The 48,759-nt window shown below is 73.0% G+C and carries 47 protein-coding genes (1 of these 47 cut by a window edge); 26 read left to right on the top strand and 21 right to left on the bottom strand.

Annotated features, from left to right (window positions below):
* Positions 1 to 51, bottom strand: the start of a protein-coding gene (locus tag ABT041_RS03985; protein WP_351178518.1) for a PaaI family thioesterase. Its footprint begins 372 nt before the window's first position; 51 of the gene's 423 nt are visible here — the first part of the coding sequence; the start codon lies at positions 49 to 51; its stop codon lies beyond the left edge, outside the window.
* A 4-nt stretch (positions 52 to 55) separates the two neighbouring features.
* Positions 56 to 622: a sigma-70 family RNA polymerase sigma factor gene (locus ABT041_RS03990; RefSeq protein ID WP_351178521.1), complete on the bottom strand. Its 567-nt coding sequence runs from the start codon at positions 620 to 622 to the stop codon at positions 56 to 58.
* A 260-nt stretch (positions 623 to 882) separates the two neighbouring features.
* Between ABT041_RS03990 and ABT041_RS03995 the strand changes: the two genes are divergently transcribed.
* Positions 883 to 2,109, top strand: a complete 1,227-nt coding sequence (locus ABT041_RS03995) for a CapA family protein (RefSeq protein ID WP_351178524.1) — start codon at positions 883 to 885, stop codon at positions 2,107 to 2,109.
* 108 nt (positions 2,110 to 2,217) lie between these two features.
* On the opposite strand, the gene ABT041_RS04000 is transcribed toward ABT041_RS03995, so the two are convergent.
* On the bottom strand, positions 2,218 to 2,679 hold the full coding sequence (locus tag ABT041_RS04000) for a universal stress protein (RefSeq protein ID WP_351178527.1): 462 nt from the start codon (positions 2,677 to 2,679) through the stop codon (positions 2,218 to 2,220).
* 105 nt (positions 2,680 to 2,784) lie between these two features.
* Between ABT041_RS04000 and ABT041_RS04005 the strand changes: the two genes are divergently transcribed.
* Positions 2,785 to 3,654, top strand: coding sequence for a polysaccharide deacetylase family protein (locus ABT041_RS04005; protein ID WP_351178530.1), 870 nt, complete (start codon positions 2,785 to 2,787; stop codon positions 3,652 to 3,654).
* Between the two features lie 62 nt (positions 3,655 to 3,716).
* On the opposite strand, the gene ABT041_RS04010 is transcribed toward ABT041_RS04005, so the two are convergent.
* Positions 3,717 to 4,376, bottom strand: coding sequence for a class F sortase (locus tag ABT041_RS04010; RefSeq protein ID WP_351178533.1), 660 nt, complete (start codon positions 4,374 to 4,376; stop codon positions 3,717 to 3,719).
* A 393-nt stretch (positions 4,377 to 4,769) separates the two neighbouring features.
* On the opposite strand from ABT041_RS04010, the gene ABT041_RS04015 reads away from it, so the two are divergent.
* On the top strand, positions 4,770 to 5,297 hold the full coding sequence (locus ABT041_RS04015; protein ID WP_351178536.1) for a hypothetical protein: 528 nt from the start codon (positions 4,770 to 4,772) through the stop codon (positions 5,295 to 5,297).
* A 114-nt stretch (positions 5,298 to 5,411) separates the two neighbouring features.
* Here ABT041_RS04015 and ABT041_RS04020 read toward each other — a convergent pair whose 3' ends face one another.
* The 3 genes from ABT041_RS04020 to ABT041_RS04030 form a co-directional block, all read right to left on the bottom strand.
* Positions 5,412 to 5,969 carry a hypothetical protein gene (locus ABT041_RS04020; RefSeq protein WP_351178539.1) on the bottom strand — a complete coding sequence of 186 codons (558 nt, stop codon included), beginning with the start codon at positions 5,967 to 5,969 and terminating at the stop codon, positions 5,412 to 5,414.
* A 163-nt stretch (positions 5,970 to 6,132) separates the two neighbouring features.
* Positions 6,133 to 6,897: a bestrophin-like domain gene (locus ABT041_RS04025; protein ID WP_351178542.1), complete on the bottom strand. Its 765-nt coding sequence runs from the start codon at positions 6,895 to 6,897 to the stop codon at positions 6,133 to 6,135.
* Positions 6,898 to 6,947: 50 nt separating this feature from the next.
* Positions 6,948 to 7,685, bottom strand: coding sequence for a hypothetical protein (locus ABT041_RS04030; RefSeq protein ID WP_351178545.1), 738 nt, complete (start codon positions 7,683 to 7,685; stop codon positions 6,948 to 6,950).
* A 543-nt stretch (positions 7,686 to 8,228) separates the two neighbouring features.
* Here ABT041_RS04030 and ABT041_RS04035 point away from each other — a divergent pair.
* Both ABT041_RS04035 and ABT041_RS04040 read left to right on the top strand, forming a co-directional pair.
* Complete coding sequence (locus ABT041_RS04035; protein ID WP_351178548.1) at positions 8,229 to 9,041, top strand: SAM-dependent methyltransferase; 813 nt, start codon at positions 8,229 to 8,231, stop codon at positions 9,039 to 9,041.
* The gene (locus ABT041_RS04040) at positions 9,038 to 11,203 is read left to right on the top strand and encodes a putative bifunctional diguanylate cyclase/phosphodiesterase (protein WP_351178551.1); all 2,166 of its coding nucleotides are present in this window, start codon (positions 9,038 to 9,040) and stop codon (positions 11,201 to 11,203) included. The genes ABT041_RS04035 and ABT041_RS04040 overlap by 4 nt, the downstream gene beginning before the upstream one ends.
* Positions 11,204 to 11,339: 136 nt before the next feature.
* Here ABT041_RS04040 and ABT041_RS04045 read toward each other — a convergent pair whose 3' ends face one another.
* Positions 11,340 to 11,786 carry a hypothetical protein gene (locus ABT041_RS04045; protein ID WP_351178554.1) on the bottom strand — a complete coding sequence of 149 codons (447 nt, stop codon included), beginning with the start codon at positions 11,784 to 11,786 and terminating at the stop codon, positions 11,340 to 11,342.
* 109 nt (positions 11,787 to 11,895) lie between these two features.
* Here ABT041_RS04045 and ABT041_RS04050 point away from each other — a divergent pair, with 109 nt between their 5' ends.
* Positions 11,896 to 12,456, top strand: a complete 561-nt coding sequence (locus ABT041_RS04050) for a helix-turn-helix transcriptional regulator (RefSeq protein ID WP_351178557.1) — start codon at positions 11,896 to 11,898, stop codon at positions 12,454 to 12,456.
* Positions 12,457 to 12,494: 38 nt separating this feature from the next.
* On the opposite strand, the gene ABT041_RS04055 is transcribed toward ABT041_RS04050, so the two are convergent.
* The gene (locus tag ABT041_RS04055) at positions 12,495 to 13,382 is read right to left on the bottom strand and encodes a LysR family transcriptional regulator (protein ID WP_351178560.1); all 888 of its coding nucleotides are present in this window, start codon (positions 13,380 to 13,382) and stop codon (positions 12,495 to 12,497) included.
* Positions 13,383 to 13,478: 96 nt separating this feature from the next.
* Between ABT041_RS04055 and ABT041_RS04060 the strand changes: the two genes are divergently transcribed.
* The 5 genes from ABT041_RS04060 (at position 13,479) to melC2 (ending at position 18,423) form a co-directional block, all read left to right on the top strand.
* The gene (locus tag ABT041_RS04060) at positions 13,479 to 14,204 is read left to right on the top strand and encodes a succinate dehydrogenase (protein WP_502976357.1); all 726 of its coding nucleotides are present in this window, start codon (positions 13,479 to 13,481) and stop codon (positions 14,202 to 14,204) included.
* 1 nt (position 14,205) lies between these two features.
* On the top strand, positions 14,206 to 16,146 hold the full coding sequence (locus ABT041_RS04065) for a fumarate reductase/succinate dehydrogenase flavoprotein subunit (protein WP_351178563.1): 1,941 nt from the start codon (positions 14,206 to 14,208) through the stop codon (positions 16,144 to 16,146).
* Entirely contained in the window at positions 16,143 to 16,892 is a 750-nt protein-coding gene (locus ABT041_RS04070; RefSeq protein ID WP_351178565.1) for a succinate dehydrogenase/fumarate reductase iron-sulfur subunit, read from the top strand. The genes ABT041_RS04065 and ABT041_RS04070 overlap by 4 nt, the downstream gene beginning before the upstream one ends.
* Before the next feature lie 293 nt (positions 16,893 to 17,185).
* Complete coding sequence (gene melC1, locus ABT041_RS04075) at positions 17,186 to 17,572, top strand: apotyrosinase chaperone MelC1 (protein ID WP_351178568.1); 387 nt, start codon at positions 17,186 to 17,188, stop codon at positions 17,570 to 17,572.
* A 23-nt stretch (positions 17,573 to 17,595) separates the two neighbouring features.
* Positions 17,596 to 18,423 carry a tyrosinase MelC2 gene (melC2, locus tag ABT041_RS04080; RefSeq protein WP_351178571.1) on the top strand — a complete coding sequence of 276 codons (828 nt, stop codon included), beginning with the start codon at positions 17,596 to 17,598 and terminating at the stop codon, positions 18,421 to 18,423.
* 118 nt (positions 18,424 to 18,541) lie between these two features.
* Here melC2 and ABT041_RS04085 read toward each other — a convergent pair whose 3' ends face one another.
* Entirely contained in the window at positions 18,542 to 20,911 is a 2,370-nt protein-coding gene (locus tag ABT041_RS04085) for an ATP-binding cassette domain-containing protein (RefSeq protein ID WP_351178574.1), read from the bottom strand.
* A 96-nt stretch (positions 20,912 to 21,007) separates the two neighbouring features.
* A complete protein-coding gene (locus ABT041_RS04090; protein WP_351178577.1) occupies positions 21,008 to 22,030 on the bottom strand; it encodes an MsnO8 family LLM class oxidoreductase in 1,023 nt (340 codons plus the stop codon).
* A gap of 110 nt (positions 22,031 to 22,140) precedes the next feature.
* On the opposite strand from ABT041_RS04090, the gene ABT041_RS04095 reads away from it, so the two are divergent.
* The 7 genes from ABT041_RS04095 to ABT041_RS04125 all read left to right on the top strand — a co-directional run bounded on the left by ABT041_RS04095 (position 22,141) and on the right by ABT041_RS04125 (position 31,229).
* A complete protein-coding gene (locus ABT041_RS04095) occupies positions 22,141 to 22,812 on the top strand; it encodes a class I SAM-dependent methyltransferase (RefSeq protein ID WP_351178580.1) in 672 nt (223 codons plus the stop codon).
* Between the two features lie 85 nt (positions 22,813 to 22,897).
* Complete coding sequence (locus tag ABT041_RS04100; protein ID WP_351178583.1) at positions 22,898 to 24,145, top strand: ABC transporter substrate-binding protein; 1,248 nt, start codon at positions 22,898 to 22,900, stop codon at positions 24,143 to 24,145.
* Positions 24,146 to 24,157: 12 nt separating this feature from the next.
* A complete protein-coding gene (locus ABT041_RS04105; protein ID WP_351178586.1) occupies positions 24,158 to 27,040 on the top strand; it encodes an ABC transporter permease subunit in 2,883 nt (960 codons plus the stop codon).
* A complete protein-coding gene (locus ABT041_RS04110; protein ID WP_351178589.1) occupies positions 27,037 to 27,804 on the top strand; it encodes an ABC transporter ATP-binding protein in 768 nt (255 codons plus the stop codon). Before ABT041_RS04105 ends, ABT041_RS04110 begins: the two co-directional genes overlap by 4 nt.
* Before the next feature lie 31 nt (positions 27,805 to 27,835).
* Complete coding sequence (locus ABT041_RS04115) at positions 27,836 to 28,258, top strand: secondary thiamine-phosphate synthase enzyme YjbQ (RefSeq protein ID WP_351178592.1); 423 nt, start codon at positions 27,836 to 27,838, stop codon at positions 28,256 to 28,258.
* Between the two features lie 233 nt (positions 28,259 to 28,491).
* Complete coding sequence (locus tag ABT041_RS04120) at positions 28,492 to 29,070, top strand: hypothetical protein (protein ID WP_351178595.1); 579 nt, start codon at positions 28,492 to 28,494, stop codon at positions 29,068 to 29,070.
* Complete coding sequence (locus ABT041_RS04125; RefSeq protein WP_351178598.1) at positions 29,067 to 31,229, top strand: M48 family metalloprotease; 2,163 nt, start codon at positions 29,067 to 29,069, stop codon at positions 31,227 to 31,229. The genes ABT041_RS04120 and ABT041_RS04125 overlap by 4 nt, the downstream gene beginning before the upstream one ends.
* Before the next feature lie 112 nt (positions 31,230 to 31,341).
* Here ABT041_RS04125 and ABT041_RS04130 read toward each other — a convergent pair whose 3' ends face one another.
* Positions 31,342 to 32,004 (bottom strand): deoxynucleoside kinase, encoded by a 663-nt coding sequence (locus tag ABT041_RS04130; RefSeq protein ID WP_351178601.1) that lies wholly within the window; start codon positions 32,002 to 32,004, stop codon positions 31,342 to 31,344.
* Between the two features lie 511 nt (positions 32,005 to 32,515).
* Here ABT041_RS04130 and ABT041_RS04135 point away from each other — a divergent pair.
* Positions 32,516 to 33,004: a phosphatase domain-containing protein gene (locus tag ABT041_RS04135; protein WP_351178604.1), complete on the top strand. Its 489-nt coding sequence runs from the start codon at positions 32,516 to 32,518 to the stop codon at positions 33,002 to 33,004.
* Between the two features lie 63 nt (positions 33,005 to 33,067).
* Here the strand turns inward: ABT041_RS04135 and ABT041_RS04140 are convergent, their stop codons facing one another.
* Complete coding sequence (locus ABT041_RS04140; protein WP_030219873.1) at positions 33,068 to 33,283, bottom strand: dodecin; 216 nt, start codon at positions 33,281 to 33,283, stop codon at positions 33,068 to 33,070.
* 280 nt (positions 33,284 to 33,563) lie between these two features.
* On the opposite strand from ABT041_RS04140, the gene ABT041_RS04145 reads away from it, so the two are divergent.
* From ABT041_RS04145 to ABT041_RS04155, 3 genes are all read left to right on the top strand, one after another.
* Positions 33,564 to 34,814: an extracellular solute-binding protein gene (locus ABT041_RS04145; RefSeq protein WP_351178607.1), complete on the top strand. Its 1,251-nt coding sequence runs from the start codon at positions 33,564 to 33,566 to the stop codon at positions 34,812 to 34,814.
* A gap of 138 nt (positions 34,815 to 34,952) precedes the next feature.
* A complete protein-coding gene (locus ABT041_RS04150) occupies positions 34,953 to 35,909 on the top strand; it encodes a GNAT family N-acetyltransferase (protein ID WP_351178610.1) in 957 nt (318 codons plus the stop codon).
* Positions 35,906 to 36,805, top strand: a complete 900-nt coding sequence (locus ABT041_RS04155) for a lysophospholipid acyltransferase family protein (protein WP_351178613.1) — start codon at positions 35,906 to 35,908, stop codon at positions 36,803 to 36,805. Before ABT041_RS04150 ends, ABT041_RS04155 begins: the two co-directional genes overlap by 4 nt.
* On the opposite strand, the gene egtD is transcribed toward ABT041_RS04155, so the two are convergent.
* From egtD to egtA, 4 genes are read right to left on the bottom strand one after another with little or no spacing between them, the layout of a single operon-like run.
* Positions 36,700 to 37,665, bottom strand: coding sequence for an L-histidine N(alpha)-methyltransferase (gene egtD, locus ABT041_RS04160; protein WP_351178616.1), 966 nt, complete (start codon positions 37,663 to 37,665; stop codon positions 36,700 to 36,702). The genes ABT041_RS04155 and egtD overlap by 106 nt on opposite strands.
* Positions 37,662 to 38,414, bottom strand: a complete 753-nt coding sequence (gene egtC, locus ABT041_RS04165; RefSeq protein ID WP_351178619.1) for an ergothioneine biosynthesis protein EgtC — start codon at positions 38,412 to 38,414, stop codon at positions 37,662 to 37,664. Before egtC ends, egtD begins: the two co-directional genes overlap by 4 nt.
* A complete protein-coding gene (gene egtB / locus ABT041_RS04170; RefSeq protein ID WP_351178622.1) occupies positions 38,414 to 39,739 on the bottom strand; it encodes an ergothioneine biosynthesis protein EgtB in 1,326 nt (441 codons plus the stop codon). The genes egtC and egtB overlap by 1 nt, the downstream gene beginning before the upstream one ends.
* Positions 39,736 to 40,995 (bottom strand): ergothioneine biosynthesis glutamate--cysteine ligase EgtA, encoded by a 1,260-nt coding sequence (egtA, locus tag ABT041_RS04175; protein ID WP_351178625.1) that lies wholly within the window; start codon positions 40,993 to 40,995, stop codon positions 39,736 to 39,738. Before egtA ends, egtB begins: the two co-directional genes overlap by 4 nt.
* A gap of 180 nt (positions 40,996 to 41,175) precedes the next feature.
* Here egtA and ABT041_RS04180 point away from each other — a divergent pair, with 180 nt between their 5' ends.
* The 3 genes from ABT041_RS04180 to ABT041_RS04190 all read left to right on the top strand — a co-directional run bounded on the left by ABT041_RS04180 (position 41,176) and on the right by ABT041_RS04190 (position 43,268).
* The gene (locus tag ABT041_RS04180; protein WP_351178628.1) at positions 41,176 to 42,006 is read left to right on the top strand and encodes a TIGR02452 family protein; all 831 of its coding nucleotides are present in this window, start codon (positions 41,176 to 41,178) and stop codon (positions 42,004 to 42,006) included.
* Positions 42,007 to 42,185: 179 nt separating this feature from the next.
* Positions 42,186 to 42,359: a hypothetical protein gene (locus ABT041_RS04185; RefSeq protein ID WP_167352222.1), complete on the top strand. Its 174-nt coding sequence runs from the start codon at positions 42,186 to 42,188 to the stop codon at positions 42,357 to 42,359.
* Positions 42,360 to 42,734: 375 nt separating this feature from the next.
* Entirely contained in the window at positions 42,735 to 43,268 is a 534-nt protein-coding gene (locus ABT041_RS04190; RefSeq protein WP_351178631.1) for an RICIN domain-containing protein, read from the top strand.
* 361 nt (positions 43,269 to 43,629) lie between these two features.
* On the opposite strand, the gene ABT041_RS04195 is transcribed toward ABT041_RS04190, so the two are convergent.
* The 4 genes from ABT041_RS04195 to ABT041_RS04210 form a co-directional block, all read right to left on the bottom strand.
* Positions 43,630 to 45,042 carry a flotillin family protein gene (locus ABT041_RS04195; protein WP_351178634.1) on the bottom strand — a complete coding sequence of 471 codons (1,413 nt, stop codon included), beginning with the start codon at positions 45,040 to 45,042 and terminating at the stop codon, positions 43,630 to 43,632.
* A gap of 83 nt (positions 45,043 to 45,125) precedes the next feature.
* Entirely contained in the window at positions 45,126 to 45,356 is a 231-nt protein-coding gene (locus ABT041_RS04200; RefSeq protein ID WP_351178637.1) for an NfeD C-terminal domain-containing protein, read from the bottom strand.
* A 14-nt stretch (positions 45,357 to 45,370) separates the two neighbouring features.
* Positions 45,371 to 46,078 (bottom strand): alpha/beta fold hydrolase, encoded by a 708-nt coding sequence (locus ABT041_RS04205; protein ID WP_351178640.1) that lies wholly within the window; start codon positions 46,076 to 46,078, stop codon positions 45,371 to 45,373.
* Positions 46,079 to 46,198: 120 nt separating this feature from the next.
* Positions 46,199 to 47,440 carry an MFS transporter gene (locus ABT041_RS04210; RefSeq protein WP_351178643.1) on the bottom strand — a complete coding sequence of 414 codons (1,242 nt, stop codon included), beginning with the start codon at positions 47,438 to 47,440 and terminating at the stop codon, positions 46,199 to 46,201.
* Positions 47,441 to 47,595: 155 nt separating this feature from the next.
* Between ABT041_RS04210 and ABT041_RS04215 the strand changes: the two genes are divergently transcribed.
* Entirely contained in the window at positions 47,596 to 48,630 is a 1,035-nt protein-coding gene (locus tag ABT041_RS04215) for a LacI family DNA-binding transcriptional regulator (RefSeq protein WP_351178646.1), read from the top strand.
* Positions 48,631 to 48,759: the final 129 nt, after the last annotated feature.

The following is a 48,759-nucleotide window of genomic DNA, read 5'->3' on the forward strand; positions in this document are numbered from 1 at the left end:
GGCGAAGTTGTCGGCGAGGACCTGTTCGGCGGCGGTGAGTGTCAGCGTCACGGCGTCATTGTGGGGCCCCGGCGCGGACCCGGGCAACGGTCCCGCGGCGCGGCCGGTAGCCGGGCAGGGAGCGGCCCAGCTGCCGCAGCGCGTAGTGCGAGCGGGACTTGACGGTCCCGGCGGGGATCCCGAGCTCGACGGCGGCCTCGTTGACGGTGAGGCCGTGGAAGTAGAGCCGGACGAGCACCGCGCGGTGCTCGGGGCTCAGCTCCCGCACGGCCGCCCGTACGTCGAGCGCGGCCTCGGCCGAGGCGGTGGCGTCGGCGGGGTCGGGCGTCACCGCGAGGACGCCGTCGCCGATCTCGGCGGGCCGGGCGAGGCGTGAGCGGCGGGCGTCGATCGCGAGGCGGCGGGCCACGGTGAAGAGCCAGGGGCGCATCGAGGTGTAGGGGCCGTCGAAGGCCTCGGGGTGGAGCCAGGCCCTTACCAGGGTCTCCTGGGCGAGGTCCTCGGCCCGCTGCCGGTCCCCGTGGGTCAGGGAGAGCAGGAAGGAGAGGAGCGCGGGGCCGTGGTCCCGCTGCAGTTCCTCCAGGGTCCGCTCGTCGGTCGTCGCCTTCGTCGCCGTCGTCATGCTGCCCGCCTCTCCCGCGGCTCGTCGTCCGGGGCGTATACGAGCGCATCCGGACGGCGGGGGACAGGGAACGGACAACGGTCTGCGACGAACGGTCGCACCGAGCGGCGAATGGCACGCCGAACGGTCGGACGGAGCCGGTGCGTCCGTTTCAGCGCGGTTCGTCGGCTCATGCGGCCTTGACCCTTGACTGCGGCTTTCTCAGGAGCTCAATTCGTCAGAACAGATGTTCATCACATGAATCGGGCGGAGTGCCGTACATGACCTCACGCACCAGACCCGCGGGGGCGGCCGCGCTCGCCGCGCTCGTGCTCGCGGCGGCGACCGGCTGTGCCGGCGGGACCGGCCCGTCCGGAGGCGCCCCCACCCCGGGGGCCACGACCGGTGCCGGGGCCGCGAGCGGGGCGGCTCGCACCGCCGCACCGTCCGCCGCAGCCGGCGGAGCCTCCGCGGCCGCCGGCTTCACCCTCGTCGCCTCCGGAGACGTCCTCCCGCACGACTCGATCATCCGGCGGGCCGCCGAGGACGCGGACGAGACCGGCTACGACTTCGGCCCCATGTTCTCCGCCGCCAAGCCCATCGTCTCCCGCGCCGACCTGGCCATCTGCCACATGGAGACCGTGTACGGCGAGAAGGGCGGCCCCTACACCGGCTACCCCGCCTTCAAGTCGCCACCCGAGATCGCCGCCGCGCTCAGGGCCACCGGCTACGACTCCTGCTCCACCGCCTCCAACCACACCCTCGACGACGGGGCGGCGGGCCTCGGCCGCACCCTCGACGCGCTCGACAAGGCCGGCGTCCGGCACGCCGGCTCCGCCCGTACGGCCGAGGAGGCGGCACGGCCCACCCTGCTCAAGGCCGGCGGCGCCACCGTCGCCCAGCTCGCCTACACCTACGGCACCAACGGCTACCCGCTGCCCGACGGGCGGCCCTGGGCCGTCAACCTGCTCGACGAGAACAAGGTCATCGCCGACGCCCGCGCCGCCCGCGCCGCCGGAGCCGACGTCGTCGTGGTCAGCGTCCACTGGGGCAGCGAGTGGCAGACCGAGCCCGACGGGCGGCAGCTCTCCCTCGGCCGCGCCCTGACCGCCTCGCAGAGCGGCGGCCGCCCGGACATCGACCTGGTGATCGGCACCCATGCGCACGTCCCCCAGGCCTACGAGAAGGTCAACGGCACCTGGATCATCTACGGGATGGGCGACCAGATCGCCGGCGACATGATCAACCACGAGGGCGCCTACGACGCGCGCGGCAACATGAGCAGCATCGGCCGCTTCACCTTCGCCCCGCCCAGGACCGCCGGCGGGCGCTGGGAGGTCACCAAGGCGGAGTTCCTCCCCCAGTGGTTCGACAACGCGCACGGCCGGGTCGTGAACCTCGTCGCCGCGGAGGGCGGGGACGCGCGCGAGACCGAGATCCGCGACACGATCCGACAGGTCGTCCTCGGCCGTGGCGCGGACAAGGACGGCCTGGTGATGGGGCGGTAGCGCCCTTCCGCGGCAGGCGGGCCGGTCACGTACGGACGGCGACCGGGCCCAGGACGGTGACGGGGCGCGGGCCGGTCACGGCATGCGGCCGACGGGCCGTCGGACGGTTCACGGTACGACCGTGACCGGCCAGCGGCCCGCCTTCACCAGACGGACGGCGACCGAGCCGATGAAGCGGTGGCCCGCCGACTCCGAGGCGCCCACGACCACGGCGTCCGCCGTCAGCTCCTCCGCCGCCTGCACGAGGCCCGCGTAGGCGTCGCCGCGGAAGGTGTGGAACTCCCACCGGATCCGCCACAGGTCCTTCACCCGCTCAGCGGACGTCCGGATCTCCGCGACGAGCTCCTCGGCGATCTCCTCGGTGGTCCCGGTCACGGGCGCGCCCAGCGCCACGCCGGCCGGGATCACCGGCTGCACGTACACGAGCGCGAGCAGGGCGTTCTGGCGCCGGGCGAGCCCGGCCGCGTACGCCGCGGCGCGCAGGGAGGAGGCGGAGCCGTCCACCCCGGCCATGATCACTTTCGGGCCGTCGGTGCCGCGTTCGAACCGGCCGGGCTGCTGTTCGCTCACCCTTCGAGGCTATCGGCTCATCGGGTGTTTTCGGGCAGGCGCCCGGTGTCGTTGAGCCGCCCGGACCCTCCCCCGTAGGGACCATTGGTCATGAAAAAGGATCAGATGCCCAGCACGCGCCGGGCGGTGCTGCGCCTTGCCGCCGCGCTCGGGGCCACCGCCACCGTCGGAGTATTCGCGGCGGACCGGTTCGGCGCCCCCGACGCGCCCCCCGACGCCGCCTCCCCGCCCCGGGGCGCGCCCGGCACGCCCGGCACGGGCCACGCGGCCCCGCCCGCCGGCCCGCGGACACACGCCGCGCGGCTGAGCCCCTCCGCGTACCGGCTCCAGCCCATGACCTCGTACGCGCCCCCGGCCTTCCGGCGCGCGGTGCCGCCGGTGCGCCACCGGCCCTTCCTCAGCATGTCCGGCGTCGGCCGCTCGATGGTGCTGACCTTCGACGACGGCCCCGACCCCCGGTACACCCCCGGCATCCTGGAGACCCTGCGCCGGTACGACTGCCGGGCGATGTTCTTCGTCTGCGGCGAGATGGCCGTGGAGAACCAGGACCTCCTGCGCGAGATGGACGCGGACGGCCACATCGTCGGCAACCACACCTGGTCCCACCCCCTCGTCCCCAGACTGCGGCCCTCCCGGATCCGCGACGAGCTCGGCTCCACCAGCGAGATCATCGAGCGGGTCCTCGGCACGCCCCCGCTCTGGTACCGCGCGCCCTACGGCGCCTGGAACCGGCTCTCCTTCGAGATCGGCGCCGAACTCGGCATGGAGCCGCTCGCCTGGACCGTCGACACCCTCGACTGGAAGGAGCCCGGCACCGACTCCATCGTCCGCCGCGTCCTGGACGGCGCCGCGCCCGGCGTCGTCGTCCTCTCCCACGACGCCGGCGGCAACCGCTCCCAGAGCGTGGCCGCACTCCGCCGCTATCTGCCCCAACTCCTCGACGACGGCTACCGGATCACCGTCCCCCGGCGCTGACCCCTCGGGTACGCGCCAAGGGCCCCGGCACCTGGTGCCGGGGCCCTTGGGTGTGCGGCCGGCTAGCGGGACCCGACCATGCGCGCGTAGACGACGACGTTCCCGTCGTACCCCCGCGCGCGCGTGTAGCCGCCGCCGCAGGTGATCACCCGCAGCTCCGGCTCGCCGTTGTCGGCGTACACCTGCACCCCGGGGAAGTTGTCCTTGGCGTACACCTCGACGCCGTAGATCTCGAAGACCGCCACCCGGCCGTCGTACCGCTCGACCTCGATGTGCTGGCCCTTCTGGAGGGAGCCGAGGCCGTAGAAGACCGCCGGACCCTTCGTGTTGTCGACGTGGCCCACGATGACGGAGGTGCCGCGCTGGCCGGGCGCGATTCCGTTCTGGTACCAGCCGGCGAGGTTGGGATCCTCCGGGGGCGGGGCCGCCACCCAGCCGCTCTCGTCCAGGCCCACGTCCATGATGGGGGCCGCCACCTGGATCGCCGGGATCTTGATGCGGGACGCGGGGGCGTAGGGCAGCGGTTCGAGACCCGTACTGGCGGCTGGCGGCGGGGCCACCGGGCGTGCCACCGGCCGGGCCGCCGCGGCGGGCTGCGGCGGCCCCTGGGCGATGTCCACGCCGTTGCGCATCATCGCGAGCCCGGACAGCATGGCGAGGGCCAGGACGCCCCAGGGTTGGCGTCTCCTGCGCTCGAAGACGCGGAAGTCCTTCGGGGGCATGGTTCTCCCTTCTCGGCGTCGTCAGAACGGTAAGGGCGGTCGCACGGGCCGTCGCGCCGGACGGCGCGAACGGGTGGGGGCCGCCGCCGGACGTGTGTCCGGGCCCCGGGCACGGGGACATACGGCGGCGCGCCTCGGCGAAGGGGTCGCGCCGGGCAGGTGGGTGACAGTCCGGCTGACCCATCCGAGTAATCGTCAGATAAGCACCCCGGACCGCTCTGACCTGCGCTTCCGTCGCCTCAGAGGGACTCGTCCCCGGCGTGTCGGCTCACCGGGGTGGCCCAGTGCCGACATGCACGGCTCGCACCGGTTTGTGATGGTTCGTCATGGAAGGCGCACTCGTCGAAACTTCCGGAGCACCGCTTCGGGGCGTCTTCCACTGGAGGTTCAACCATGCGTGCTGCACGCACTCTGGCGGTGACGGCGACCGCGCTCGCGGCGCTCGGACTCGCGGCCCCCCTCGCCACCGCCACCAACGGGCCCAGCAGCGTGACCGTCAGCCCTTTCCAGGCCGAGCGGGGCGGAGACAACTCCAACGGCGTCACGGTGTCCCCCTTCGCGGTCCACCAGGGCGCGCTCCTCACGATCACCGTCCGCGGCTGCGCCGGTGGCACGGTCACGTCCAACGCCTTCGCGACGGCCACGCTGCCCGCCGCCGTGAACGGGGTGTCCACCGTCACCGTCCGCATCTTCAACAACGCCACGCCCGGCCAGTACAACCTGGCCGTCCAGTGCAACGGCCGTACGCTCACGCAGTCGTTCCGGGTCATCCCCGGCCAGGGCGCGGCCGGCGGTCTCGGCGGTTCGATGGCCCCGAGCTCCACCGAGATGGCGGTCGGCGGTTCGCTCGTCGCCGCGGCCGCGCTCGGCGGCGGTCTCTTCATCGCCCGCCGCCGGCGTGTGACCGGCGCAGGAGTCTGACCGGCCGAACCTCCCGGTCGGCCCGCTGTGCCCGTCGCCCCCGAGTCCCTGCCGGGACCCGGGGGCGACGGGCGTCCTGGGACGCGGCGCGCCGCTCCGGGCCATGGCGTCCGCTCAGTGACGCCGGCCGGCGCCGGAGCGGCGACGGACCGCGTAGACGCCGCCGCCGGCCGCCGCGAGGACCACCAGCGCGCCGCCGACGGCGATCTCGGTGCCGGTGGGTGCCATCGAGCCGCCCATACCGCCCCGCACCCCGCGCGGCGGAGTGAGGATCGTGGCGCTGATCGTCGGAGTGGCGGAGGGGGAACCGCTGATGGTGAGGGCGACGGTGTCCTGCACGCCGCCCGTGCAGTTGAAGAGCACCGTGTAGACGGCGCCGCGCTTGGCGTCCGCGTCCACGGTGGCGGACGCCGTCGCCCCCGGTGCGATGGTGACGGTGTCGAAGATGCCGGCCGAGGCCGTCGCCGTACTGGCGCAGCCGGGGGCGCTCAGCGTCAGCCGGCCGCCCGGGGCGACGACCGAGGGCGACACGACGAAATCGCCCGGTGCCTTGGCCCTGGGTGCCCGCGGGGCGGTCGCGGGAGCACCGTCCGCCGCGAGGGCGGCGGGGGCGGCCAGGGCGATGGCGGCCGCCCCCAACAGGGCAGTGGATGCGGCACGTATCGCGCGCATGGGGAATCCTCCGGGTCCCGAGGGGCAGCCGCGGAAGGGGGTTCCCGCGAAGGACCACGCACCTCGATGCCGGAAACGCTAGGAGCGCACTACCACAGCCGCGATCCCAGAGGTGCGAATGGGGCACCGATGTCCCCCGGGTGGCCCACTCGCACGCGCGGACTCACCGTGTGAGCTGCGGGAACAGATCGGTGAACGGCGCGGCGGTCGCCGAGATGCCCCGGCCGAACGGCGCGTCGAAGTCCCAGATGAGGAACAGCAGGAAGGCGATCAGCACGCTGAACAGCCCGGCGAGCAGCAGCTCCCGGCCGGTCCTGCGGATCTGCAGCGTGAAGATGAGGCCGACCGTCACCAGGGCCCCGATGATCAGACCGAACCAGACGACCCCCGGCATCGTCTCCCCCGCGCTCTGCCCGCGTGCCCCGCGGGCGTCGTCGGCCAGGGCCACCTGGTCCACCAGGGGCTGGTACGCCTGCCCCTCGAAGTCGTTGGCCGGCTGGTAGTCGGTGACGCTGCGCCGCACCTTCTCCAGGAGCGCGGTGCCCTCGTCGCTGAGCTCGCCCTTCTCGGCCATGTACGTCCACTCGTCGTGCACCACGTACGAGACGTACGCGTCGACGTCGGCGCGGATCCTGGCGCGGACGTCCTGCGGGTAGACCTCGGCGCGCGCCGAGATCTCGTGCATCGCCTGGGCCTCCTGCCGCACGGTCTCCTGGGCGGCGCCGCGGGCCTCCCAGACACCGGCGATGGCCAGACCGAGGACGATCGCGTAGATCACGCCGATCATCATCGTCATGTACTCGATGACGTCAGGGGTCTCGCTGGGGTCGTCGTCCTCGGGGATCCGGCGGTTGTTGATGACGACGATGGTGAGCACGACGGCGCAGGCCGCGGCCATCGCGAGGGAGAGAACAAGCCATTCGGACATGGATTCCTCCGGCGGGATTCAGAGGGTCGGTGGATGAGGGGGACGGCGCGTCACTTGGAGCGCGGGCGCAGGATCGCCGTCGCGAGCACGGCGGGCGCGGTGATCATCAGCGTCGCCGTGACGACGGACGTGCCCCCCTGCTTCTTGGTGTGCGTCGCCGCGCGGTAGCCGGGCAGCGCCACGGGGGCCGACGGTCGCGGCCGGACGGTGGGAGTCGGGGACGGCGGGGCCGGCGGTGCGGCCGCGGGCTCCGGAGGCCTGGTCGTCGGAGGCGCGGGGGACGGCGGCTCCGGGCGGGGTGCGGGCCGGGCGGCCGGCGGCTTCGGCGTGGGCCGGGGCGGAGCCGGCTCGGGCCTGGGCGGCGGGGGCGGCTCCGGCTTCGGGGTCGGCTTGGGGGACGGGGACGGCTTGGGGGGCTCGGGCGTCGGCGTCGGTGAGGGCGTGGGCGTCGGCGTGGGCGTCGGGCACGGCGGGGGCGGCTCGGGGTCACAGGGCTTCGGGTGGTGGTGGTGGTGCTCGTGACCCTTGCCCTTGCCGTTCCCGTGGTGCTCGTGGCCCTTGCCCTTGCCGTGGCCCTTCCCGCCGGCGTTCCCCTTCCCGTCGCTGTTCCCGTCGTCGTCGCCGTCGTGGTGGCCGTCGCCGGCCACCGCGACGGCGATCTGTGAACCGCCCGAGTCGGTCGAGGCGTAGGCGCAGGCGTCGGCGGACGCGGGCGCCGGTGCGGCGAGCAGCCACACGAGCCCGAGGGCCGCCAGGGGCCGCGCGAGGAGTGATCCGTACAGAGACACGCCGTCGAGCTTGATCACAGCGGGGGCGTGCGCGGGCGGATTCGGGCGGGATTCGCCAGATGGAGGGGATCTCCGGATGTGTGGGCTTGACGTTTCGCCAGGTGTCGGTGACGGATTCGGCGCAATGCCCGTTATTGCCGGGCGGGATGATTCCGGACGGGTGGCCGACACGGTCCCTTCCGGCCTCCCGGGCAAGAAGTGTCCGGTTGTCGCCCTGTCGGAGGGGACGGCCAACAGGGCATCCTGCACCGGCGACCGGGCCCCGAGGACGGCAACAGCCGAGCTACGGGCAGGGTCTGGCGCTCCACCGGGTGCGACCGGCACCGTCGCGGGAACCGACGCACGATCATATGCACGTGAATTTGCACAGCCTGAAGGCGTGAACTCTGCGTTCCAAGAGCACGTGCCAATGGCGTGTGACCAAGAACGGACCGCGAATTTCCGTTTCTACTCGCTCTCCCGGCGGGCGATCAGTAGCCTCACCTCGAACACCGGCCGCGAACACCTGGCCGCATCCCCCATGGCGACTTGTTGGAGACATTGATGGAGCGTCCCGCCTGGGCTCCGCCCGGTATCGACATTTCGGTACCGAGCGTGTCCCGTATGTACGACTTCTATCTGGGCGGCTCGCACAATTTCGAAGTGGACCGGGAAGCGGCGCGCAAGGCCATGGAGTTCATGCCTGGCCTGCCCAAGATCATGCAGGCGAACCGTGCCTTCATGCGGCGCGCCGTCCGCCACGCCGTTGACAACGACGTCACCCAGTTCCTCGACATCGGCTCCGGCATACCCACCTTCGGCAACGTGCACGAGGTCGCCCTGGCCGCCGACCCCGCCGCCCGGATCGTCTACGTCGACCACGACCCCGTCGCCGTCGCCCACAGCCGCGCCGTCCTGGACGGCGCCGGCAGCGCGGCGGTCGTCTCCGCCGACCTGCGCAAGCCGGCCGACATCCTCCAGAGCCCCGAGGTGAGCCGACTCCTCGACCTGGACCGGCCGGTGGCCCTGCTCCTCGTCGCCGTGCTGCACTTCCTGGAGGACCAGGACCGCCCGGGCGAGGCCGTCGCCGAGCTGATCGACGCCCTCGCCCCCGGCAGCCTCCTCGTCCTCACCCACGCCTCGTACGAGGGCATCCCGCTCTCCGAGGAGACGGCAGGCGGCGCCGTCGGGGTCTACCGCGACATCCGCAACCCCCTGGTGATGCGGTCGAGCGAGGAGATCAGCCGCTTCTTCGAGGGCACCGAACTGATCGAGCCCGGACTCGTCCCGATGCCGCTGTGGCGGCCGGACGGTCCGGTCGAGGAGGAGGATCCGTACGCCTTCTCCGGGTTCGCAGGGGTGGGGCGCAAGGCGTGAAGGTCCCGTCGCAGCCGTCCGGCGCCGTCGCCGAAGCCGACGGCCCGGAGGACAGACTCAGGCGGTTCGTCACCATCTGGAGCCGCGCGATCTTCCCCGTCACCGCCACCTCGCTGACCCGCGCCGAGTTCGAGGGGCATCTGCTGCCGCTGGCCCGCACCCTGTGCGACGCCCTGCACGCCCGCCCCTTCGACACGGCACCGGCCCAGCGCGCCGGCGCGGCCCTCGTCGCCGCCCACTGCACCGACCCGGACGCGCTCGGCCGCAGCCTCGGCGTCGTCGACTCGTACCTGGTGCTCTACTGCGGTACGGAGTCGGACCTGCCCGCCGAGGAGCTGCGGGCCCGCTGCGCCCGGCTCCAGCACGCCATGGCCACCGGCTACGCGGGGGCCCTGCGCGAGCGGACCCTCACCGAGCAGGAGGCCATCGCCCGCTCCGCGCTCGCCGCCCGCAGCGCCGCCGAGATCGCCCTGCACGCCACCGAGAGCCGCTTCCGCGCGGTCTTCGACGGTGCGGCGATCGGCATCGGCATCGCCGACCTCGACGGCAACGTCCTGGAGGTCAACGAGACCCTCACCCGCATGTTCGGCGGGATGGAGGGACAGGTGCGCAGCCGGAACGTCTCCGAGTGGGTCCACCCGGAGGACGGGCCGCACGTCTGGAAGCTGTACGAGGAGCTGGTCCGCGGCGAGCGCGAGCACTACCGCGTCGAGAAGCCGTACTACCGCGGTGACGGAACGGTTCTCTGGACCAACCTCACCGTCTCGCTCCTCCGGGACGCCGAAGGCCGCCCGCAGTACCAGCTGGCCCTCATGGAGGACACCACCGAACGGCGCCTGCTCCATCTGCGCCTGCGGTACGAGGCCACCCACGACGCGCTCACCGGACTGCCCAACCGGACCCTGTTCTTCGAACGCCTGGAGAAGGCCCTCGCCCCCGGCGAGAACGCCCGCTTCGGCCTCTGCTACCTCGACCTCGACGGCTTCAAGGTCATCAACGACAGCCTCGGCCACTCCACCGGCGACCGGCTGCTCGTCGAGGTCGCCGACCGGCTGCAGAGCTGCGTCACCGGGGCCGGGGAGATGGTCGCCCGGCTCGGCGGCGACGAGTTCGTCGCCCTCACCACCGGCGCGGGCGGCCAGCGGGACGTCACCGAACTCGCCGACCGCATCCTCGCCGCCCTCGCCACGCCCCTGCGCATCGACGGCCGCGAGCTCACCGTGCGCGGCAGCCTCGGCGTCGTCGAGGGCCCGGCGGGGGAGCGGACCCCGGCCGAGGTGCTCCGCAGCGCGGACATCACGATGTACCGGGCCAAGTCGGCGGGCGGCAACCGCTTCGAACTCGCCGACCCCGAGGCCGACGCCCGTGCCATCACGCGGCACGGGCTCACCACGGCCCTGCCGACGGCCCTGGAGCGCGGTGAGTTCTTCATCGAGTACCAGCCGCTCGTCCACCTCGACGACGGCAGCGTGCACGGCGCGGAGGCGCTCGTCCGCTGGTGCCACCCGCAGCACGGCGTCCTCGGCCCGGACCGCTTCATCCCGCTCGCCGAGGACACGGGGCTCATCGTGCCCCTCGGCCGCTGGGTGCTCCAGGAGGCCGTGCGCCAGGCCCGCTTCTGGCAGACCCGGCACTCCGACGGCGGCCCGCTCCGCATCAACGTCAACCTCTCGCCGACGCAGCTCCACCACCCGCGCCTGGTCGCCGACACGGTCGACGTACTGGAGCGCTCCGGCCTCGAACCGGGCGCGCTGTGCCTGGAGGTGACCGAGTCGGCCCTGATCGGCGCCGACGAGGACCTCCTCAAGCCGCTGCGGCAGCTCGCCGAGATGGGCGTGGACATCGCGCTCGACGACTTCGGCACGGGCTACTCGAACCTCGCCAACCTCCGTCGGCTGCCGGTGAGCGTCCTGAAACTGGACCGGTCCTTCACCCGGGGCATGCAGCAGCACCCGGTGGACCCGGTCGACCTCAAGATCGTCGAGGGGATCGTCTCGCTGGCGCACAGCCTCGAACTGGCGGTCACGGTCGAGGGCGTGGAAACGGGCGCCCAGGCCCGCCAGCTCCGCGACCTGGGCTGCGACACGGCCCAGGGCTGGTACTACGCCCGACCGGGGGCGCCGGACCGCATCCACTCGCTGTTGCTGGCGGACGCGGTGTGACTCGCGAGGGCCCGTCCCGCCCGCCGTGAGCAGCGGGCTGGACGGCTCCCTCGCGGCGCACCCCGTGTGGGCAATCGTCCCGCTGGGGGGACCCCCATCGCCCCGGCGGAGCGCATGCCCACAGCGGCGGGTGGCGTCAGAGCGTGGCCAGCGTCAGGACGACGGTGTCCGCGCTGGTGGCGACCGAGACGGACGTCTTGTCCGAGGTGGCGGTGAAGACGCCGGCGATGTCCACCACCGTGTACTGCGCGCCTTCCAGCGCCTTGCGGTACTCGGCGACGACGGCCTTCGGGTCCTGGGCGCTGAAGGTCAGGACGTAGGCGCCCTTGCTGCCGGTCACGGAGGTCAGCTCCCCGGACGGGAGCGGCAGGCCGGCGGGCAGGTCGTCGGGCTTCTTCACGCCGCCCGTGGCAGGCGCGTCCGTGGTGGGGGACGCGGCCCCGCCGTCCGCCGGCGCCTGAGTGGTCGCGGTGGCGGTGGCGGCGCCACCCCCCTTGGCGTCGCCGTCCGACCCGCAGGCGGTCAGCCCGAGGACGGACAGGGCGACGACGGCGACAAGCGAAGTGCTGCGCTTCCAGGGCATGGTGACGTCCCATCAGTGAGGGTGGGTGAGGTCGTGCCTTCCGACGGGGAGATTGACATAGGAAAACTTCCTTTGACAAGTGTCAATCCGGCGGCCTAGCGTCCATCTCATGGACGCGACCGCCATCGCCCGCAATCAGGAACTCCAGCGCCAGTGGTACGGAGCTCCGCTCGGCGAGCTGTGCCGGGACCTCTGCGAGCGCTTCGGAATGACCCAGTCCGGGCTCGCCGAGACCCTGGGCATCTCGCCCGCCATGCTCAGCCTCGCCATGCGGGGCCGGCGCGCCCGGATCGCCAACCCCGACGCGGCGGCCCGCCTCTCCGCCGTCCTCCACCTCGCCCAGGAGGTCCGGGCCGGCACCGTACCGGCCGGGGACGCCCCCGGGGTCCTCGCGGAGATCCGTACCAGCAGGACGCCGGGCCAGGACTCGATGGGCGCGGCCGTGCTCCCGCACCACGAGACCGAGGACCCTTCGGCCGACCCCGACCCCGACCTGCACTTCGCCCTGCGCCTGCGCGACCTGCTCACCAGCCGTGCGGGCGCCGTCGACATCCTCGCGGCGGCTGAGCTCCTCGACGCCGCTCATCCCGGCCTCGCCGAGATCCTCCGTGTCTGCGGGGCGGGCCGCACGGACGAGGCCGTCGCCCTGGTCCGTACGACCGGCCGCTGACCACGGTCAGCGGCGGGAGCGCCACAGCCCCGTCCGTCTCACACGCTCCGGCGGGTCGCCATCAGCAGCCTCTGGAGCTCCCGGGCCGCCCTCGGGGGCGCCACGTCGCTGCGGTGCGCCAGCGCGATCGTCCGCCGCAGACCCGGCCGGGCCAGGGCCGTCACCCTGAGGTCCCGGCCCGCGCGCGCCGCGACCATCGCCGGGACGACCGCGAGCCCGAGTCCCGCCCGTACGAAGCCGAGCACCGCGTCCAGCTCTCCGCCCTCGACGGTGAACGTGGGCTCGAAGCCCTCCGCCCGGCAGGCCGCCACGGTCAGTTCCCGCAGGTCGTAGCCGTGCCGGAACATCACGAGGGGCTGGTCCCGCAGGTCCTTGATCCGCACCGGCCGGCGCGGCGCCGGCTCCGAGGCCGCGGAGACCACCACCAGGTCCTCCCGGAGCAGCTCGACCGTCGTCAGGGCGGGCGAGGGGGAGGGGAGGGGGAGCACGACCAGGGCCAGGTCGAGTGCCCCGCGCGCCAGCTCCCGTACGAGATCGTGCGAGCCGCCCTCCTCGATCAGGAGCTCGATCCCCGGGTGGAGGTCGTGGAAGGAGCGCAGCACGTCCGGGAGGAGTCCCGTGCACAGGCTCGGCGTCGCTCCGAGCCGCACCCGGCCCCGCTTGAGCTGGGCCAGCTCCTGCACCTCCAGGCGGGCCGTCTCCGTGTCGGCGAGGATCCGGCGCGCGAGCGGCAGCAGGGCCTCGCCGGCGTCGGTGAGGGTGATGTTCCCCCGGGCCCGGCTGAACAGCTCCGCGCCCAACTCCTGCTCCAGGGCCTTGATCTGCTGCGACAGCGAGGGCTGCGAGACGTGCACGCGCTCGGCGGCCCGGGTGAAGTGCCGGGTCTCGGCGACGGCGACGAAGTAGAGGAGCTGCTGGAACTGCATGCTCCCAGCGTAGGGGATGTGAATAGGTACAGCCTATGGAGATCAGCCGGACCATGTCTTGGACCTCTCGGGCCCTTCGGCCCTAGCGTCGAGCACATGGCTCTGGCACCCACGAGGGACCGGACGGCCGCCCGCCCGCCGTCCCCCACACCCTCCCGCGGATTCTGGTCGTCGACCCTCGGCAAGAAGACGGTCATGGCCGTCAGCGGGCTCGTCATGCTCGGCTATCTCGTCGCCCACGTCGCCGGCAACCTCAAGGTCTTCTTCGGTCCGGAGGAGTTCAACGCCTACGGCCACTGGCTGCGCGTCATGGGCGCCCCCGTCCTGCACCACGAGTGGGCCCTCTGGCTCGTCCGGATCGCGCTCCTCGCCGCCGTCGTCGCCCACGCCGTCTCCGCGTACCAGCTCAGCAGGCGCGACCTGAAGGCCCGCCCCACCGCGTACGTCCACCGCCGCAAGCGCTCCTCGTACGCCACCCGCACCATGCGCTGGGGCGGGATCATCCTCGGCCTGTTCATCGTCTGGCACGTCCTCGACCTGACCACCGGCACCGTCCACCCCGGCGGCTTCGAGGAGGGCAAGCCGTACCAGAACGTCGTCGACACCTTCTCCACCTGGTACGGCAACGTCGTCTACATCGTCGCCATGCTCGCCCTCGGCCTCCATGTCCGCCACGGCTTCTGGAGCGCCGCCCAGACCCTGGGCGTCGGCAACGCCCGCCGCGAGCGCCTCCTCAAGGCCCTCGCCGACACCCTCGCGCTCGTCCTGACCGCGGGCTTCGTCTCCGTCCCCGTCGCCGTCATGACCGGAGTGGTGAGCTGACATGAGTGCTCTCGGATACGTCACCGGCGAGCCGATCGCCGACACCAAGGCGCCCTCGGGGCCCATCGCCGAACGCTGGGACACCCGCCGCTTCCAGGCCAGGCTGGTCAACCCCGCCAACCGGCGCAAGCACCGGATCATCGTCGTCGGCACCGGCCTCGCCGGCGGCTCGGCCGGCGCCACCCTCGCCGAACAGGGCTACCACGTCGTCCAGTTCTGCTTCCAGGACTCCCCGCGCCGCGCCCATTCCATCGCCGCCCAGGGCGGCATCAACGCCGCCAAGAACTACCGCAACGACGGCGACTCGATCCACCGGCTCTTCTACGACACCGTCAAGGGCGGCGACTTCCGGGCCCGCGAGTCCAACGTCCACCGCCTCGCCCAGATCTCCGTCGAGATCATCGACCAGTGCGTCGCCCAGGGCGTCCCCTTCGCCCGCGAGTACGGCGGCCTGCTCGACACCCGATCCTTCGGCGGCGTCCAGGTCTCCCGCACCTTCTACGCCCGCGGCCAGACCGGCCAGCAGCTCCTCCTCGGCGCCTACCAGGCGCTGTCGAGGCAGATCGCCGCCGGAAACGTCGAGATGCACGCCCGTACGGAGATGCTCGACCTGATCGTCGTCGACGGGCGGGCCCGCGGCATCGTCGCCCGCGACCTGATCACGGGCGAGATCTCCACCCACTACGCGGACGCCGTCGTCCTCGCCAGCGGCGGCTACGGCAACGTCTTCTACCTGTCGACGAACGCCATGAACTCCAACGCCACGGCCGTCTGGCGGGCCCACCGCCGCGGCGCGTACTTCGCCAACCCCTGCTTCACCCAGATCCACCCCACCTGCATCCCGCGCACCGGCGACCACCAGTCGAAGCTGACCCTGATGAGCGAGTCGCTGCGCAACGACGGCCGCATCTGGGTCCCGAAGGTGAAGGGCGACACCCGGCCCGCCGCCGAGATCCCCGAGGACGAGCGCGACTACTACCTGGAGCGGATCTACCCCTCCTTCGGCAACCTCGTCCCCCGCGACATCGCCTCCCGCGCCGCGAAGAACGTCTGCGACGAGGGCAGGGGAGTGGGCCCCGGCGGGCAGGGCGTGTACCTCGACTTCGCAGACGCGATCCGCCGGATGGGCCGCAAGGCCGTCGAGGCGAAGTACGGCAACCTCTTCGACATGTACGCGCGGATCACCGCGGAAGACCCGTACGAGGTCCCCATGCGGATCTACCCCGCCGTGCACTACACGATGGGCGGACTGTGGGTCGACTACGACCTCCAGACCACCGTCCCCGGCCTCTTCGCCATCGGCGAGGCCAACTTCTCCGACCACGGCGCCAACCGGCTCGGCGCCTCGGCCCTCATGCAGGGCCTCGCCGACGGCTACTTCGTCCTGCCCGCCACCATCAACGACTACCTCGCCCGCCATCCGCACGGCGAACCCGTCACCGACGACCACCCGGTGGTCCGCGAGGTCCTCGCCGAGACCGAGGACCGCCTCCACCTCCTCCTCTCCGTCGACGGCGACCGCACCCCCGACTCCTTCCACCGCGAACTCGGCGAACTCATGTGGGAGTACTGCGGCATGGCCCGTACCGAGGAGGGCCTGAGCGAGGCCCTGCGCCGCATCCCCGAGATCCGCGAGGAGTTCTGGCGCCGCATCAAGGTCCCCGGCACCGGCGAGGAGTTCAACCAGTCCCTGGAGAAGGCCAACCGGATCGTCGACTACCTGGAACTCGCCGAGCTCATGTGCCTCGACGCGCTCCACCGCGCCGAGTCCTGCGGCGGCCACTTCCGCGAGGAGTCCCAGACGCCGGACGGCGAAGCCGCCCGCCGCGACGAGGAGTTCGCGTACGCGGCGGCCTGGGAGTTCACGGGCTCTTCCCCCGTCCTCCACAAGGAGGACCTCGCCTTCGAGTACGTCCACCCCACCCAGCGGAGCTACGCATGAGGCTCAACCTGCGCGTCTGGCGCCAGAAGAACGCCGGCACCGAGGGTGCCATGGCCACCTACGAGGTGGACGGGGTCTCTCCCGACATGTCCTTCCTGGAGATGCTCGACACCCTCAACGAGGACCTCATCCTGCGCGGCGAGGACCCCGTGGCCTTCGACCACGACTGCCGCGAGGGCATCTGCGGCGCGTGCAGCCTCGTCATCAACGGCGACGCGCACGGGCCGGAGCGCACCACCACCTGCCAGCTCCACATGCGCTCCTTCCGCGACGGCGACACCATCGACGTCGAACCCTGGCGCGCGTCCGCCTTCCCCGTCGTCAAGGACCTGGTGGTCGACCGCTCCGCCTTCGACCGCGTCATCCAGGCCGGCGGCTACATCACCGCGCCCACCGGCGCCGCCCCCGAGGCCCACGCAACCCCCGTCCCCAAGGCGGACGCCGACTCGGCCTTCGAGCACGCCGAGTGCATCGGCTGCGGCGCGTGCGTCGCCGCCTGCCCCAACGGCTCGGCGATGCTCTTCACCTCCGCCAAGATCAACCACCTGAACGTCCTGCCCCAGGGCTCCCCGGAACGCGAGACCCGGGTCCTCGACATGGTGGCCCAGATGGACGCCGAGGGCTTCGGCGGCTGCACCCTGACGGGCGAGTGCGCCACGGCCTGCCCGAAGGGCATCCCGCTCCCGTCGATCGCGGCGATGAACAGGGAGTGGCTGCGGGCGCGGCGCAAGGCCCCCCGGAGCTGATCGGATTCCGGACACTCTGGCGGCGTGGGCTCCGCCACCCCCCGCACCCCGGCGCCGAAGATCATTCACGGAACGATCACTTTCTCCGTAGGATCTTCGCTCCGGGGTGCTCCTGTCCGCCCCGACAGCAAGATCAACTCCGTTCAAAACTGTACTTACCGTGGCATGTTGTCCACTTCGCGGCCAACCGGCCTCCGGCGATTTCCGCCGCGCCGACACCCCCGGGTACTGATGAGTACCGCCGGGGGGCACCTGACCGAACCCTCCGGTCGCACCGACCATTTGGGGGTTTCATGTCCAGCATCACCCGCCGTCGGGCCCTCGGCGTCGCGGCCGGCGCGGCAGGCGCCGCCGCGGGCCTCGCCCTGGCAGGCCCGGCCGCCGCCGCTCCCCGGGCCGCCGCTCCCACGGCCACCGCCCCGGAGCCGTTCGACGAGGTCTACCAGGGCCGCCGCATCCAGGGCGGGCCCTCGCACGGCAGCGGCCATCACGGGGGACACCACGGAGGCGGCTACTCCGTGACGATCGACGGCGAGGAACTGCACGTCATGCGGAACGCCGACGGCACCTGGATCAGCGTGATCAACCACTACGAGCCCGTCGCCACGCCCAGGGCGGTGGCCCGCGCGGCCGTCCGGGAACTCCAGGGCGCCCCGCTCGTCCCCCTCACCCTCAGCTGATCAGGGCCAGGAGCCGCACCACCATGACCGTACGCAAGAACCAGGCCACCCTCACCGCCGACGAGAAGCGGCGCTTCGTCGACGCCCTCCTGGAGCTCAAGCGCTCCGGGCGGTACGACACCTTCGTCACCACCCACAACGCCTTCATCATGAGCGACACCGACAGCGGCGACCGGGTCGGCCACCGTTCGCCCTCGTTCCTGCCCTGGCACCGCCGCTTCCTCATACAGTTCGAGGACGCGCTGAAGTCCGTCGACCCGACCGTCACCCTCCCGTACTGGGACTGGACGGCCGACCGCACCTCCCGCTCCTCGCTCTGGGCCCCCGACTTCCTCGGCGGCACCGGCCGGGCCCGCGACGGGCAGGTGACGGACGGCCCGTTCGCCCGCACCGGGAACCGCTGGACGATCAACGTCCGCGTCGACGGACGCGACTACCTCCGGCGCGACCTCGGCGCCGGCGGCCGCCAGCTGCCCACCCGGGCCGAGGTGGACTCGGTCCTCGCCATGGAGACGTACGACACGGCCCCCTGGAACAGCTCCTCGGACGGCTTCCGCAACCACCTGGAGGGCTGGCGCGGGGTGAACCTCCACAACCGCGTCCACGTCTGGGTCGGCGGCCAGATGGGCACCGGAGTCTCCCCGAACGACCCCGTGTTCTGGCTGCACCACGCCTTCGTGGACAAGCTGTGGGCCGACTGGCAGGCCCGGCACCCCCGGTCGACGTACCTGCCGGCCGCCGGAACCCCGAACGTCGTCGACCTCCGCGACACCATGCGCCCGTGGAACGACGTGACCCCGGCGGACATGCTGGACCACACCCGCCACTACACCTTCGACACGGCGGCCTGATCCGGAGGGCCCAGGGGAGGCCGGGGTTCGGCGCCTGATTCCAGGGAGGGGGGCAGCAGGTCCAGCGCCTGATTCCAGGGGGGCGGGTTCGGCGCCTGATCTTAGGACGGGGGCGGGTTCAGCGCCGCTCGCCGAACCCCAGCGCCCGGGCCAGATACGGCGCGGTGCGGCTGTCCGCCGCCCGCGCCACCCGGTCCGGCGGGCCCGCCGCCACCACCCGGCCGCCCTGGTCGCCGCCGCCGGGGCCCAGGTCGAGGACCCAGTCGGCGGTGGCGACGACGTCCATGTCGTGCTCGACCACGACCACCGAGTGCCCGGCGTCCACGAGACCGTGGAGCTGGCGCATCAGGACCTCCACGTCGGCCGGGTGCAGCCCGGTCGTCGGCTCGTCCAGGACGTAGAGGGTGTGGGCGCCGCGCGGCCGCTGGAGCTCCGAGGCGAGCTTGATGCGCTGCGCCTCGCCGCCGGAGAGCTCGGTGGCGGGCTGCCCGAGCCGCAGATAGCCCAGGCCCACGTCGAGCAGGGCGCCCAGGCTCCGGGCCGCGGCGGGGGTGTCGTCGAAGAAGGCGGCTGCGGACTCCACGGTCAGATCGAGGACCTCGGCGATGGTGAGGCCGCGCAGCCGCACCTGGAGCGTCTCGGGGTTGTAGCGGGCGCCGTGGCAGTCGGGGCAGGGCGCGTACGTACTGGGCAGGAAGAGGAGCTCCACCGAGACGAAGCCCTCGCCCTGGCAGGTCTCGCAGCGGCCCCCGGGCACGTTGAAGGAGAACCGGCCCGCCTTGTACCCGCGCGCCCTGGCCTCCTCGGTCTCCGTGAAGAGCCTGCGCACGACGTCGAAGAGCCCGGTGTACGTGGCGAGGTTGGAGCGCGGTGTACGGCCGATCGGCCGCTGATCCACCGTCACCAGGCGTCCCACTCCGGGAACTTCGTCGGTCAGCGCACTGACGAGCGTCGACTTGCCGGAGCCCGAGACGCCCGTCACGGCCGTGAGGACGCCGACGGGGAAGGCCGCGTCCACCGCCCGCAGGTTGTGCAGGGTGACCGGCCCGGGGCGCAGCCAGCGCGCCGGTTCGCGCACCGACCGACCGGGCGCGGGCGCCCGGTCGAAGAGGAACCGCCGGGTCGCGGACGCCTCGACGCCGGCCAGCTCCTCCGGCGGGCCGCTGTGCAGTACCCGCCCGCCGTGCACGCCGGCGCGCGGGCCGACGTCCACGAGCCAGTCGGCGTGCCGGACGACGTCGAGGTGGTGCTCGACGACGAACACCGAGTTCCCGGCGGCCTTGAGCCGGTCGAGGACCACGAGCAGGGCCTCGGTGTCGGCCGGGTGCAGCCCTGCGGACGGCTCGTCCAGCACGTACACCACGCCGAAGAGGCCGGAACGCAGCTGGGTCGCGAGCCGCAGCCGCTGGAGCTCGCCGTTGGAGAGCGTGGGGGTGGCGCGGTCCAGGCTGAGGTAGCCGAGGCCGAGCTCGGTGACCGTGCCGATGCGGGCGACGAGGTCCTCGGTGAGGACCCGCGCCGTCTCCGAGGTGTCCGGGGCCGTCGCCGCGACCGTCGAGAGAAGGCCCGACAGGGCGGTGAGCGGCAGGGCGGCCAGCTCGGCGACGTTCCGGCCGGCGAAGGTGACCGCGAGCGCCTCGGGCCGCAGCCGTCCGCCGCCGCAGGCCGGACAGGACGAGCTGGTCAGGAAACGCTCCGCCTTCGCGCGCAGCGTCGGGCTCTTCGAGTCGGAGAAGGTCCGCAGGACATAGCGGCGCGCACTCATGTACGTGCCCTGGTAGGGGCGTTGGATGCGGTCCGCCTCCCGCACCGGGTGCACGGTGACGACCGGCTGCTCGTCCGTGAAGAGGATCCACTCCCTGTCCTTCGCGTCGAGCTCCCGCCACGGCCGGTCGACGTCGTGTCCGAGGGTGTCGAGCACGTCCCGCAGGTTCTTCCCCTGCCAGGCACCGGGCCACGCCGCGATGGCGCCCTGACGGATCGACAGGTCGGGGTCGGGTACGAGGAGTTCCTCACTGGTGTCGTGGATGAGTCCGAGCCCGTGGCAGGAAGGGCACGCCCCCGCCGCCGTGTTGGGGGAGAAGGCGTCGGAGTCGAGCCGTTCCGCCCCCTCCGGATAGTCCCCGGCCCGCGAGAACAGCATCCGCAGGGAGTTCGACAGCGTGGTCACCGTACCGACGGAGGAGCGGGCGTTCGGCGAGGACCGGCGCTGCTCCAGGGAGACCGCCGGCGGGAGCCCGGTGATCTCGCCGACCGCGGGAGCCCCCACCTGGTGGATCAGCCGCCGCGCGTACGGGGCCACCGACTCGAAGTACCGCCGCTGGGCCTCGGCGTAGATCGTCCCGAAGGCCAGCGACGACTTGCCGGAGCCGGAGACCCCGGTGAACACGACGAGCGCGTCACGCGGGATGTCGACGTCGACCCCGGCGAGGTTGTGCTCCCGGGCACCTCGGACGCGGACGTAGGGATCGTGGGGGGTGTCATGCATGGGGCGACTTTATCGAATGGTCCGCGTTTGCCCTGATCGATCCCGTCCTCGGGCAGCCGACGGCGTCAGCCCGACCGCCCGGGCCGGCCGACGGTGTCAGCCCGACCCCGACGGTGTCAGCCCGACCGCCCGGGCCAGCCGACGGTACGACTCGCTCAGCGCCGCCCGGTCGTACGTGCTCGTGGTGACCAGTACCTCCTGCGCCCCGGTCTCCTTCACCGCCCGCTCCAGCGCCTCCGCCACCTGCTCCTCCGTGCCGTGCACGTGCCCGTCCAGCCCCGCCTCGTAGAAACCGCGCTGCTTCTCCGTCATCGGCAGCCCCTCGATCCGCTCGGGAGCGGCCAGCGGCGGGAAGACGCCGCGGGTCCGCGAGTACGCGAGCGACCAGGCCTCCGGGATCAGCAGCCGCCGGGCCTCCGCCTCGGTGGCGGCGACCGCGACCGTCCCGGCGACGGCCACGTACGGCTCGGCGGCCCACGGCGACGGGCGGAAGGCGGCGCGGTACGTGTCGACGGCCTTCAGGAGCCGGTCCCGGCCGCGCAGGTCACCGATGACCAGGGGCAGCCCGGCCTCCGCGGCGATCCCGGCGCCCTCCCCGGTCGCGAGCACGAACGGCGGCACCCGCAGGCCCTCGGCGGGCCGGGCGTGCACCTGCGGGTGCGCCGTCTGCTCGCCGGTGAACCAGCCGAGGAGCTCGGCGAGCTGTTCCCCGAACCGGTCGGCGTCGTCCTTGTCCCGGCCGAGCGCGCGGCGGACGCCGTCCGTGAAGCCCACCGAGCGGCCTATCCCCATGTCGATCCGGCCCGGGAAGAGGGACTCGAGCACACCGAACTGCTCGGCCACGACCAGCGGCCGGTGGTTCGGGAGCATCACCCCGCCCGTACCGACACGGACCGTGGAGGTCGCGGCGGCGACGGCGGCCGCGAGCACCGTGGGCGCGGAACCGGCGACGCCGGGCACGCCGTGGTGCTCCGACACCCAGAAACGGTGGTAGCCGAGGGCCTCCACCTCCCGGGCCAGGCGCACGGTGTCGCGCAGCGCCCGGGGAGCGTCCTCGCCCTCCCGGGTGCGGGAGCGGTCGAGGACGGAGAAGCGGATGCCGGCGGGGAAGGTACTCACGCAGGGTTCAAGGCGCTGGGGCGGGAGTGATTCCCCGGAGGCCGGCGAGGCGGGGGCCCGGCTGTGGTACGAACCCCGGGTACGCACCCCGCGACGGAGAGGAACTGGGAATGGACCACGACGCCACGAAGGGGCGGCCGGTCACGGCGGCGGAGCTGTTCGACGGCCTGGGGATCGAGTACGAACGCGCCTTCGTCCGGCTGCCGGCCCAGCTGGCGGCGATCGAGTGGCTCACCGCACGGCTCGGCGCGGGGGCGAAGGTCCTCGACGTCGGCAGCGGCACCGGCCGGCCGGTGGCCGACCTCCTGACGCGGGCCGGCTGCGAGGTGACCGGCATCGACGTGTCGGGCGAGATGGTCGCCCTCGCGCGGGCACAGGTGCCGGGGGCCCGCTTCGAGCAGTGCGACGTGCGGGCCTTCGAAGCGCCGGAGGGCCACTTCGACGCGGTGTGCGCGTTCTTCCCGCTGATGATGATGAGCCGCGCGGAGGCGGCGGCCAGTCTGCGGCGCATGGCCGGCTGGCTGGCGCCGGGCGGCTTCCTGGTGACGGCGACCGTGCCCGCGGACGTGGAGGACGTGGAGATCGTCTGGATGGAGCGCACGGTCAGGGTCTCCAGCTTCTCGGTGGAGGAGTACCTGCGGCTCCAGCGGGAGGAGTGCGGCCTGGAGGTGCTCCACCACGCGCTGTCGGTCTTCGCTCCGGAGGACGACCGCGCGGCCCCCGAGGACCACCTCTTCACCTACGCCCGCCGCCCGTCCCTCACGGAGGCCCCACGCGCCTGACGTATCGTCAAGTGACGCTGCATCAGTTATTGACGGTTCATCAGTCCGGTCACAGAATGCGGGCACCCGACGGAGGGATCCGCCCGTGCCTCGACCGTTGCGCGTCATCGCCGCCGCCTTCGCCCTGCTCCTCGTCACCGCCTGCAACTCCGCCTCCACCGGCGGAAGCACACCCTCCGCCGCACGCGGAGTCACCGCCGACACGATCAGGGTCGGTGGCATCGTCTCCATGACGACCGCCAGCGGCTACTCCAAGAAGGACACCGACCTCGGCGCGCGCGCCCGCTACGACCGGGCCAACGCCGAGGGCGGCATCAACGGACGGAGGATCGAGTACCTGGGCGCCGAGGACGACGGCCAGGACCCCGCCAGGAACCTCGCGGCGGCCCGCAAGCTGGTCCAGCAGGACAAGGTCTTCGCCGTCTCGCCCATGAGCTCGGTCACCTTCGCGGGAGCCGACTTCCTCGACGCCCAGAAGGTCCCCACGGTGGGCTGGGGCACGCTCCCCTCCTTCTGCGGACCCGCGCACCTCTACGGCTTCAACGGCTGCCTCGTCCCGATGCCCGGCGGCACCCTCAACCAGACCTGGCCCGAGGGCCTCGCGGCCGTCCTCGGCGGAGCCCGCGGCAAGTCCGTCGCGCTGATCGCCGGCGACAACGACGCCGGCAAGTTCGGCATCCGCACCTTCACCCGGGGCTTCAAGGCGGCCGGATTCCAGGTCCCGTACGCCAAGGCCGTGGTGCCCGCGACCTCGATGCCCAGCGACTGGTCGGCGTACACCAAGGAGATCCTCCGCTCCGGCCCCGGCGGCGCCGCACCCGACGCCGTGGTCTCCGTGATGCAGACGCCGTACAACATCGGCCTGTTCACCGCGCTCAAGCGGTCCGGCTACAAGGGCGTCATCTCCGACCCGACGGACTACGACCCCGGGCTGCTCGCGAAGGACGCGACGAAGCAGGCCCTCGACGGGGTGCACGTACTCCTGCAGTTCCAGCCCTTCGAGTCCGACAGCCCCGCCATGCGCCGGTTCAAGGCCGACATCAAGAAGGCCGCGGGCGGCAAGGACGTCCCCCTCAACATGCACATGATGACGGGCTACATGAGTGCCGACCTCTTCCTCTCCATCGCCGCGAAGGCGGGCAGGGACCTCACCGTCGACTCCTTCCAGAAGGCCGCCGAGGGCTTCTCCGACACCGGAACGCTCGTCGGCGACCGCGCCGAGCCCAAGGGGAAGAAGGAGAGCTTCGGCTGCGGCGCGCTCGTCCGGCTGAAGAACGGGCGGTACGAGGTGGCCGTGCCCTTCAGGTGCTACCCGCCGATCCCCTTCGGCTGAGGGGCGCGCCACGTGGGTGACCTGCTGGGCTTCGTCCTGAGCGGGCTGGTCTCGGGCGCGCTGTACGCGCTGCTCGCGACCGGCCTCGTGCTGTCCTACTCCGCCTCCGGCCTCTTCAACTTCGCGCACGGCGCCACCGCCTACCTCTGCGCCCTCGCGTTCCACGAACTCCGCTCCGGCTTCGGTTGGCCCGCCGTCCCCACCGCCCTGCTCCTGGTGTTCGTGGTGGCGCCCGGCCTCGGCCGGGGCCTGGACCGGCTGATGTTCAGGAAGCTGGCCGGCGTCGGCGAGACGGCGCAGATCGTCGCCACGATCGGTCTGCTCGTCGCGCTGCCCGCGGCCGGACTGTGGGGGGTCGAACTCCTGGAGCGGGCGGGCGCCCCGGTGAAGCCCGCCGAGAACCAGTTCGGCCTGCCGGGCGTCGGGCCGAGCCCCGCCGTGTCCTGGCAGCCGCTCGACGGCGTGGGCATCGACTCCGACCAGCTGATCACCTGGATCGCCACCGCCGTCGCGGCCGCCGGCCTGTGGGTCCTGATGCGGCACACGGCGCTCGGCCTGCGGCTGCGCGCGGCCGTCGACAACCGTGCGCTGACCGAGCTGCGGGGCATCAGCGCGGACCGGCTCTCCTCGATCGCGTGGATGCTGTCCTCCGGCCTCGCGGGCCTCGCCGGGGTCCTCGCGACCCCGCTGCTCGGGCTCTCCGCGCACGACTACACGCTGTTCCTCTTCGTCTCGGCGACCGCGGCGGTCCTCGGGCGCTTCGCGTCGGCGCCGCTCGCCTTCGCGGGCGGCCTCGGGCTCGGGGTGCTGCAGAACCTGGTGGCGGGGTACGCGTCGTTCGCCGAGGGCATCACCGGCTTCCGTACGGCCGTCCCGTTCCTCATCCTCTTCGCCGGTCTCGTCGTCCTGGGCCGGCGGCGCGGCCGCGCGGCGGGCACGGCGGCCGCGGACCCGCCGCCGGTGGAGTACCCCGGCGGGAAGGGGTGGGGCCGCCGCTGGGGCGCGTGGCTGACGGCCGGAGTGCTCCTCGGCACGGCCTTCTACACGGTCACCACGCCCTTCTGGAGCGGGATCCTGGCCCAGGGGCTCGCGATCGGGCTCGTGTTCATGTCGTTCACGGTCGTCACCGGTCTCGGCGCGATGGTGTCGCTGGCCCAGGCGACGTTCGTGACCGGCGCGGCCCTCGTCGCGGGCCTGCTGATGAGCCACGGCTGGCCCTTCGTCGCCGCGGCGGCGGCCGGCACGGCGGCCGCGGCCCTGCTCGGCGCGGTGGTCGCACTGCCCGCCCTGCGGCTCGGCGGCAGATCGCTGGCCCTGGCCACCCTGGCACTCGCGTTCCTCGCGGACCAGGTGCTCTTCCAGCTCGGATGGCTGCGCAACGGCGACACCGGCTGGGAGATCCCGCGACCGGTGGCCGGACCGCTGGACCTGGGCGACGACCGGGCGCTGGGGCTCGCTCTCGTGCTGCTCAGTGGCGTGCTCGTCGCGCTGCTCACCCGGCTGCGCGGCTCCCGCTGGGGCCGGGCCATGCTCGCGGTCCGCTCGGCACCGGAGGCCGCCGCGGCGTCGGGGGTGTCGGTGGTACGGACGAAGCTGCTGCTCTTCACGGTGTCGGCGGGCCTCGCGGGCTTCGGAGGGGTGCTCTACGCCTCGTACAACACCAGGATCACGGCCACGGACTTCACGGCGATGACGGGCCTGGTGTGGCTGGCGGTCGTGGTGGCGGCGGGCGTGCGCAGGCCGCAGTTCGCGGTGGTGGCGGGGCTCGTCTTCGCGGTGGTCCCGCACCTGATGACGGAGTACGTGACGGAGTCCGCGCATCTGCCGGTGATCCTCTTCGGCCTGGCGGGACTCGCGCTGGCGAACGACCCGGACGGGTACTGCGCGGCACTGCCGTCGCGACTGGCGGCACGGCGGGCCGCGAAGGCGGGGGCGGCGCGGGGGCGCTTGGCGGGGGCGGCGCGCGGGCCTCTGGCTGAGGCGGCGCGCGGGCCTCTGGCGGAGGCCGGCCCGGGGTCCGTTCCCCCACCCCGCCCCTTCCCGAAACCGGGGACCAGCCCCCGGACCCCCGGGGACGACGGCGACTTCGCGCCGCGGGGCGGTGCGGGAGACGGGACGGCGGAACCCGCCCCGCGAACGACGAAGCGGTACGTCGACGCCCCAGGCGCGACCCCGGAATCGCGCGGCGGGTCAGCTCCCGCCCTCGAACTGAGCGGCGTACACGCCGGGTACGGCGGCGCGGCGCCCGTGCTGCGCGGAGTGGATCTGACGGTGCGCGGCGGTGAGGTGCTGGTGCTGCTCGGGCCCAACGGCGCCGGGAAGTCCACCCTCTGCCGGGTCGCGGCGGGACTGCTCCGGCCGGCCGGCGGTCTCGTACGGGTACGGGGCGAGGACGCCACCCGCGACGCGGCGGTCGCCCGGGCGCGCCGCGGGGTGCGGCTGGCCCCCGAGGGGCGGGGCGTCTTCGCCGGACTCTCGATCGAGGAGAACCTGGCCCTCCAGCTGACGGGCGCCGAGGACCGCGAGGCCGTGTACGAGCGGTTCCCGGCGCTCGCCGCCCGACGTGCCGTCGCCGCCGGATCCCTGTCGGGCGGCGAGCAGCAGCTGCTCGCCCTCGCGCCGCTCCTCCAGCGACCGCCCGCGGTCCTCGTCGCCGACGAACCGTCGCTCGGTCTCGCGCCACGCGTCGTGGACGAGGTCTTCCGGCTCCTGACCGAACTCCGGTGCCGCGGAACCGCGTTGGTCCTCGTGGAGGAGAAGGCGGCCGAGGTGCTCGGGATCGCCGACACCGTCGCGTACCTGGCACAGGGCGAGATCACCTGGTCCGGGCCCCGGTCCGAGGTGGACCGGGACCGGCTCGCCGAGGCCTACCTGGGGACGGGAGTACGCCGATGAGCCGCACGCTGCTGCGCGCGAGCGGGATCGAGGTCAGCTTCGGCGGCGTCCACGCCCTGCGCGATGTGAGCGTCTCCGTCGGACCCGGTGAGATCTGCGGCCTCATCGGTCCGAACGGCGCGGGCAAGACGACGCTCTTCGACGTGCTGTCGGGGATGCGGCGGCCGGACGCGGGGACCATCGCGTACGACGGTACGGACATCACCCGCAGGTCCCCCGTCTGGCGGGCCCGGCACGGGATCCGCCGCACCTTCCAACGGCAGCAGCTCTTCGGCCAGTTGACGGTGGCGGACAATCTCGTCGTGGCGCTGGACCGGCGGGGCGGGGTACGGCCCGCGGCGCGCCGCCACCGGGAACGAGCGGCCGCCGTGCTGCACGAGTGCGGTATCGACGCGCTCGCCGGCTCGTACGCGGGCGGCCTGCCCGTCGGACAGGCCCGCATGGTCGAGCTGGCCCGCGCGCTCGCCGACCCGCCCCGGGTCCTGCTCCTCGACGAGCCCGCGTCCGGGACGACGGCCGACGAGCGGCGCAGACTGGCCGCCGTGATACGGCACATGGCCGACGAGGAGAACTGCGCGGTGCTGCTCGTCGAGCACAACGTGGCCTTCGTGATGGAACTGTGCTCACGCGTCGTCGTGCTCGACCTGGGCCGGGTCCTGGCCGAGGGGACGCCGGCCGAGGTCCACGCGGACCCGGCGGTGCGGGAGGCGTACCTCGGGGCGGGCCCGCGGAGTGGGGAGGAGCCGCCTGCGTGTGAAGTTTGAGTGGGGCGCTCCGTCCGCACACCATGAGGGCATGAGCCACGAATTCCAGACCCGCGTCCTCGACGTCACCACCGGGGGAGCGGAAACCGTCCACGACCTCACCCGGGAGTGCTCCTCCTTCCTGGCCGAGGTGGCACGGGGCAGGGACGGACTCCTGAACGTCTTCGCGCCGCACGCGACCACGGGTGTGGCGCTGATCGAGACGGGCGCGGGCAGCGACCGCGACCTTCTGTCCGCGCTGCACCACCTCCTCCCCGCGGACGAACGCTGGCAGCACCGCCATGGAAGCCCGGGCCACGGCCGCGACCACGTGCTGCCGGCCATCGTCCCGCCCCACGCGACGATCCCCGTGATCAACGGCGAAATGGCCCTGGGCACCTGGCAGTCGGTGTGCCTGGTGGACACCAACAAGGACAACGCGGACCGTCAGGTTCGCTTGTCGTTCCTCGGGTAGCGGCGCGGCGGGACCGCTTGCGGCGGGAGCCGGATTCCCCCGGCCGGTAGCCGGGGAATCCCCCAGGCCGCTCATACGCGCAGGCGCTCGGCGGGCGGGCGTCGGGGCGCGCTCGCCGCGGCGTCGGCCGGATCCGGTCGGTGCCTCTCGCGTCCCCCTCGTCTCGTGTCCAACTTCGCTGGCATCATGACGAGTTGGCGGTGAGGCGGGCGGCGGGGGAGGTGTCCGATCGGATGCGTGGATACGAGTACCGGGGTGCGGACGGCGACACGGCACGCTACGACAGTGCGACGGCGACCCGGCTCGCCCGCCGGGCCGTCGAGATGGCGGCGCCGCACGAGCTGGCGCAGTTTCCGATGACGGCCGAGGCCTTTCACCGGTCGTCCGCGCAGTACCGGCTGTGGCCGGTCCACCGGGACGAGCCGCTGGCGATCGGCCTCGAGGTGGTCGCCGCGGTCATCAGCACCGCGGCGCTCTCCGCCGCGGCCCAGGTCCTCAACCACCTCGCGCAGCAGTCCACCGCGGAGGCCGTGGACTCCACCCGGAACCGGCTGTTGCCGCGGCTGTTACGGCGCCGCGGTAGACAGGCCCTCGAACCCGCCGCCCCGCCCGTGGAGCCGGAGCGGCTGACCGCCGAGCAGCTGACCCGGCTGCGCGAGGTGGCCCGGCAGGCGGCGCTCCGGTGGCGGGTGCCCGAGCCGCAGGCGCAGGCGATCGCGGACGGGATCGTCGCCGAGCTCGCCACACTGACCCCGGTACGGCCGGACGCCGGAGAGCCGGGCGGGGAGGGGCCGGCCGAGGCCGCGCGGTGACGCGGCGCACGCCGGGACCGGCGGCGCCCGGCCGCCTCGGCCCCTTCACGCTTCCCTCCGGCACCTCCGTACGCTTCGCGCTGCTCATCGCCGCCATGGCCGCCGTCTCGGCCCTCCTGGTGAACGGCACCTCCTCCGTCCTCCTGTCCTCGGTGCGGTGGGAGGAGCTGCAGGAGTACCACGACTGCTACGCCCGGGCGACGGAGGAGGCCGCCCGTGAACGCGGATCCGCCACGGACATCCGCATCCCCACGGAGCTCGACATGGGCGACTGCCGGGACCCCCGCGCCGACACGAGCGGACTCGTCACCGCCGCCGTCTCGGCCGGCCTGATCCTCGCCCTCCTCGGCGCCTACATCGGCCTGCCCCGGCACCGGACCCGACGGCGCGGCTACCGCCCGCTCACCGGTATGCCCGAGCTCTCCGCCTATCTGGCGGGTCTGCTCCGCGAGACGGGCGTCCGCGCACCGGTCGGCTTCCTCGCCGAACCCCTGAACCCGGCGGTCCACGCCCTCGCCTTCGGGCACCTCGGACAGCGCCGGGTCGCCCTGAGCGGCGGGCTGCTCACCCTGTACTCGCTCGACCGGGCGGCGTTCCGGAGCATCGTCCTCCATGAACTGGCGCACATCCGCAACCGGGACCTCGACATCGCCTTCCTGACGCTCATCCTGTGGCGGGCGAGCATGCCGACCCTGGGCGTCCTGACCGTGGTCGCGGCCCCGGCGTCCCTGCTCCTGGGGGGCGCGCTGACGGGGGCGGTCCTGGCCTTCGCCGTCCAGTTCCCGCTCCTCGCCGCACTGGTGATCCTGCTCAGGAACGCGGTGCTGCGGAGCCGGGAGCTGTACGCCGACGCGCGCGTGACCGAGTGGGAGGGCTCGGCCGACGGCCTGCGCAGGCTGTTCGGCGCCGCTCCCGTCCGGGCGGGCGCCAAGACCGGCCGTGGTCTGCTGAGCGTCCACCCGCCGCTCGCCCGCAGAGCGCGGGCGCTGGCCGACCGGGGCGTCCTGTACGAGGTCGGCTTCTGGGACATGAGCGCGGTCGGGGCGGCGGGCGCCTTCCTGTACGACATGGTGCGGCTGGGGCCGATCGGCGGCGGCAGCCAGACCGGACCGATCACGGAGCTCGCCGCGACGGTCCTGTCCGGGGTCCTGGTGGTGGGCGCGGCGGGGACGGTGCTGTGGCAGGCGGCGACACACGCCCCTGGCTCCCTCACCCCGGCGCGGGTCCGGCGGGCCGGGCTCGGTCTGGGCCTCGGTCTTGGCGTGTTCCGGCTGCTGTCCTCGTCGATGGCCTTCAGCCTGGTGAGCGTGGGCGGCAAAGGGGCGTCGGCGGCCCTCCCGTACCTCGCCCTGACGAGTCTGTGCGGCTGGGCCCTCGTACGGTGGCTGGTACTGGTCGCCGGGGCGTGGGGGCCGGTCCTGGCCCGCAACCGCCGTCCGCGACGGGTGCTGTGGACGGTTCTCGCGGTGGCCGCGGCCGGAGTGCTCCCGACGGCCCACTTCCTGCTGACGCTGCCGCTGATGGTGCTGTACGCGGCGGCGTTCATCGCCCCGTCGCTGCCGGGCGCGGTCGTCTTCGTCGGCAGTGCGGGCGCACTGGCGTTCAGCAGGATCACATCACTGGTGGTGCCGGTGATGCTCACGGCCGTGGTGCTGCCGCTGCTGGGGCAGTACGTGTCGTGGCGTCCCGGCGCCCGGCACACCGTCACCGGCTTCGGCCCGCCGGGTCCGCCGCCCGGGGCCCTCGTCCGCTTCGGCGTCCTGGTGGCACCGGCGGCCGCGGTGTCGGCGCTGCTGGTCGTGTGGACCGGCGCCCCCGCCCCCGAGCTGATGGTGGTGGCGGTGCTGATGGCCGGCCAGGTGGCGGCGGCCTTCTGGGCGGGCGGGGGCCACGCGCCGCTGCCGCTCGCCCGGGGCGCCCTGGCCGCGTTCGGGGCGGGCCTGCTCGGCATGCTGGTCTTCGGCGTGCTGGCGAGGCTCGTGGGCTGCCTCGACCCGGGCCCCGACCCCTGCGCCCCGCTCCCCGGCGCGGCCCACCTCCGCCTGGCCCTCACGCTCGCCGCCGTGGGCACCCTGCCCGCCTGGGTGATCCACACGCTCGCCGTCCGGGCCGCCCGGGCCCGCCTGGCCCGCCGGGCCCGGACGCGGCGGCGGTGGTAGGGCGGGGGCTCAGCCGCAGCGACCGGTCGTGGGGCCGCTCAGCCGCGGCGGATCGGCGACCGGTCGTGGGGCCGCTCAGCCGCGGCGGATCGGCGACCGGTCGTGGGGCCGCTCAGCCGCGGCGGCCCGTCGCCGCCAGGGCGTCCTTGACCTCCTGCGCCACGCGGGCCGCGTCCTCGGGGTTGTTCACCACGTCGGTGTGGTTCATGTCGACGACGAGGACCTCGCTGGCCGAGTAGTGCTTGTGGACCCAGTCGTCGTAGCCCGACCACAGGATCCGGTAGTACTCGACGAGGCTCTCGTCCTGCTCGAAATCGCGCCCCCGCAGCCCGATGCGGTGCAGCACCGTCTCGAAGTCCGCCTTGAGGTAGACCATCAGATCGGGGGCCTTGCGGTACGGCAGGCCCTCGATCTCGCGCATCATCTCGTCGAGCAGCCCCTCGTACACCTGCATCTCGAGCGAGCTGATCCGGCCCAGGTCGTGGTTGACCTTGGCGAAGTACCAGTCCTCGTAGATGGAGCGGTCGAGCACGTTGTCGCCCTGCTTGTACGCCTCCTTGATGGCGGCGAACCGGGTCTGCAGGAAGTACAGCTGGAGCAGGAAGGGGTACCGCTTCGCCTCTATCTCCTCGGGGCTCGCCGAGTAGAAGAGCGGAAGGATCGGGTTGTCGTCGACGCTCTCGTAGAAGACGTCGCTGCCCAGTTCCTTGGCGAGGATCTCGGCCACACTCGTCTTGCCGATCCCGATCATGCCTCCGACGCAGATCACCGGCATACCTCACTTCTCCCTGGGGGTCTTCTGTTCCTGCCGTGGGCGGGGTGAACTGGGCTTCCCGCACCACTGAGACGCGCGCCGGTGGTCACACGATTCCCAGGATTCTCGTGATCGACGTCATGGAGACCGTCTGGCCCGAGACCCTGCGACAGGCCGCAGCCCCGCGGCCGCCCTGCATTTTAGATGACGATTTCGCCCCCTGATGGCCGGTGCACCGCCGTACCAGCTGGCTCCACGCGCGTGACGTACCGGACCTCGTCGGCCCCGGGGGACATCGCCGAGTGGGAGGAGGGGCCGCTCGACGTGTGTGCGACGGCGCCTCGCGCGGTCGGCTGCCGGTCGAGGACCGCTGCGTGGCGGACGGCCGGGGGGTGATCGACCCGGCCGGCGCCCACCCGGGCCGTGGCCTCATGCGCGTCCACGCACCTGCCCGGCCGACGCGGCCCCCCGCACCGGCTCAGCTTCCAGCGCCCCCGCGGAGAACGCCTCCCGTGGCTCCTAGGCTGGGCGCGTGACTTCGGACAACAGGCCCCTGGCCGTCTTCGACCTCGACAACACCCTGGCCGCGACCGCGCATCGCCAGCACTTCCTGGAGCGCAAGCCCAAGGACTGGGACGCCTTCTTCGCGGCGGCGCCGGACGACCCGCCGTTGGGGGAGGGGATCGCGCTGTGCCTGGAGGCGGCCGAGGAGTGCGAGGTGGTCTACCTCACGGGACGGCCGGAACGGTGCCGTCGGGCGACCCGTGAGTGGCTGGCCGAGCAGGGGCTCCCGGAGGGGGCCGTGCACATGCGGCGGAACCGTGACTTCCGGCCCGCCCGGGTGACCAAGGTGGAGATCCTGCGCCGCCTCGCCGCCGACCGCACGGTCAGGATGCTGGTCGACGACGACCTGGCGGTCTGCGACGCGGCGGAGGCTGCGGGCTTCCACGTCGTACGGGCCCGCTGGGCGGAGCCCTCCGAGGTGCTGAGGGAGGCTCAGGAGAAGGAGGGCCGCACCTGACGGGCCGCACCTGACGGGCCGTACCGGATGCCCTGCAGCCCCCCTGGCACCACCCGTATCAGATCAGGTCTCGTCCTCCAGGCGGAAGCCGACCTTCAGGCCGACCTGGTAGTGCTCGATCGCGCCGTCGACGAGATGGCCGCGTACCTGCGTCACCTCGAACCAGTCGAGTCCCCGCAGGGTCTGGGAGGCGCGTTCGATGCCGTTGCGGATGGCCTGGTCGACGCCCTCGGTGGACGTGCCGACGATCTCGGTGACGCGGTAGGTGTGATTCGACATGGGGGCCGAACTCCTCTCGGTGCGTTCCCTCCACGGTGCCCCAGGCCGCGTCGGCGCGCGACACGACGGGGGCCGGGCGACCGGCGGGTAACTACCGACGGTGAACGGGCGGATCGCCCGGCAGAGTGTCCAACGGGATGGTCAAGGACTTGACCATCCCGTTGGTCCAGACCAGAATCCAGGCCACATACCCGCGCGAACACCCCGTTCGGTCCCCCCATGCCGGGTCAGCTCCCCCTGCGCACGACCCTGTGCTGAGCCTGAGCAGAAGGTGACCCCTGTGAAGAATCGCCATCTGGCCTGCCCCCTGGCCGCCGCCACCGCGCTCGCACTCGCGGGCTGCGGGATGCTGCCCGGCGGGGACGGCGGGACGAAGACCGTGAACGTCTGGCTCATGCGGGACAGCGTCAGCGAGGACTTCCTCTCGCGTTTCACCGAGGCGTACGAGAAGGAGCACGCCGGGGTCGAGCTCGAGTTCACCATCCAGGAGTGGACCGGCATCGGGAAGAAGGTCACCGAGGCGATCCAGGGCTCCGGCGGCCCCGACGTCATCGAGGTGGGCAACACCCAGGTGGCCCAGTACGCCGACACCGACAAGCTCTTCGACCTCACCCTGGAGTCGGTCCGCGACCTCGGCAGCGAGGACTGGCTGCCGGGTCTGGCCGAGCCCGGAAGCATCGGCGGAGCCCAGTACGGCATCCCCTGGTACGCGGCCAACCGCATCGTCATCTACAACAAGGAGCTGTTCGAGGACGCCGGCCTCGACAAGCCGCCGGCCACCCGCGCCGAATGGCTCGACGACACCGAGAAGCTCAACAAGAACGGCTCCCAGGGCATCTACCTCGCCGGCCAGGACTGGTACACCCTCGCCGGCTTCATCTGGGACGAGGGCGGCGAACTCGCCGTCGACCGGGGCGGCCAGTGGACCGGCGCGCTCGACAGCCCGGCCGCCCAGCGCGGCATGGCCTTCTACAAGAAGCTCCAGGCCCTCGGCTCCGGCCCGAAGAACGCCGACGAGCAGACCCCGCCGCAGGCCGACGTCTTCGCCAAGGGCGACGTCGCCCAGCTCATCGCCACGCCCAGCGCCGTCGCCGCCATCCTCAAGGCCAACCCGGACCTCGAGGACAAGCTCGGCTACTTCCCGATACCCGGCAAGCAGGCCGGCAGGCCCTGCGCCGTCTTCACCGGCGGCTCGGACCTGATCATCCCGGAGAACGCGCCCGAGCGCGGCGCGGCCCTCGACGTCGTCAAGACGCTCGCCGGCGAGAAGTGGCAGACCGAACTCGCCCGCGCGATGGGCTACGTGCCGAACAAGAAGGGCCTCGCCTCCGTCGTCGCCGGCCAGGAGGCCACCGCCGTCATGGCGAAGGGCGCCGCACGCGGCAGGGCCACCCCCAACTCCCCGCAGTGGGCCGACGTCGAGGCCGACAACCCCATCAAGCCGTACATGACGGCCGTCCTCCAGGGCGAGGACCCCGTGAAGGCGGCCGAGGTCGCGTCGACCGCGATCACGGACACCCTCGCCGAATAGCATTCAGCGTTCGCACACCCGCGAGCCCCCGGACGGTCATGTCGAATCCAGCCGGCGACGGAAGAAGTAAGGGGCCGGGCCACCGCTCACGCGGCCCGGCGCCGCCCCTTCCCCTTCCGTCCGCCGGAGGAGCCCGCCATGTCGGCACCGACCCGCACGCTCGCCGTCCCCGCACCGACGCCCGCCCCCGCCGTCCCCGCCCAGCCGTCGGCCGCCGTCCCCGCACCGACGCCCGCCCCCGCCGTCCCCGCCCAGCCGTCGGCCGCCGTCCCCGCCCGGCCGCCGGCCGCCGCCGTCCCCGTACAGCCCCAGCCCGCCTCCGTCCCCGTAGCGCCCCGGAGCCCGGCCGAGCCGCAGCAGCCCACGCCCCGCTACGTCGTCGGTCTCGCCCGGGACCAGGAGGACGTCCGGGCCGCCCAGCGGCTGCGCCACCAGGTGTTCGCCGGCGAGATGGGCGCGCTGCTCGACGGTCCCGAGCCCGGCCTCGACAGCGACGCCTTCGACGCGTACTGCGAGCACCTCCTGGTACGGGAGGAGAGCACCGGCGAGATCGTCGGCACCTACCGGATCCTGCCGCCCGACCGGGCCGCCGTCGCCGGACGCCTGTACTCGGAGAGCGAGTTCGACCTCACCCGGCTCGCCCCCGTCCGCCACGACCTGGTGGAGGTCGGCCGCTCCTGCGTCCACCCCGCCCACCGCAACGGCGCCGTGATCGCCCTCATCTGGGCCGGTCTCGCCCGCTACATGACCCGCACCGGCCACAACTGGCTCGCCGGCTGCTGCTCGATCCCGCTCGCCGACGGCGGCACCCTCGCCGCCGCCACCTGGGACACCGTCAAGGCCAAGCACCTCGCCCCCGAGGAGTACTGGGTCACCCCGCACAAGCTGTGGAGCCCCGACGGCATCACCCGCCCCGCGGGCCGCACCGAGCTCCCGCCGCTGCTCCGCGGCTACCTCCGGCTCGGCGCCTGGGTCTGCGGCGCCCCCGCGCACGACCCCGACTTCGGCGTCGCCGACCTCTACGTCCTCCTCTCGCTGCGCCGCACCAACCCGCGCTACCTCAACCACTTCCTCTCGCTCGCCCCGGCACGGTGAACGGGTCCACGGCCCCGTCGCCGTGGCTCCCCACGGCGCCCTGCACCCCGGGGCACTGCTCCGCCCACCCGCCCGGCGGCGCCGAGCACCCGACGGAACGGGCCGGTGCCGTCCTCGCCGCGGCCCGGCTTGCCGCCGGGATCGGCACGGTCCTCCTCGGCGTCCTCCTCGCCCCGGCCACCGGGCTGCTCCCGGCGGCCGCCCGGCTCGCCCTGGTCCGTGGCTGGCTGCGGGCGGTGGTCCGCGCCTTCGGTGTGCGCGTACGGTACGAGGGGACGGCCGCCGCCCCCGACGGCCCACTGCTCGTCGTCGCCAACCACGTCTCCTGGCTGGACATCCCCCTGGTCGCCGCCGTACTGCCCGGCCGGATGGTCGCCAAGACCGAGGTACGCCGCTGGCCCGTCCTCGGCACGCTCGCCGCGCTCGGCGGCACCCTCTTCATCGACCGCGACCGGCTCAGATCCCTGCCCGGCACCGTACGGGCGATGTCCGGGGTGCTCGCCGGCGGGGGCCGGGTGGTCGTCTTCCCGGAGGGGTCGACCTGGTGCGGGCGGGCCCGGGGGCGCTTCCGTCCGGCCGCCTTCCAGGCCGCCCTGGACAGTGGTTGCGCGGTGCTGCCGGTACGGATCGACTACCGGCCCACCGGAGCCGCCGCGTACGTCGGGGACGACCCGCTGGGCGCGTCCCTGTGGCGGGTCGTCAGCGCACGGCGGATGGTGGCCGAAATTCAAATACTGGATCCGATATCCAGTATTCGGTATCTCGACCGCCGCGCCCTGGCCGCCGCGGCTCAGCGAGCCGTCGCCAGGGACAGCGCGAACCTGCCCTCGCCGTCCGTCCACCAGCGGGTCAGTTCCATATCCGCCGCCTCCAGCTCCTTCCGTACGCCGGCCTGACGGAACTTCGCCGACACCTCGGTCCGCAGCTCCTCGCCCGCCGCGAACGGCACCACGAGATCCAGCTCGGGGATCTTCACGGTCAGCGCGCGGCGGGCGCGCAGCCGCATCTCGATCCACTCCTGCTCGGCGTCCCACACGGCCACGTGGTCGAAGGCGGCCGGATCGGCGTCCGCGCCCAGCTCCCGGTCGATCACCGACAGCACGTTCTTGTTGAACTCGGCCGTGACGCCGGCCGCGTCGTCGTAGGCCGCCACGAGCGTGGCCTCGTCCTTCACCAGGTCCGTGCCGAGCAGCAGCGCGTCGCCCGGCATGAGCATGGCGCGGACCGAGCGCAGGAAGGTGCGCCGCTCGGCGGGGAGCAGATTGCCGATCGTGCCCCCGAGGAAGGCCACCAGACGCGGGCCCGGCGTCCCCGGCAGCGCGAGACCCCGGGTGAAGTCGGCGACGAGCGCGTGCACCGACAGGTCCGGCCGGTCCGCGAGCAGCGACTCGGCCGCCCCGACGAGCGCGGACTCGCTCACGTCCACCGGCACGTACGCGTCCAGGCCCGGAAGCAGCGCGTCGATCAGGAACCGGGTCTTCTCGGAGGAGCCGGAACCCAGCTCCACCAGCGTCCGCGCCCCGGTCGCGGCGGCGATCTCCGGCGCCCGCGCGACCAGGATCTCCCGCTCCGCGCGCGTGGGGTAGTACTCGGGCAGCCGGGTGATCTCCTCGAAGAGCTCGCTTCCCCGGGCGTCGTAGAACCACTTGGGCGGCAGCTCCTTGGGGGAGCGGGTCAGACCGTGGAGGACGTCGGCGCGCAGATCGGCGCCGGCGGCGTCCGCGGCGAGGGTGCGGGTCAGCTGGAACGGGCTCACGCGGACGGCTCCTTGAGCGGGGTGAGGGTGACATCGGCGCGGTCGGCGGTGACGAGCGTCCGCTCGGGCACCTCCCGCCAGCGCGGATCGTCGTCGTACGGTTCGGAGGCCACGGCCACCAGGCCGGGGCCCGACAGGTACCAGAGGCTGCTGCGCCAGGCGGTCGCGGCGATCCGCTCACCATCGGTGAGCAGCAGGTTCAGCCGGGAATCGGGCGCCGCGGCCGCGACCTCCCGCACGGTGTCGGCGAGCGCCGCGCCCGGCGCGTCCCCCGCCCGCAGCCGGTGCAGGACGAGCGCCCAGAGCAGCGCCGAGTCGGTGCGCGCCTCCAGACGCAGCAGCTCCCCGGCCGACAGCGCCCCGGCGAGCGCCGTGAGCGAGTCCGGCCAGCCCCCGACCGCACCGTTGTGGCTGAACAGCCACGGCCCGGAGGCGAACGGCGCCGCCGCCGCCTCCCCGTCGGCGCCGGGGAGCGTGGCCCCGCGGACCGCCCCGAGGAACGCCCGGGAGCGCACCACCCGGGCGAGGTCCGCGAAGGACAGGTCGCCCCAGATCGGGCCGGTCCGCCGGTACCGCGCCGGCACCGGATCCCCCTCGGCGTACCAGCCGACGCCGAAGCCGTCGGCGTTCACGACGCCGCTGTCCTGCGTACGGGGTTCCCAGGACTGGCGCAGCAGGGCGTGCGGTGGTCGGACCAGCAGTTCTCCCAGCGCCACCGGCCCGCCCACGTACGCCACATGACGGCACATCAGTCCAGCTCCGCGGTCCGCGCCGTCCGGAAGCCGGAGAAGATCTGGCGCCGCACCGGCAGGTCCCAGTTGCGGAAGGTGCCCCGGCAGGCGACCGGGTCCACCGCGAACGAACCGCCCCTCAGCACCTTGTACTCCGGCCCGAAGAACACCTCCGAGTACTCCTTGTACGGGAAGGCCGTGAACCCCGGGTACGGCAGGAAGTCGCTCGCCGTCCACTCCCACACCTCACCGATCAGCTGCCGTACGCCGAGGGGCGAGGCGCCCGCCGGGTAGCTGCCCGCTGGGGCGGGCCGCAGGTGCCGCTGCCCGAGGTTCGCGTGCTCGGGACCCGGATCGGCGTCGCCCCACGGGTAGCGGCGGGAGCGCCCGGAGACCGGGTCGTGCCGGGCGGCCTTCTCCCACTCCGCCTCGGTCGGCAGCCGCCGCCCGGCCCAGCGGGCATAGGCGTCCGCCTCGTACCAGCTGACGTGCAGGACGGGCTCCTCCTCGGGGACCGGCTCCGTCACCCCGAACCGGCGGCGCAGCCACTGCCCGCCGTCCTTGCGCCAGAACAGCGGGGCGCCGATGCCGTGCTCCCGGATCTGCGCCCAGCCCTCCGGCCGCCACCAGCGCCGCTCGGTGTAGCCGCCGTCGGCGATGAACGCGAGGTACGAGCCGTTCGTGACGGGCGTCGTGTCGATGTGGAAGGCGGGGACGACCCGGGCGTGCGCGGGGCGCTCGTTGTCCAGGGCCCACGGCTCGTCCGAGGTCCCCATGGTGAACGGGCCGCCGGGGACCAGGACTTCGCTGGGCAGCGGACCGGACCGCAGCGCCGGCGGCGGGGGAGCGGTCAGGGCCGCCGGCCCCTTCCGCAGCTGATGGGTGATCAGCATCGTCTCGTCGTGCTGCTGCTCGTGCTGGGCGATCATGCCGAACGCGAAGCCCGCGTCGAGCAGCGGGCGGCCCTCGAGCGGCGTCCGTTCGAGCACGTCGAGAACCCGGATCCGGACGTCCGCCGCGTAGCGGCGGGCCTCGACCGGCGAGAGCAGCGGCAGCGAGGGGCGGGCGGCGCGGGGGTGCTGGAAGGCGTCGTACAGCGAGTCGATCTCCGGCCGCAGCGCCTCGCGCCCCGCTACGGCCCGCCACAGCCACTGCTCCTCCTGGTTGCCGACGTGCGCCAGGTCCCAGACCAGTGGCGACATCAACGGCGAGTGCTGCGCGGTGAGTTCGGAGTCCTCCACGCAGGAGGTCAGGAGCGCGGTGCGCTCCCGCGCGGTGATCAGGGCGTCGAGGGCCTGCCGCCGCAAGGCCTCGGGTCCCGCCCCCGTCTCGGTCGCGGTCATGACGTCACCACCTGGAGGAGGTCGGCCGGGCAGCTCCCGGGAATCACATACCGCTCGTGGAAGGCCGCGACCGCACGCCGCACCTCCTCGCTCGCCCCGATCCGGGGCAGCGCGTCGAGCGCGGCGGAGAACACCGCACGGGCGGCGGCGTGCAGCTCCGGATCGGCGAGACCGTCACGGGCCGCCGCCAGCCAGAGCGGATTGCGCGGGGCCGGGCCGGAACCCGCCTGCTCCGCGAGGGGCTTCACCGCCCGGTACGCGGTCTCCGCCGCCTCCGGGTCGTCGAACACGGCCGTCGTCACCGCCACCGGCACCATCCAGCCGTCCGCGCCCGGCTGCGCGTCCACCATCCGCAGCTCCAGATGGCCGCGCGGCCGCACCGGCGGGAACAGGGTCGTCATGTGATAGCGCAGATCGTCGGCGTCGGCCGGACGGGGGAGACCCGACCGCAGCCACTCCCGGAACGTCAGCCCCTCCGGCACCGCCCACGGGCCCTCCTCGGCCCGTACGCACATCACCGGGGTGTCCAGGACGTGCGCCGCCCACTCCGCGCGCGGCTCCCCGTCCGGCGAGGGCGCGAGCGCCCGCCGCGGGTCGAGATCCGTCCACAGGGCCTGCCGCGTCGACCGCCAGCCGGTGCGGCGGCCGCCGTGCACCGGCGAGTTGGCGAAGGCGGCCACGAGCACCGCGCCGAGCAGATGGGCGAGCTGCCAGCGCCGGTGGTAACCGAGCGGACCCGGCTCCTCGAAGCCGGCGTCCAGGCAGATCTGCACCGAGGCCGAGTCGCACATCATCGCCCGTCCGGCGGGCCCGGTCCGGTCGAGAACGGTCTCCATCGCGTCGTACCGCGGCTCGTGGAGCACCCGGCCGCGCGGCGCGTGCCAGGGATCCACCCCGTATCCGCTGAGGGTCAGGCCGAGCGGCCCGAGCGCCGCCCGCACCGCGCCCAGGTCGGCGGCGAGCGAGTCGAGGCACTCCATGAGGGAGCCGGCCGGGCGCGAGCTGAGCTCCAGCTGCCCGCCGGGTTCGAACGTGAGGGCCGACACCAGGGGCAGGGCCCGTACGGTGTCCAGCGCGGCCGCGAGCCTCGGGGGCCGTACGGGGAGGCGGGGGTCGCGCAGCTCGTGCACGAGCCACTCCAGCTCGACCCCCACCGTGCGGGGCGGGCCGGTCTTGAAGCAGATACATCGCAGCAGGTCCTCCGCCTCCGCCTCGGTGAGAGGGGGGCCGCCACGCGGTATGCCGCTCGGCGACATCCGTGCACCTCCTGGTCCTCGGGGTCGAGCTGCTGCTTCCACCTAAAGCCACCTCGGGGCGGCGTGCAAGAGCGCCCCCGGAGGCACGCACGCGCCCCCTGTGCCCCCGCTTGTCCGAAATCCCCCGCAGTCCCGGAAAACCCTTTGTCCCCACGGGGGCGAAACGATCATTCTGAGGACATGAGTGCACGACTGCGCGAGATCGCGCGGCAGACCGAGGTGATCGTTGCTGCGGGCCACTACCGCGCCCCCGACGGCCGCACGGTCTCCCTGGCCGAAGACCTGGCCGCGGCCCTGGCCGGAACCCGGCTCCACGGTCCCGAGCCCGTCCCGGTCACCCCGGACACCGACCGGACGCCCACCCTCACCGTCACCGGCGAGAGCAGCCTCGCGGCCGCCCGCCGCATGTGGCGCACCGACCCGGACGCGCCGGTCGCCGTCCTGAACTTCGCCTCGGCCCGCAACCCGGGCGGCGGCTACCTCAACGGCGCCCAGGCCCAGGAGGAGGCCCTCTGCCGGTCCTCCGCCCTCCACGCCACCCTGCTGCGCGCCCCCGACTACTACGCCCACCACCGCGCCGAGCGTGACGCCTTCTACACCGACCGGGTCATCCACTCGCCCCGGGTCCCGGTCTTCCGCGACGACCGCGGCGCGCTGCTCGCCGAGCCCTTCACGGTCGGCTTCCTCACCGCGCCCGCGCCCAACGCGGGCGTCGTCCGGCGGCAGACCCCCCGGCTCGCCGCGCGCGTACCGGCCGTCCTCGCCTCCCGCGCGGAACGCGTCCTGGAGACGGCCGCCGCGGCCGGCTACCGACGGCTCGTCCTCGGCGCCTGGGGCTGCGGCGTCTTCCAGAACGACCCGGCCGAGGTCGCGGGCGCCTTCAAGACCCTCCTCACCGCCGAAGGCCGCTTCGCGGGCCACTTCGAGGAACTCGTCTTCGCGATCCTGGACCGGGCGCAGGGCACCCCGACGCTGGCAGCGTTCCAACGGGTCCTGGCCGGAAACGCCTGACACACCCCGTTGCGGGCATGCGTTCCGCAAGGGGCGATTGCCCACACGGGGGCGGACCGGGGCACCGCCCCGACGGGGGCGCGGGGTCCGCACGGGGCTCTGACATGCGGGTCTTCCGAGCCCGTGCCAGGCTGAGGGGAACGGACCACCGTCCGACACCCGTCACGGGAGGCACGATCGTGGGCAAGAAACAGACCCGGACGAACCGGGGAGCCCGTACCGGCGGCCATGAGCACCGCACCGAGGCGGCCGCGAAGGAGAAGAGCGCGCCGACCCCCACGAGAGACGTGGCACCGACATCCCTCGTCGAGCACGCGTCCCACCGCAAGGAACGCAAGTTCGGCCACAACTGACAGGGCGGCTGCCGGAATGCCCTCCGAGCTGGGCATTCCATGAGCGGCATCTACGGCGGGGCACATTCAGGGCACATCCCGGATGGCCTCGCCGAATCATTGCTGCACCACGTCCCGCGGGGTGTCGTCCTCGTGGGGAAGCAGGTGCGCGTACGTTTTCCACCGCGACGGCCACCGTCGCCGAGGCTCGCTGCGACTGCTTTCGGACCCTTTCCGTTTCAGGCGGAGGAATCGGTTCCGCCAAGCCGAGTGATTGCAGCTCGTGCAATGGCACAACTGGGCTGTTCGTGAGGCTTGTTGGTCGAAATCCTGTGCGATCATGATCATCGGTTTCCGGCTGATCGCCGGACAACTCCTTCTTGATTGCAGAGGACCATGAAACTCACCGCATTTGCCCGTGCCAGGCACGGGCTGCTTGTTCTTGCCGCCTCCCTGGGGCTCGTCTTCGGCCTCTCGGCCGCTCCGGCCCAGGCCTCGACCTTCATCTACCTGGGCACCGTCGAGATCCAGGCGGCGCACTCTGGGAAGTGTCTTGAGGTGGCGGACTGGAGCAAGGCGGATGGCGCGCCCGTCCGGCAGTGGGACTGCCACCATGGCGACAACCAGAAGTGGTACCGCTACGGCCTCTCGGACGACACCAACGCGTTCTTCTACATCAACGTCAACAGCGGTAGGTGCCTGGAGATCGGCGGCTGGAACCGCAACAACGGTGCGACCGCCAACCAGTGGGGCTGCCACTACGGCCTCAACCAGATGTTCCGCGGTGATCGCGGACTCAGGATGGACGGGGCGTACGCCGACCAGAAGTGCCTGGAGATAGCTGACTGGCGCACGGACAACGGCGCCCCCGCGCGGCTGTGGGACTGCCACAGCGGCGACAACCAGTACTTCTACATCTACGCCGCGTAACCCTTGGGCGGGTGTCGGGGGAGCATGACTCCGACACCCTGCTCACCGGCTGGACCGCTCTTCGTCGCGCCGCCTGCTTCAGCCAGGTGGAGACGAACTCGCCGCTGCCGCCTGCCGGGTCCAGGTCGGCACCGGATCGAGGCACGACTGCACCAGGATCCGTGCGTCACTCTCCCGCCACGGGCGCAGATGCGTGCTCCTGGGGAAGGCGAAGACGGGCTGCCGTTTCTGCTGCCTTCGGCCAACCCGTCATCCCGACCGGAGGCTTGGCGGTGATCACTGCGTCCGCCTCCGCAGGAACTGCGCGCGCACGAACGGGCCCGGCGCCACGCAGGGCGCCGGGCCCGTTCTTCGCACTGCGTCACTTCTCGTCGGCCACCGGGATCTCCACGCTCTCCTCCGTGCGTGCCGCCGGCAGGACCGCCCCGCCGAGCTTCTCCTGTGTCGCCGGGCTCATCGTGGCCAGGAGCTGTCGGGCCAGGCCCAGGCCCGTTCCGCCCATCGTCAGGGCCTTGGCGAAGACGTCCGCCATGCCGTCGGCGCCGTTGAGCAGCACCATCTGGTCGACGTTCCCGAAGGCGGAGGCGCCCGCCGAGACGATCTCCGGCCACTTCTCGGCCAGCTGCTGGGCGACCACGGCCTCCTGGTTCTCCGCGAGCGCCGCCGCCCGCGCCTTGATCGCCTCGGCCTCCGCCAGACCCTTCGCCCGCGTCGCCTCGGCGATCGCGAGGCCCCTGGCGTGCTGTGCGGCGGCCTCCGCCTCACCGGTGAGGCGGGTCGCCGTCGCCTTGGCCGCGCTCGCCAGCTCCGTCTCCTTCGCCTCGGCCTCGGCGGCCGAGATCCGGGCGTCACGCTCGGCCGCGGCCAGCGTCCGGGTCTCGTACGCCATCGCGTCCGCCGGCTTGCGGACCTCCGCCTGGAGCTGCTGCTCCTTGCGGTGGCCCTCCAGCTCGGCGACCCGGGTCTCCTGGACGACGACCTCCTGCCGCGAGGCGGCGTCGGCCAGCGGCCCGGCCTGCCGGGCCCGGGCGGAGGCCTGGTCCCGCTCGGCCTGGTAGCCCGCCTGGAGGATCTCGCTGTCGCGGGTCGCCTCCGACATGCGCGCCGCGGCCTGCTGCTCGGCCTCGGTCGCCCGCCGGTTCGCCTCCGCCTGCGCGATCCGCGCGTCCCGCTGGACGGCGGCCGCGTGCGGTGCGGCCAGGTTCTTGATGTACCCGGTCGGGTCCTCGATCTCGTGGATCTGCAGCGAGTCGACGATCAGACCGAGCTTCTCCATCTCCGTGCCACAGGCCGACCGCGCCTGCCCGGTCAGCTTCTCCCGGTCACGGATCATGTCCTCGACCGTCAACCCGCCGACGATGGCGCGGAGATGACCGGCGAAGACGATGTGCACCCGCTCCGACATCAGCTTCTGCTGGTCGAGGAAGCGGCGGGCCGCGTTGGCGATCGAGACGAAGTCGTCCCCCACCTTGAAGATCACGACGCCGCGGACCTTCAGCGGAATGCCCTGGTGCGTCACGCACTCCACCGACAGCTGGGTCTCGTTGAGGTCGAGCGACAGCTTCCGTACCGCCTGGACGCCGGGAAGCACGAGGGTCCCGCGACCGGTGACGATGCGGAACCCCATGCCGTCGCCGAGGCCCTCGTTCTTGTGGTTGGAACCGGAGATGATCAGCGCCTCGTTGGGTTCAGCGACGCGCCACATCAGTTTGAACACACCGATCAGAACGGCGAGAGCGCCGACGACGACTCCCGCCAGAATGCCGATGCCCATGGACAAGGTCCCCCTTCACCGGAGCCGTGCGGATCCGGTGAAGGGAGTGTGCGCCCGTGGCGGGCGAACACTCAACGGTTCGGTCAACTGTCGTACGCGGCTGTGACATAGACGGTGCGTGGAGGGAGATGTTCCATGACCATCACCACCGTTCCGACCTCGATCCGCTCCTTCGGCGTGGCGGGGTACGCGAGGAAGTGCTCGGCCCCGCCGCGGATCCGGACGATCACCTCGCCGACGAGCCCGGGGCCGACGGTGCCGGTCACCCGGCCGAGCAGTCCCACCATCGAGCTGTACATCGACGCGTCGTCCATGCCTGAACGGTACGTCAGATCCAGCCCTCCAGGGCGGACATGAACCCGTCGAACTCGTCCCGGTGGACGGTGTGCCCCGCCCCCTTCACCGTACGGAGCTCGAAGCCGCGCTCCGCCAGCATCCGGGCGTGCTCCGGCCGGACCAGGGTGCTCGGATCGGCGAGGGCGACGAGGGAGGGCACCACGGGCCGGTCCGGCCACAGGTCGGCGCCCACGAACGGCGTGAGGCCGTGGGCCGTCCGCTCGTCCCAGTCCCGTACCGACGCCATCTCGACGTCCACGTCCTCGTCCGGCCAGTGCGGGTTGAAGCCCCGGATCTGCTCCCGGGTCATGGTCTTGCCCCGGACGAACAGCGAGGCCCGGTAGCCGCAGGGCCCGGCCGCCAGGTGCCAGGCCGGGTCGCAGTACACCGCGCGGGCCGGTGCGAGGCGCTCCACCGCCTGGGCGAGGACGAGCCCGCCGAGGGAGTGCCCGATCGCCAACCGGGCGCCGGCGGGCAGGGTTTCGACGAGGTCGTCGGCGTAGTCCGCCGGGCGGTACGCCTCCGGGCCCGCGGCCCGTTCGCTCGCCCCGTGCCCCCGCAGGTCCACGGCGATCACCCGGTAGCCGCGCTCCGCGAGCGCCGGGCCGACCCGGCGCCAGGTGCGGTGGTCGGCCATGATGCCGTGGACGAGCAGGGCGATCCGGTCGCCGGATCCCCACGTGGTGGTGTGCAGGCGCACAGTGCCGCCTTTCCTGCGGTGCTCGGCGGGCGCCGGCCCGGGAGGCCGGCGCCCGCTGCGGGACGGAGCGCGGCCGACCGGGGGTCGGTGCACGCCGCGGACGGGCGCGGCCGACCGGGGTCAGCGCACGCTGCGGATGGGGCGCACGGCCAGCGCGCCGAGTACCGACAGTACGGCCGCGACCAGGAAGAGCGCCGTGTATCCGCCAGTCAGCGAGACGACGAGCGAGGCGACGAAGGGGGCGACGATCTGCGGTCCCGCGTTGGCGACGTTGAGGACGCCCATGTCACGGGCCGCGTCCTCGGCCTTGGGCAGCACCATGGTCACCAGGGCGGTGTCGACGGCCATGTAGCAGCCGAAGCCGAGGCCGTTGACGACGGAGAACGCCAGCATCGCGGTCCAGCTCGACGAGACGGCCGGGATGACCAGCGCCACGGCGGCGAGCGCGGCGGAGGCGCCGACGAAGAGCTTGCGGCGGTCGAAGCGGTCCGAGAGCCAGCCGCCGAGGACGGTGGAGACCACCATGGCGACCGAGTTGACCGGCATGAGGATCGCCACGGCCTCCTCGGCGCTCAGCCCGGCGGGCAGGTCGGTGTGGTCCTTGAGGATGTACAGCTGGAAGCCGGACACCGCGAAGTAGCCGAGGATGAGCAGGGCGCGGCCGATGAAGGCCCAGCGGAAGTCGTGGTCCTTCAGGGCGCTGCCGAAGGCCGCGATCTGCTCCTTGACCGGCATCGTCGCCTTCGGGGGCATGCGCTCCTCACGGGCGCAGGTGGTGAAGAGCACGGCGGTGGCGGCGACGATCGCGCCGAAGACGAGGTAGCCGGTGCGGTAGTGCTCGGAGAAGGCCGCGCCGAGGAGGGCGCCGATCGTGGAGCCGATGGGGAGACCGAGGCCGACGGCCGCCGAGGCCTTGCCGCGCGCGGCCAGGGGGACCCGGTCGGGGACCACGGAGGTGATGGCCGCCTGGTAGATGTTCATGACGGCCTGGCCCAGACACCACGCGATGGTGACCAGCAGGATCGTGTGGACGCTGCCCAGGAGCAGCATCACGGGCAGGGCGAGCAGGCCGCCGGCGAGGATCCACGGGTTGCGGCGGCCGGAGCGGTCGGAGAGGGCGCCCGCGACCGGGTTGAAGACGGTGGCGAAGATCGCCGATATGCCCGAGACCAGGCCGAAGTTCGCCACCTTCTCGGCGGGGTCGATGGCCTCTATCTGGAGCGCGAGGAGCATGCCGGGGACGCCGATGTACAGGGCGTACATCGCGGTGTTGCCGGCGAGCAGCAGGGGCAGCAGGCCGCGCGTCGGCCGGGGGGCCGCGGGGGAGTCGGCGGTTCCGGTGGCGGGGGAGGAAAGGGCCACTTTGCCCTCCTGGAGAGATCGCCCGATGCGGGGGCGAGAAGCGGATGAAGCGATAGGGTTACACGTGTCAGTGACACGTGTGGGCATTGTGTAGCACCCATATCCGGCCATCCGCCAGACCCCCGGCCGGATTGTTCTGGAAAGATGCCGGATCGATGACTCAGCCAACCGAACAGTCCCCCGAACGCCCCACCGGGCGCGCGGTCCCCACCAGCGCCGACGTCGCGCGGCTCGCGGGCGTGTCCCGGGCCACCGTCTCGTACGTCCTGAACAACACCTCGGCCGTCCGCATCAGCGAGCCCACCCGGCAGCGGGTGCGCGAGGCGGCCGAGGAGCTGGGCTACGTCCCGCACGCCGCGGCCCGCAGCCTGCGCGCGGGCCACAGCCGCATGGTGCTGCTCCCGAGCTCCCACGTCCCCGTCGGGCCCCTCTACAGCCAGTTCTTCAACGACTTCCAGTGGGCCCTGCGCCGCCTGGACTACACGGTCGTGCAGTACGGCAGCGTCGGCCTGGAGGCCGAGGAGGCCGCCCGCGCCTGGGCCGAGCTGCGGCCGGTGGCCGTGGTCTCCCTCGGCGAGATCGAGCTGACCGGGCAGGGTGTCGAGATCCTCAAGCGGTCCGGGGCCCGGGCCGTGATCACCCTCGGCACCCAGCGCGTCGAGGGCACCCACGCCTTCGTCATGGACCAGGGGCGGATCGGCGAGGTGGCCACCGAGCACCTCCTGGAGACCGGCCGGCGCCGGATCGGAGTCGTCGTGCCCGAGGAGCCGGGCCTCGCCATGTTCTCCGGACCCCGGCTGGAGGGCGCGCGCCGCGCCGCCGAGGGGACCGGCGCGACCGTCGTACCCCTGCCGCTGCGGTACGAGGAGGAGTCGGCGGACGCGCTCGCCGCGCGGTGGCGCGAGCTCGGGCTCGACGGCGTCTTCGCGTACAACGACGAGTACGCGATGCTCCTGATGCGCTCGCTCCAGGACGCCGGGATCGCCGTGCCCGAGGAGACCGCCGTCATCGGCGCCGACGACCTGCTCCTCGGCCGGCTGCTGCGGCCCCGGCTCAGCACCGTACGGATCGACATGGTGGTCGGCCGCGAACTGGCCGAGCTGGTCGACCGCGCCGTCCGCGAACCGGACGCCGAGCCCCTCTCCCGTGACCTGCTCGACTCCCGGGTGGTCCGGCGTGAGTCGAGCTGAGGCGGCGGCGCGCCCTGGGGTCCGGCGGGAGCCGAGCTGAGGCGGCGGGGCGCCTGGGGTCCGGCGGGAGTCGAGCTGAGGCGGCGGGGCGCCTGGGGTCCGGCGGGAGTCGAGCTGAGGCGGCGGGGC

Origin of the sequence: Streptomyces sp. NPDC002825, from assembly GCF_040295385.1 — a bacterium.
GTDB lineage: Bacteria > Actinomycetota > Actinomycetes > Streptomycetales > Streptomycetaceae > Streptomyces.

Excerpts from the sequence above, each read along its gene's own strand:
- ABT041_RS03990 (WP_351178521.1), bottom strand. The coding sequence starts at position 622 with ATGACGACGGCGACGAAGGCGACGACCGACGAGCGGACCCTGGAGGAA.
- ABT041_RS03995 (WP_351178524.1), top strand. The coding sequence starts at position 883 with ATGACCTCACGCACCAGACCCGCGGGGGCGGCCGCGCTCGCCGCGCTC.
- ABT041_RS04005 (WP_351178530.1), top strand. The coding sequence starts at position 2,785 with ATGCCCAGCACGCGCCGGGCGGTGCTGCGCCTTGCCGCCGCGCTCGGG.
- ABT041_RS04010 (WP_351178533.1), bottom strand. The coding sequence starts at position 4,376 with ATGCCCCCGAAGGACTTCCGCGTCTTCGAGCGCAGGAGACGCCAACCC.
- ABT041_RS04015 (WP_351178536.1), top strand. The coding sequence starts at position 4,770 with ATGCGTGCTGCACGCACTCTGGCGGTGACGGCGACCGCGCTCGCGGCG.
- ABT041_RS04020 (WP_351178539.1), bottom strand. The coding sequence starts at position 5,969 with ATGCGCGCGATACGTGCCGCATCCACTGCCCTGTTGGGGGCGGCCGCC.
- ABT041_RS04025 (WP_351178542.1), bottom strand. The coding sequence starts at position 6,897 with ATGTCCGAATGGCTTGTTCTCTCCCTCGCGATGGCCGCGGCCTGCGCC.
- ABT041_RS04035 (WP_351178548.1), top strand. The coding sequence starts at position 8,229 with ATGGAGCGTCCCGCCTGGGCTCCGCCCGGTATCGACATTTCGGTACCG.
- ABT041_RS04045 (WP_351178554.1), bottom strand. The coding sequence starts at position 11,786 with ATGCCCTGGAAGCGCAGCACTTCGCTTGTCGCCGTCGTCGCCCTGTCC.
- ABT041_RS04050 (WP_351178557.1), top strand. The coding sequence starts at position 11,896 with ATGGACGCGACCGCCATCGCCCGCAATCAGGAACTCCAGCGCCAGTGG.
- ABT041_RS04055 (WP_351178560.1), bottom strand. The coding sequence starts at position 13,382 with ATGCAGTTCCAGCAGCTCCTCTACTTCGTCGCCGTCGCCGAGACCCGG.
- ABT041_RS04060 (WP_502976357.1), top strand. The coding sequence starts at position 13,479 with ATGGCTCTGGCACCCACGAGGGACCGGACGGCCGCCCGCCCGCCGTCC.
- ABT041_RS04065 (WP_351178563.1), top strand. The coding sequence starts at position 14,206 with ATGAGTGCTCTCGGATACGTCACCGGCGAGCCGATCGCCGACACCAAG.
- ABT041_RS04070 (WP_351178565.1), top strand. The coding sequence starts at position 16,143 with ATGAGGCTCAACCTGCGCGTCTGGCGCCAGAAGAACGCCGGCACCGAG.
- melC1 (WP_351178568.1), top strand. The coding sequence starts at position 17,186 with ATGTCCAGCATCACCCGCCGTCGGGCCCTCGGCGTCGCGGCCGGCGCG.
- melC2 (WP_351178571.1), top strand. The coding sequence starts at position 17,596 with ATGACCGTACGCAAGAACCAGGCCACCCTCACCGCCGACGAGAAGCGG.
- ABT041_RS04085 (WP_351178574.1), bottom strand. The coding sequence starts at position 20,911 with ATGCATGACACCCCCCACGATCCCTACGTCCGCGTCCGAGGTGCCCGG.
- ABT041_RS04095 (WP_351178580.1), top strand. The coding sequence starts at position 22,141 with ATGGACCACGACGCCACGAAGGGGCGGCCGGTCACGGCGGCGGAGCTG.
- ABT041_RS04110 (WP_351178589.1), top strand. The coding sequence starts at position 27,037 with ATGAGCCGCACGCTGCTGCGCGCGAGCGGGATCGAGGTCAGCTTCGGC.
- ABT041_RS04115 (WP_351178592.1), top strand. The coding sequence starts at position 27,836 with ATGAGCCACGAATTCCAGACCCGCGTCCTCGACGTCACCACCGGGGGA.
- ABT041_RS04120 (WP_351178595.1), top strand. The coding sequence starts at position 28,492 with ATGCGTGGATACGAGTACCGGGGTGCGGACGGCGACACGGCACGCTAC.
- ABT041_RS04130 (WP_351178601.1), bottom strand. The coding sequence starts at position 32,004 with ATGCCGGTGATCTGCGTCGGAGGCATGATCGGGATCGGCAAGACGAGT.
- ABT041_RS04140 (WP_030219873.1), bottom strand. The coding sequence starts at position 33,283 with ATGTCGAATCACACCTACCGCGTCACCGAGATCGTCGGCACGTCCACC.
- ABT041_RS04150 (WP_351178610.1), top strand. The coding sequence starts at position 34,953 with ATGTCGGCACCGACCCGCACGCTCGCCGTCCCCGCACCGACGCCCGCC.
- egtC (WP_351178619.1), bottom strand. The coding sequence starts at position 38,414 with ATGTGCCGTCATGTGGCGTACGTGGGCGGGCCGGTGGCGCTGGGAGAA.
- egtB (WP_351178622.1), bottom strand. The coding sequence starts at position 39,739 with ATGACCGCGACCGAGACGGGGGCGGGACCCGAGGCCTTGCGGCGGCAG.
- egtA (WP_351178625.1), bottom strand. The coding sequence starts at position 40,995 with ATGTCGCCGAGCGGCATACCGCGTGGCGGCCCCCCTCTCACCGAGGCG.
- ABT041_RS04180 (WP_351178628.1), top strand. The coding sequence starts at position 41,176 with ATGAGTGCACGACTGCGCGAGATCGCGCGGCAGACCGAGGTGATCGTT.
- ABT041_RS04190 (WP_351178631.1), top strand. The coding sequence starts at position 42,735 with ATGAAACTCACCGCATTTGCCCGTGCCAGGCACGGGCTGCTTGTTCTT.
- ABT041_RS04195 (WP_351178634.1), bottom strand. The coding sequence starts at position 45,042 with ATGGGCATCGGCATTCTGGCGGGAGTCGTCGTCGGCGCTCTCGCCGTT.
- ABT041_RS04200 (WP_351178637.1), bottom strand. The coding sequence starts at position 45,356 with ATGGACGACGCGTCGATGTACAGCTCGATGGTGGGACTGCTCGGCCGG.
- ABT041_RS04215 (WP_351178646.1), top strand. The coding sequence starts at position 47,596 with ATGACTCAGCCAACCGAACAGTCCCCCGAACGCCCCACCGGGCGCGCG.